Annotated in this window: 39 protein-coding genes, 1 tRNA gene and 2 pseudogenes; 18 read left to right on the plus strand and 24 right to left on the minus strand. The window is 69.9% G+C overall.

The window, feature by feature from the left end; all coding sequences use genetic code 11:
- Positions 1-1,017: 1,017 nt before the first annotated feature.
- Positions 1,018-1,225, minus strand: a pseudogene (locus PV679_RS10090) (ATP/GTP-binding protein); the annotation flags it as partial.
- A 1,227-nt stretch (positions 1,226-2,452) separates the two neighbouring features.
- On the opposite strand from PV679_RS10090, the gene PV679_RS10095 reads away from it, so the two are divergent.
- Complete coding sequence (locus tag PV679_RS10095; protein ID WP_319679769.1) at positions 2,453-3,811, plus strand: hypothetical protein; 1,359 nt, start codon at positions 2,453-2,455, stop codon at positions 3,809-3,811.
- Between the two features lie 279 nt (positions 3,812-4,090).
- Here PV679_RS10095 and PV679_RS10100 read toward each other — a convergent pair whose 3' ends face one another.
- Positions 4,091-4,759, minus strand: a complete 669-nt coding sequence (locus PV679_RS10100; protein WP_319679770.1) for a hypothetical protein — start codon at positions 4,757-4,759, stop codon at positions 4,091-4,093.
- Positions 4,760-5,878: 1,119 nt separating this feature from the next.
- On the opposite strand from PV679_RS10100, the gene PV679_RS10105 reads away from it, so the two are divergent.
- The 3 genes from PV679_RS10105 (at position 5,879) to PV679_RS10115 (ending at position 14,117) form a co-directional block, all read left to right on the plus strand.
- Positions 5,879-9,664, plus strand: a complete 3,786-nt coding sequence (locus PV679_RS10105; protein ID WP_319679772.1) for a BTAD domain-containing putative transcriptional regulator — start codon at positions 5,879-5,881, stop codon at positions 9,662-9,664.
- 2,950 nt (positions 9,665-12,614) lie between these two features.
- Complete coding sequence (locus PV679_RS10110; RefSeq protein ID WP_319679773.1) at positions 12,615-13,265, plus strand: response regulator transcription factor; 651 nt, start codon at positions 12,615-12,617, stop codon at positions 13,263-13,265.
- A gap of 96 nt (positions 13,266-13,361) precedes the next feature.
- Positions 13,362-14,117 carry a hypothetical protein gene (locus PV679_RS10115; protein WP_319679774.1) on the plus strand — a complete coding sequence of 252 codons (756 nt, stop codon included), beginning with the start codon at positions 13,362-13,364 and terminating at the stop codon, positions 14,115-14,117.
- 65 nt (positions 14,118-14,182) lie between these two features.
- On the opposite strand, the gene PV679_RS10120 is transcribed toward PV679_RS10115, so the two are convergent.
- Complete coding sequence (locus PV679_RS10120; protein WP_319679775.1) at positions 14,183-16,600, minus strand: ATP-binding protein; 2,418 nt, start codon at positions 16,598-16,600, stop codon at positions 14,183-14,185.
- A gap of 684 nt (positions 16,601-17,284) precedes the next feature.
- Between PV679_RS10120 and PV679_RS10125 the strand changes: the two genes are divergently transcribed.
- From PV679_RS10125 to PV679_RS10160, 8 genes and pseudogenes are all read left to right on the plus strand, one after another.
- A complete protein-coding gene (locus PV679_RS10125) occupies positions 17,285-17,431 on the plus strand; it encodes a hypothetical protein (RefSeq protein ID WP_319679776.1) in 147 nt (48 codons plus the stop codon).
- Positions 17,432-17,550: 119 nt separating this feature from the next.
- A complete protein-coding gene (locus tag PV679_RS10130; RefSeq protein WP_319679777.1) occupies positions 17,551-18,558 on the plus strand; it encodes a polyprenyl synthetase family protein in 1,008 nt (335 codons plus the stop codon).
- Positions 18,555-19,517, plus strand: a complete 963-nt coding sequence (locus tag PV679_RS10135) for a DUF2332 domain-containing protein (RefSeq protein WP_319679778.1) — start codon at positions 18,555-18,557, stop codon at positions 19,515-19,517. Before PV679_RS10130 ends, PV679_RS10135 begins: the two co-directional genes overlap by 4 nt.
- Before the next feature lie 84 nt (positions 19,518-19,601).
- Positions 19,602-20,576 (plus strand): annotated as a pseudogene (locus PV679_RS10140) (ATP-binding cassette domain-containing protein); the annotation flags it as partial.
- A gap of 156 nt (positions 20,577-20,732) precedes the next feature.
- Complete coding sequence (locus PV679_RS10145; RefSeq protein ID WP_319679872.1) at positions 20,733-21,596, plus strand: ABC transporter permease; 864 nt, start codon at positions 20,733-20,735, stop codon at positions 21,594-21,596.
- A gap of 62 nt (positions 21,597-21,658) precedes the next feature.
- A complete protein-coding gene (locus PV679_RS10150) occupies positions 21,659-23,071 on the plus strand; it encodes an FAD-dependent oxidoreductase (RefSeq protein WP_319679779.1) in 1,413 nt (470 codons plus the stop codon).
- A gap of 177 nt (positions 23,072-23,248) precedes the next feature.
- Positions 23,249-23,824 carry a hypothetical protein gene (locus PV679_RS10155; RefSeq protein WP_319679780.1) on the plus strand — a complete coding sequence of 192 codons (576 nt, stop codon included), beginning with the start codon at positions 23,249-23,251 and terminating at the stop codon, positions 23,822-23,824.
- A 159-nt stretch (positions 23,825-23,983) separates the two neighbouring features.
- Positions 23,984-24,727, plus strand: a complete 744-nt coding sequence (locus tag PV679_RS10160; protein WP_319679781.1) for a phosphotransferase family protein — start codon at positions 23,984-23,986, stop codon at positions 24,725-24,727.
- 244 nt (positions 24,728-24,971) lie between these two features.
- Here the strand turns inward: PV679_RS10160 and PV679_RS10165 are convergent, their stop codons facing one another.
- A complete protein-coding gene (locus PV679_RS10165; protein ID WP_319679782.1) occupies positions 24,972-25,352 on the minus strand; it encodes a hypothetical protein in 381 nt (126 codons plus the stop codon).
- Positions 25,353-25,676: 324 nt separating this feature from the next.
- Here PV679_RS10165 and PV679_RS10170 point away from each other — a divergent pair, with 324 nt between their 5' ends.
- Together PV679_RS10170 and PV679_RS10175 are read left to right on the plus strand one after the other, a co-directional pair.
- Positions 25,677-26,945, plus strand: a complete 1,269-nt coding sequence (locus PV679_RS10170) for a CHRD domain-containing protein (protein WP_319679783.1) — start codon at positions 25,677-25,679, stop codon at positions 26,943-26,945.
- A gap of 249 nt (positions 26,946-27,194) precedes the next feature.
- A complete protein-coding gene (locus tag PV679_RS10175; protein ID WP_319679784.1) occupies positions 27,195-28,412 on the plus strand; it encodes a peptidoglycan recognition family protein in 1,218 nt (405 codons plus the stop codon).
- A gap of 81 nt (positions 28,413-28,493) precedes the next feature.
- On the opposite strand, the gene PV679_RS10180 is transcribed toward PV679_RS10175, so the two are convergent.
- The 11 genes from PV679_RS10180 to PV679_RS10230 all read right to left on the minus strand — a co-directional run bounded on the left by PV679_RS10180 (position 28,494) and on the right by PV679_RS10230 (position 39,088).
- On the minus strand, positions 28,494-29,678 hold the full coding sequence (locus PV679_RS10180) for a DUF418 domain-containing protein (RefSeq protein ID WP_319679785.1): 1,185 nt from the start codon (positions 29,676-29,678) through the stop codon (positions 28,494-28,496).
- Positions 29,675-30,502 (minus strand): M23 family metallopeptidase, encoded by an 828-nt coding sequence (locus PV679_RS10185; RefSeq protein WP_319679786.1) that lies wholly within the window; start codon positions 30,500-30,502, stop codon positions 29,675-29,677. The genes PV679_RS10180 and PV679_RS10185 overlap by 4 nt, the downstream gene beginning before the upstream one ends.
- 172 nt (positions 30,503-30,674) lie before the next feature.
- Positions 30,675-30,977, minus strand: coding sequence for a DUF4913 domain-containing protein (locus PV679_RS10190; RefSeq protein ID WP_319679873.1), 303 nt, complete (start codon positions 30,975-30,977; stop codon positions 30,675-30,677).
- 94 nt (positions 30,978-31,071) lie between these two features.
- A complete protein-coding gene (locus PV679_RS10195) occupies positions 31,072-32,838 on the minus strand; it encodes a TraM recognition domain-containing protein (protein ID WP_319679787.1) in 1,767 nt (588 codons plus the stop codon).
- Positions 32,835-34,301 carry an ATP/GTP-binding protein gene (locus tag PV679_RS10200; RefSeq protein WP_319679874.1) on the minus strand — a complete coding sequence of 489 codons (1,467 nt, stop codon included), beginning with the start codon at positions 34,299-34,301 and terminating at the stop codon, positions 32,835-32,837. The genes PV679_RS10195 and PV679_RS10200 overlap by 4 nt, the downstream gene beginning before the upstream one ends.
- 77 nt (positions 34,302-34,378) lie before the next feature.
- On the minus strand, positions 34,379-35,872 hold the full coding sequence (locus PV679_RS10205; RefSeq protein ID WP_319679788.1) for an SCO6880 family protein: 1,494 nt from the start codon (positions 35,870-35,872) through the stop codon (positions 34,379-34,381).
- 229 nt (positions 35,873-36,101) lie between these two features.
- Positions 36,102-37,235, minus strand: a complete 1,134-nt coding sequence (locus PV679_RS10210; protein ID WP_319679789.1) for a hypothetical protein — start codon at positions 37,233-37,235, stop codon at positions 36,102-36,104.
- Between the two features lies 1 nt (position 37,236).
- On the minus strand, positions 37,237-37,977 hold the full coding sequence (locus PV679_RS10215) for a hypothetical protein (protein ID WP_319679790.1): 741 nt from the start codon (positions 37,975-37,977) through the stop codon (positions 37,237-37,239).
- A gap of 19 nt (positions 37,978-37,996) precedes the next feature.
- Entirely contained in the window at positions 37,997-38,278 is a 282-nt protein-coding gene (locus PV679_RS10220; protein ID WP_319679791.1) for a hypothetical protein, read from the minus strand.
- A 49-nt stretch (positions 38,279-38,327) separates the two neighbouring features.
- Positions 38,328-38,603 (minus strand): hypothetical protein, encoded by a 276-nt coding sequence (locus PV679_RS10225; RefSeq protein ID WP_319679792.1) that lies wholly within the window; start codon positions 38,601-38,603, stop codon positions 38,328-38,330.
- Entirely contained in the window at positions 38,600-39,088 is a 489-nt protein-coding gene (locus tag PV679_RS10230) for a DUF6668 family protein (RefSeq protein WP_319679793.1), read from the minus strand. The genes PV679_RS10225 and PV679_RS10230 overlap by 4 nt, the downstream gene beginning before the upstream one ends.
- Positions 39,089-39,562: 474 nt before the next feature.
- On the opposite strand from PV679_RS10230, the gene PV679_RS10235 reads away from it, so the two are divergent.
- The 4 genes from PV679_RS10235 to PV679_RS10250 all read left to right on the plus strand — a co-directional run bounded on the left by PV679_RS10235 (position 39,563) and on the right by PV679_RS10250 (position 44,087).
- Positions 39,563-40,357, plus strand: coding sequence for a transglycosylase SLT domain-containing protein (locus PV679_RS10235; protein ID WP_319679794.1), 795 nt, complete (start codon positions 39,563-39,565; stop codon positions 40,355-40,357).
- 545 nt (positions 40,358-40,902) lie between these two features.
- Positions 40,903-41,349, plus strand: a complete 447-nt coding sequence (locus PV679_RS10240; RefSeq protein ID WP_319679795.1) for a hypothetical protein — start codon at positions 40,903-40,905, stop codon at positions 41,347-41,349.
- 791 nt (positions 41,350-42,140) lie between these two features.
- Positions 42,141-42,698, plus strand: a complete 558-nt coding sequence (locus PV679_RS10245) for a sigma-70 family RNA polymerase sigma factor (RefSeq protein WP_319679796.1) — start codon at positions 42,141-42,143, stop codon at positions 42,696-42,698.
- A gap of 255 nt (positions 42,699-42,953) precedes the next feature.
- The gene (locus PV679_RS10250; protein ID WP_319679797.1) at positions 42,954-44,087 is read left to right on the plus strand and encodes a zeta toxin family protein; all 1,134 of its coding nucleotides are present in this window, start codon (positions 42,954-42,956) and stop codon (positions 44,085-44,087) included.
- Between the two features lie 70 nt (positions 44,088-44,157).
- Here PV679_RS10250 and PV679_RS10255 read toward each other — a convergent pair whose 3' ends face one another.
- From PV679_RS10255 to PV679_RS10295, 9 genes are all read right to left on the minus strand, one after another.
- Positions 44,158-44,511: a hypothetical protein gene (locus PV679_RS10255; protein WP_319679798.1), complete on the minus strand. Its 354-nt coding sequence runs from the start codon at positions 44,509-44,511 to the stop codon at positions 44,158-44,160.
- A gap of 309 nt (positions 44,512-44,820) precedes the next feature.
- A tRNA-Thr gene (locus PV679_RS10260) sits at positions 44,821-44,894 on the minus strand.
- A 97-nt stretch (positions 44,895-44,991) separates the two neighbouring features.
- Positions 44,992-46,545, minus strand: coding sequence for an alpha/beta hydrolase (locus PV679_RS10265; RefSeq protein ID WP_319679799.1), 1,554 nt, complete (start codon positions 46,543-46,545; stop codon positions 44,992-44,994).
- Positions 46,546-46,637: 92 nt separating this feature from the next.
- On the minus strand, positions 46,638-47,843 hold the full coding sequence (locus PV679_RS10270) for a DNA polymerase III subunit delta' (RefSeq protein ID WP_319679800.1): 1,206 nt from the start codon (positions 47,841-47,843) through the stop codon (positions 46,638-46,640).
- A 207-nt stretch (positions 47,844-48,050) separates the two neighbouring features.
- Positions 48,051-51,362: a dTMP kinase gene (tmk, locus tag PV679_RS10275; protein ID WP_319679801.1), complete on the minus strand. Its 3,312-nt coding sequence runs from the start codon at positions 51,360-51,362 to the stop codon at positions 48,051-48,053.
- A 200-nt stretch (positions 51,363-51,562) separates the two neighbouring features.
- The gene (topA, locus tag PV679_RS10280) at positions 51,563-54,394 is read right to left on the minus strand and encodes a type I DNA topoisomerase (RefSeq protein WP_319679802.1); all 2,832 of its coding nucleotides are present in this window, start codon (positions 54,392-54,394) and stop codon (positions 51,563-51,565) included.
- Between the two features lie 376 nt (positions 54,395-54,770).
- On the minus strand, positions 54,771-54,968 hold the full coding sequence (locus tag PV679_RS10285; protein WP_319679803.1) for a hypothetical protein: 198 nt from the start codon (positions 54,966-54,968) through the stop codon (positions 54,771-54,773).
- A 143-nt stretch (positions 54,969-55,111) separates the two neighbouring features.
- The gene (locus tag PV679_RS10290) at positions 55,112-56,617 is read right to left on the minus strand and encodes a methyltransferase (RefSeq protein WP_319679804.1); all 1,506 of its coding nucleotides are present in this window, start codon (positions 56,615-56,617) and stop codon (positions 55,112-55,114) included.
- 169 nt (positions 56,618-56,786) lie between these two features.
- Entirely contained in the window at positions 56,787-57,383 is a 597-nt protein-coding gene (locus tag PV679_RS10295; RefSeq protein ID WP_319679805.1) for a small secreted protein, read from the minus strand.
- Between the last annotated feature and the right edge of the window lie 288 nt (positions 57,384-57,671).

A 57,671-nucleotide genomic window follows, 5' to 3' on the forward strand; every position in this document is an offset into this window, starting at 1 on the left:
AAAGTCTCCTGACGCCGATGACGCGACCGCTCACCCGACTCCCGCGACGACGAAGCCTGCTGCGGCGGATAGCCATACGCGCCGGACCTCACCGCCGCCCCCGCCGCGGTCCCCGCACGCAGCGGACGCGGAGGGGCCGGCGGGGGGCCGGGATAGCTTGAGATCGCGGCGCCCGCAGCCACCGCCCAGTTCCCGGCACCCTGGATGACATACCCGGGCTGCTCAAGGAACGGGCCATAATTTCCGGCTGCCCGGGCCGCCGAACCTGCTGCCTGAAGGGCACTGCCCACGAGGGCAGGGCCGTTGACCGGCCTCCCCCGATAGGCGTTGTACAACTCTGTGCCCGCCACCCTCGCGCCGTCCAGGGCCTGCGCCGCGACACCCGCGACGTACAGTGCGTTCCCCGCCGTTCCGGGAGTCAGCCTGCCCGCCCCTTGGAGAGCGAAGGGGAGCGACTTGAGAGCGAGGGCCTGAAAGAACGCATTGCGGTGTTGGACCCACTGCCGTCGGCTCTCACTCCACCTCTGCACCTCATCACGCGCAAGTTGCTCAGGGTCCGCCGCGAAGAACTGGTTCCCCTCATTGTTCCGCATGTAAATACCGACACCGGTCGAACCGAGCGGCGCAGGCGGTCCCTCCACATGGCGCCGGCGATCCACTACGACTTGACCCGGCTCGTTCTCGCTTGCGAGGTAGTACGTCGAGCTGCCCGAAGACGACCAAGAGCGTTCGGAGCTGTCACCGTCCGACCCGCCGAAGCCGGTCCTGGATTGACTGTTTGGCATTCCAGAATTTCCTTTCCTCCGCTGAAACCGAACTGTCTTTCTTGTGCGGGACTCTCGGTCGGCCGACCCAGGACCGCGAAGCACGGTCATCCAGAACGACGGGAAAGGACGCGGCAGAGTTCACGCTTTCCGCGACCCATCTGACGAGCCTTCCGATGCCTCAGTAGGAACCATTCGCCGCGTCAACGCCTCGGCCGCTGAAGCGCCGAGAGGCGTCGACGTGGCAGACGCCGGTCGACTCGCCCGGACCCGGCATGCCGAGCATGAAAAGGGAGGGGTGGAGATGTAACCGGCCCGGGTGAACCACGAGATGGGATCTCCGCGGACGGTGACACCGGTGTGCGGGTGCTGATCCACCGCAATCCCGGTCATCGGGCGCCCGAGCCCGCCGCGAACGGCCACAGACCGCGTGCCGGCGTGCGGGTGGCACGGCGCCGCATCCACGAGCCCTCTGCCTCCCAGGCCGCCGGACCTGGTCAACCGCCGCTTCGAGGCGAGCCGGCCGAACCAGTTGTGGTCGTGGCCGCCCCGTCCCTGCCCGGACCCGAAAGGGCGGGATGCCTGACCGGACGGGCAGAGGGCCCTTGAGGGGGCGCACCGACAAGATCGAGCCTGGCCGATTTCTATATCCTCGGCGGGGACGTCGCACCGGAGAAAGACGGTTCCGTCGCGGACCGGATGTCCCCACAGCACAACAACGGAGATGTCGCGGATGAATCACAGTCAGGTGCCCGATCAGTCAGCACCCGGCCATCGTCCGCTGCCGTGGACAACGGTGTCGGCCCCCGCGACGACGGCTGCTCCGGGCCGTGACAGACAGGCGCTTAATCGTGAGAAACAGGGCTGGCGGCAGTATGTCTGGCAGAAGGCTCGCGCGGGTGTCCCAGTCCCTGGAACCCGACGAATTGCACGGAGCGCGCACGGAGCCTCTGACGGTTCGCCGGGTCGGCGACGCCTGGCTGGTCCATCCTGCCGACGGCCCTGACCGGCGGTCCCTGCTGTTCGCCGCCGGCCTGGCAGCCGACCCCGAGTACTCCGTGGTGGTGGTGGACCTCCCACAGGGCTCGGTGCTGGACGCCGTGACAGAAGCGGTGTCCCGAGCAGTCCCTGTCGGGCGCCGCGGTCTGCGGGTGGTGTTCGGCAAGACTCCGGCGCCGGGGCCTGTCGCCGCTGGCCGGTGGCTGGCATGGCGCCTCGGGCAGAACGTGGTCGTACCGGACGGCGTCCCGCTCCCGTGCGCCGGGGGCGCCCTCTTCATTGGAGCGGACCAGGGACGGGGCTGGGTACTTTGTCCACCAGAGGGGCCCGACCGGTACCTGTCCCGGCGCTTCCCACGGCCGACCTGGGACGAGAGCCTGCCGGACCGGCCCCGGCCAGTGGGAGAGTCCGCCGTGGCCGAACCCGTGGGCGCGGGGCTGTGGATACGGCCGGCGAGGGAGGACGCTGCCCAGCACCGCCACCGGAGATACCTGGCCGCACATCTGCGGAGCCGTCATGATGCGCCCACGGTGGTGGTTGGCGCCCCTGGTGCGCCGGACCCAGCGCCGGAGGACATCGCCTCGTTCTGGCGGGACCTTCCGGAGGAGACAAGACCCGCGATCCGTTTCGTGGTGTTCCGAGGGGCACGGGCGGCGCAGGGCCGGCCCTTCGGCGAGACCTTGGCCACAATGACCGGCGAGCCGGTGCGTGTGTACAACGGTTTTCCCACCAGCGATCCGCTCGTCGGCCGAGCGCCGCAGGACGAGGTGCTCCTCATGGCGGAGGACGGGACTCCGGGACGCCCTCTCTTCGCTCGTGAGTTTCTCCATCTTCCTCCAGAACCCGGCGGAGGAAAGGCCCACCCCTTTCTTGTGGTGGACCACCACTGGCCCCTGGACCACCTGCCGATGCTCCGCCCCGGTCTCTATCGCGGTGGGCCGGACGTGGTGCTGGAAGTCCTCCCCGGAGGCCTGTGGATACGCCCTTCCCACGAACCGCCACACGCTGAAGAGATGCGCGGGGCGCCCGCCGATCCCCACCACGAACGTGTGCTGTGTGACGCCGGCGTCCCTCAGACGCTGCCCCGGCTGCAGAAGCTGGCCGAGGATGTCATGCGACGCCTCCCCTCGGAAACCGGTCAGCGGGTGCGTGTGGTGAGCACCAGCCGGCCGCGCGGCGCGACGGCCGCCGACACCGAGATCCACGCCCGGACGTCCCCGTCCGGCACGGTCCCACCGGTCGGTAGCGGGCCACAGCCGAAGGAATCCAGGACCGAGCCGGACGGGCCGACAGCCCGCTCGCACCACCAAGTCGGCTCTCCTCAGGACGCCGCGGCGATCGTCGCCCTGGCCCTCCGGAGGAACCCGGGGCTGAGTAAGGGCCATCCGCCCGAGGCCGTCTTGGCCGGACTCGTCGCGGTCCGTCTCCAGCTCACGGTCTACGGAGGGGATACCGAGCAGGATCCCGGACCCTTCGGCGGCAGGGTGCTGCCGCCGACCGGCCCACACGCGCTCAAAGGCCTGGCGATGCTGCCCGCACACCACGGTGTGGTGGCGCTGCGGGCCGACCTCGACGAGGCGGAGGCGAAATGGTACGAGGAACGCTTCGAGGTCACCGGGCATGGCGTGTTCTCGGCGTCCATCACTGGGAATCCCGGCATAACGAGGAACACGGACCTTCTCATCTGGTCTCTCACCGGCCGCCGCACGGCCCTGCTGGAACCGGAGTTGCCCGACAGGGTGTTGTTCGCACCGGGAACACGGTTCGAGGTACTGGACGTCCGGGTCGGCCGGGGTGAGCGCACCGTCGTGATGATGCGGGAGCTGCTTCCGGCGGAGGCCGCCCGTGGAGGAGACTCCGCACGAAAGCTTGTACGGCAGCTCGAACAATCCCTACGACTCTGGCGCAAGGACGAGGACAGCGGTGTGGTGCGGAGCAGGCGGCTGGATCCGTTCGCTCAACCGCCCGGACTGGCATACCCGTCCGTGGCGCCGGAACGGTCCGGCGCCACGGACGGATCAGTCGCACTCAGTGAGCGGCTCCGCTGACCCGCGAAATCGCGCGGCCACGCTTGATCACCACATCTCCGACGTTCCGCGGCGGAATCGCGCCGTCGTGACCCGCGTCTGGCTGTCACACGTACAGACGACGAGATGGCCACCGGCCCGCAACAGAATCCTGTAGCCCCGGCGTTCCGGGTGGAGGGCCGGGAGACCGTGCCGTTCTCTCATGGGTGACGACCAGGCCCGCGGACCTTCCTGGGCGGTGTCGAGCGCAGTGGGACACATGATGTGCGGGTGTACGGAGGACTGTTGGATGCCGAGGCGTCAGATGGCCGTGTCAGTGGACCACAACACCGTGCCGCCGGACCGGATGACGACGTCTCCGCCGGCTTCCATGACGAGTTGGGCGCCGTCGTGGCCCATGGTCTTCGAGGCCCAGGCGACCTCCCCGTCCTTGGTGTAGACCACGAAATTTCCATCGCCCTGGAAGGCCGTCTTGGCGCCACGTCCCTCAGTGCCCGCCCACCACAAGGGGGTGCCCTTCGTGTCGTAGAGCACCAGGTTTCCATCGCCTTGGAAAGCGAGAGTGATCCGGTTGGTCGCCCAGCTCTGGCCGGGCTTGAGCTCGCTGGCGCCGCGCACCACCGTCGTCGTCCAGTGGGACCGCTGCGGCGTGCCGCTTGCCCGCGGCGATGTGTCCGGGGCGACGAGCCGCGCCTCATGGGAGGGCGAGACCCCGGACGCCTCGCCACGATCGCGGGTCTTGTCGGCCGCCTTGGCGTTGTCTTTGGGCGTGCCGGACTCTTCAGTCCGCGCGATCACACTTCTGCCGGTATCCGGGGGCCGCACTTCCCGCGTGCTGTCCCCGGCCAGGTCCTCCGAACCGGCCTTGACACTGCCCGAGGGCGTGTTCTCCTCCGGCACGACCAACGCCACAAGAAGCAGTGCGCCGAGCACGGCCGCTCCGGCGAGCACGCGCCTGGCGCGTTTCACGCGGGACCTCAGGCGCCCCTCCGCCGGTCCTTGGGGCTCGGCAGAGGGGCTCTGGGCACCTCGGCCTCGATGGCGCAGACCACGGAGAGCGACAGTGGCATCCTGCTCGGGCCAGGGCCTCCGGGCCCCGGAGGCTGCCGGGAGAAGCGTCGCGGCCCGATCGACAGCCGCCGTGTCCTGATCGGTGCCCCCGGAGTTCAGTGGCTCCCCGATGGCACCGGACGCGGCACGGCCTTCCTCCGCCTCGCCCGGTGAAGCCAGCCGCCAGGGAAGATCCCCTTCCCACACCGCCTGACCAGCCGTCGCCCCGGCGGACTGGTGGGGGCCGCCGGCGTCCGGCTCACGGTAATTCATCTGAATGCCTTTCCCGGTCGGCGGGTTGAGTGATCGCTCGGCGCCGACCGCCGGTCTGCCGCGCCCGTGGGGCGACCCGATCGGCCGAGACCGGAGAATGAGTAGCTCGGCAGAGGGCCGGCCGTCACAAGACCTGACCACCGCGGCCCAACTCTGCCGCGTGCCAGCCTAGGCAGCACAAGTCAGCCCCAGTGGCCCTCGAACTGTGCTGTGCACGGACACACAGCAGCCCTGCCCTTTTCGCCAGAAGCGGTTCCAGGAAGCCCGTGCGACCGGCGCAGGCGACCGGCACGGGTCCGGTCACGCAGCTCCAGTCGTCTGGCCACAATCCGGATGACACTCTTGATCAGGTGCCCGGAGTCGCTGAGCCCATTGGCATCTTTACGTCCGCGACCTGCGGCTTTGAACGCGTCGACCGCGCGCTGTCCCCACTCGGCCACCAACAGCCCGGCACGTGACTCGCTCTTCCGCGTGGTGCGCATCGGGCCCAACAGCGCTCTCATCAGCATGAGAGGAACGGCCGATCGCCCGGGACAAACCGCACCTGTGTGACGCCACACCGCACACCGTGACCGATTAAGGTGCGAGTTGAACCGCGAGAAGATCATCCGCGTTGTGTTTCGTTTCCCAACACCTGCTGAGTGGCTGACAGCCCTCGTCCGAGTCTTCCTGCTGGGTTCCTGCGGCATGACGGCTGTCCCTCAGGCGTGACAGCGGCGCCGCGCGGTCCCCCCGGCATTCGTTCCTTACAGGATAGGCAAGCCGATGAGTATGGACAGGACCGAAGAACAGGCCGCCTCTGTCACAGCACCGCACGACTCCGTGGAGGACATGCGGTTCGCGCTGCTGGGACCGCTGCGTGCCTGGCTCCCGGGCCGGGAGGTCGACCTGGGTTCCCCGCAGCAACGGGCCGTGCTGGCGGCCATGTTGCTGCGGCAGGGACGGCCGATCGCGGTCGAGCAACTCGTCGACGCCATATGGGGCGACAGCCCGTCACCAGGGGCGGTGTCCACCGTCCGCACCTATGTGTCGCGGTTGCGCAGGGTGCTGGAGCCGGACCGCGAGTCGGGCCGACGCGCGCGCGTGGTGGTCTCCGTGGCGGGTGGCTATGCCCTGTCGCACCGTCAGGGAACCGTAGACATGGAGGAGTTCGAGGCGCGGGCTGCCGACGGCAGACGTCTGGACGATGCCGGCCTGCCGCATGACGCCGCCGAAGCCCTCACCTCCGCATTGGACATATGGCAGGGGCCGGCCTTGGGAGGGGTACCCGGGCCGCTGGCCGACGCCGAGCGGATGCGGCTGGAAGAGCGACGGATGAGCGTGCTGGAAGCCAAGCTCGACCTCGGACTGCGGCTGGGACGGCACGACGACGCGGTGGCGGAACTGACCGCGCTGTGCGCGGCGCATCCACTGCGCGAGCGGTTGTGGGCGCTGCTGATCCTCGGCCTGTACCGCTGCGGACGACGGGCCGACGCCCTGCGCGCGTATCGGGAGGCCCGCAAGGTCTTGGTGGCCGAGCTGGGTGTCGAACCGGGCCGGGAACTGCAAGACCTGCACGCCGGGGTGCTGACCGGGAATCTGCCGTCGGCCGGCTCCGAGGCGCCGGCTCGGCCCGCGGATACGAGCCTGAGAGCCGCGACGGCTCCGATCGCGCGAGGTCAGTCCTCCACCAAGGACGACGGCACGCCAGGGACCACGCCGTCCGGCGGACAGCCGTTCCCGTCCGCCGACGCGGCCTCCGCTGTCCCTCCACGCCAACTGCCCGACCGGCTGGCGACCTTCGTCGGGCGAAAGGACGAGATCGCCGAAGCCATGTCCCTCGTCCCCGCTCCCGGCGAACCGTCCGCGGTCATCGCCATCAGCGGTACGGCTGGAGTGGGCAAGACCGCCGCGGCGGTCCACCTGGCCCACGCCGTGGCGGGCCGTTTCCCCGAAGGCCAGCTCTATCTCAACCTCCGCGGTTTCGACCCCTCCGGTGGCGCGGTGCAACCCGCGGCGGCCATCCAGGCGATCCTCACGGCCGTCGGGCACGAACGGCAGATTCCGCGGGACCCGGATGCCCAGATGGACCTGTACCGCAGTGTGCTGGCACAGCGGCCTCTGTTGATCCTTCTGGACAACGCACGCGACAGTGACCACGTCCGCCCCCTGCTGCCCAGTACGTCCGGATGTCTGGTCCTCGTCACCAGCCGCGACCCGCTGGCCGGTCTCGTCACCACCCACAGCGCGTTCCCGATCGCGCTGGGCGCCCTCGAAGAGGACGAAGCGGTCGCCTTCCTGGCAGAACGGATCGGCAGGGCGCGCGCCTCCGCCGAACCGCGGGCGGTGCGGGACATCGTCAACGCGTGTGCCAGGCTGCCCCTGGCGCTGGCCATCGTGGCCTCACACGCAGCCACCCACCCGGCGTCCTCACTGTCCCGGGTGGCAACCGAACTCCGCCTGGCCAGGGGAGATCTGGATGCCTTCCAGACCTCCGATTCCCCCGTTGACCCGCGGCCCGCCGACGCCCCGGCCCGACGCGACACGCCCCGCGGTCCTGTGGCCCTGCACTCCCTTCCCAGGGCCATCGACGACTTCGTCGGCCGCCGCGCCGAGCTGCTCAGGCTCACCGAACTGGCGGACGATGCCGCCGGCCGGACCGCCTCGGACAGCGCTGTGGTGGCCGCGGTGTACGGGCCACCTGGTGCCGGCAAGACCGCGCTCGCCGTTCATGCCGTCCGCCGCCTGGCCGACAGATTCCCGGACGGACAGATCGTCCTGGATCTGCGGGGCACCGACGAGAATCCGCCGCAGACCGCGGAGCTCATGCTGCGGGCCCTCAAAGCCCTTGGCTGCTCCGACCACGACCTGGCCGGCACCGGCCCGCGCGACCGTCCCGGCCTGTACCAGGAGATGGTCGCGCACAGGCGCTGCCTGCTGGTACTGGACAACGCCCATGACGAAGCCCAGGTCCGACCACTGCTGCCGCACGCCGGCCCGGGCATGGCCCTGATCACCAGCCGGCGCATGCTGACCGGGCTGAGCAACGTCCACCGTCTGCCGCTGGCCCAGCTCAGCGCGGAGGATGCCATCGCGTTCCTCGCCGCGTTGGCCGGAGCCGAGCGGGCCGCGGCCGACCCCGAAGCCCTCGCCGATATCGCCCGGCGCTGCGACTACCTGCCCCTCGCGTTGCGTGTTGCCGGCAACTGGCTGGTCACCCGCACCGGTTGGAGTGTCCGGCGGCTGGCCGACCGCCTCGCCCAGGAGGAGCGTCGCCTCGACGCTCTGACCGCGGGCGATGTGCATGTGGCGGCGGCCTTCGACCTGTCCTACCGCCGGCTGAGCCCGGGCGCCGCTCGGATGTTCCGTCTCCTCGCCCTGGTCGAGGGCCCGGATATCGGCGCCGCGTGCGCCGCGCGTCTCATCGGCCAGGCACTCTTTGACGCCGAGGACACCATGGAGGAACTGGTTGAGAGCGGACTTCTCAATACGGAGCGGGACCGATACCGTCTGCACGACCTGCTGAAGCTGTTCGCCCGTACCCGACTTGTGAAGGAGGAGAGCGCTGAGCAGATCACGCAGGCCCGTACCTCGATGAACGACTGGCTCCTGGAGACCGCGATCGTGGCCGGGCGCTGGTACGAACCCGATCACGGCGCTCCGCCCGCCGACTGGCAGGGCACTGTGGACCTGTCCACCCCGGACAAGGCGCGTAAGTGGTTGCGGGCCGAGGGCCTCAACTGGCTGGCGGCCCTGCGGGCGGCGGCCCGAACGGGCCAACACGCCAGGGTGGTCGAGGTGGCCGAGGCCCTGCACTGGTTCTCCGACCAGTGGATCTTCTGGGGACACTGGCACGAGGTGTTCCGCACCGCTGCCGAGGCGGCCGGCGCATTGAACGACCCTCTTCTGGAGGCCACCCAACTCAACTACCACGCCTGGGCGCTGCTGGTGTGCGAAGGCCGACCGCTCGACAGCCTCCCCCGTGCGACCAACGCCCTCGCGTGCGCCCGGAGAGCCGGCGACGCGGCTCAGCAGGCATGGGCTCACCTCTACCTCGCATTGGCCCACCGCCGGCTCCGGGACATGGCTTCCGCGGAACGGCACAACCGGGAAGCCATCCATCTGTTCGAAGCGGCTGGAGATCTCCACGGCGCGCTCCAGGCCCTGCACGTGAGTGGTCAGCTACAACTCGACGACGGCCGTCCACGGGACGCCGTCGTCGCCTACCGCCGTACGCTCACCTTCCTCGACCAGCACGCCCATGAACTCGCGCCACACATCGCCGCGTTCTCCCGCACCAACCTCCATGGCTCGGTGGGCGTGGCCCACCTCGCCCTCGATGACGCGGAGCAGGCGCTGGAACACCTGGAGACGGCTGTCGGCCTCAGCCGCGCCATGAACAACCCGGGTCTGGAAAGCCGCCACCTCGTTCACCTCGCCCAAGCCCTGGAGGAGGTCGGCCGTGCGGCGGAAGCCCACGCCGTCTACACACGCATCCTCTCACTCGGCGGTGATGGCGGCCGCGACGCTGTCACCACCGCCCGCGCATGGCTCGCGGCCCGCCGGACGTGACCCGGACCCCGCAGCGGCGGCGGTCGGCCGGTGTCACTGAGACGCCCCGGCAGCGCCACTCCGGTTCGTCCGTTCTCATTTCGGAGGCATTGGAACCACGCTGACAACTTCGCTGAACCGTTGCCTGAATTCTCGCGTAGCTCTTGATGTCGGCACCCTTCCAGCCGGATTTCCGAGCCGGAGCGCCAGGTCTCGTAACCAGCCCTCAAGGGTGCTGGCAGGCAAACGCGGAGCCGGACACAGCAGTCGCCGCACAGCGAAGCTGAAGCGCGAATCTCCGAAGAGAGCGAAAGGTTGGGGACAATCAATGCCCGAGCATGACTCGTATGGGTATGGAAGTAGCAGCGGTCAAGAATCCCAGAGGCGACCTGTTGGCATCGGCGATATGGTGCGGGCGGGCATGGGTGTCTTTTCTTTGAGGAGCGATGCCCCCGCGCAGGGAAATCCTCGCGCCGCGGCGGTGGACCACATTGGCAATGTCCTTGCGCGAGACGGATTGACCGGCCAGGAGACGGTGGGCTCGGGCGTTCAGCAATCTATCGCCGCGATTCAAACTGTGGCGGGAGAGAGGGGAGCCCGCCGCATTGACGAGGTATTCAAGGATCCGCGATTGGATCCGTATTACAGGACGCTGGCGAATGACCCTGCCGCGCCTGAAGCTCACCGCAGAATAGCGGAGGCGGAGATGGGCTACTGGGAAAGGGAGCACCAGCGGAACCCTTCGGTGGGCACGCGTGTCGCGGTAGGCGTTCCGGTCGACACGCGTGTCGCGTTGCAAACCCATATGGCCACGGCGGCGCATCTCGCCACAAGGTTCACCGAGCACCATCGGCGTATGGGTGACCAGTTCGGAGGGCACTTCATGCCGCCCTCGGACGCGATGACGCAGGCTGCCCAACGACGCACGGCCGAGCGTTCCGCACGACATGAGCGTGACCGTGACGCCGGAGCGACGTCGAGCGCTCATGCCCGTCCGGCAAGCGGCCAGTCCGCTGGAAGGCGCCCCGTGCGCTGACCGAGCGAGGCCGGGCCGCGCATGCGCGGAACGCACGTCGGCCTTCTCTTCTTTCACCGTGCGGCGGCGCAAGCGGTAGCGCGCGCTCATGGCAACAGGTGTCACCACCGAATCCGCCACAGGGCCTGCCACACGTTTGCGGATATCAAAAAGAAGGCTCCTGCCAGAGCTGAACCGTCCAGCTATAGGAAGATCGGCAGGGCCCCGAAGCGGCTCCCGCAGCCATCAGGATACGAGAGCCGCGAAAACCACTTCGACAAGAAAGGGAAAAAGTGCCACGAGGCACCGGTTCCGACTCTGATGACGCATGGTCCTCAGGGTCGAATGACAGCACGTATCGCGCCTTCCATCTAAGAGACGACGGCGTCCGGGAAAGCCGCAGGCCTGTCCCCACCACTCCTCCGGACCCTCCGGGAGGGCCGACCAATCACGGGGTCTACGACGTGGAAAGTCAAAATTTCTACGCGGTCCGTGAAAGCGCCGTCTACCGATGGAGCAGAAGTACGGCGCGATGGGTCCACGAACATCAAGAGAGCGTCCAACAGCTTGTGGCCAATGCCGCGGGATACGGCCTGCAGATGGCAGGTACCTTCGCACGGAATCCCGCCATGTATGGGGCAGGCGTTGGCGTGACGGGTTTCGCGTCAGCCTACGACGCGGCACATCAGGTGCATGCCGCCGTGTCCGGGGAGCAGCCCATGAACTGGCCGCGGTTCGCCGCCAACTCAGCCAACGTCGCGGGGGCGGTCACCTACGGAGTGGGGTACTCCCCGCACTTCTCGTCCGAGACTGCCAGGCTTGTGCAGGGCACCGGAGCGACCATGCAGGCAGCGGCCGGTGGATTGTCGGCCGGCGCTGCCTGGCCAAGGGATCGCCAGGGCCCGTCGAGCAGGCCCACCACCACGACACGTGACAGCGGCCAGGCGGACCGCCCCTACGGGCCCGGCAGTTCTTCGGGCCTGGGCAGGGCCGCCGCGGTTCCTCAGCAACGTTCGACGGCTCAGGTAAGCGCGCAGGTGCCGGGCGTCCCGCCCTCGGCATCGGACCGGAGTGCCAGGACCGCGGAACGCTCCACGGCAGCTCCTCGACGCTCTGATTCCTACCAGCATCCGAGCTGGTCGACGGGGGCGCTGCCGACCAGGGCGTACCCGGCGGTTCCGATGCCGCCCGCCAGTAGTTCCGCGCCGGTGCTGCCATCTCCTCATGCCCGCGCGGCGGCCACGTACCCGTTGGGAGCGAGGACTCCCGCTCCGAGCGCGATAGATGATCCGACAGGCGACATGTCCGCGATGTCCGTGCGTGGCCGCTCGACAGCGGACGCCGCCTCCATGGCGTCAGCAGCGTCGACCCGTCGATCGGCCACCTCCGGTCGGTCGCAGCAGTCCGCTCACTCAAGTGGCCAACCGGAATCACGACGCTCGGCCCGAGGGAGGTAACCCGCGAGACGTACCGCGCGGAGCACCGCGTCCTCGCGGTCTCTGGTGAAGAGCGGTGACGGCATTCGGCGTGGAGTCGGTCCAGGGAGCCCGGATCCGCCGGCTCCACGCCGGATGTCGTACAGGGCGTCCTCGTGACACGGCTCCGCACAGAGCCGGTGCCATCACAACCCGGTCCACTGTCAGGATCCTCAGGTCCCCGCTGCCGGTCCCTACGGGGCTCCCGGCTCAGTCCGCTTCGACACCGCACTCCCGGTCGCCTGCTCACGCACCGACTGGGCGGTGCGTGCGTTCGCGGACCAAAACAGTGCGCTGTCAGGTCAGGCGATCGTCCCGGCGGACCATACAGTCCTGCATGCCACGGCATGCCGGCTCCCTATCCAGCCCATCGCTGCGGACAGGCTCCGCCGCGCTGACGCTGGTCCAGGCGCCCGCACACACATGCCGTTCGGCGGTAGAGGTGCAGGCCCTGTCAGAGTGCGTGGGAGGAAGAAACTGGATGGCCGTCAAGAACGTTCTGTCGAGGCTTCCCTCCGTTGCCATAGTGGCCGACGACCCGCTGGTCCGGGATGGTGCCGCCGCGTACATAGAGGCGGATGAACGGGTAGAGGCGCTTCCGAACGACCAACTGGCCCATGCCGACGTGGTGATCCTTGTCGTGGACGAAGTCACCGGCGAGACACTGTCCTGCCTGAACCGCATCAGCCGGCACACAAACGGAGCGGCTCGAATCGTGCTGGTCACCGATGAGATCAGCGAGGGACAGCTAGCCCTGGGCGTGGCCTACGGAGTGATGAGCCTCCTGCCCAGGTCCCGTACCGCTCTGGCGCAGGTCGTCTCCGCGGCGGTCGAGAGCCACTCAGGCCGTGCCGAGCTGCCGTCGGAACTCGTGGGACGTCTGGCCGCGCTCATACGAACCATGCACCGGGAGGACGGGGCGCTACGCCCCCTGAGCCCGGCAGGCCTGGTCCCTCGCGAACTCGATGTGCTGCGACTGCTGGCGGAGGGCTTCGACACGGTGGAAATCGCCGCCAAGCTGAGCTATTCGGAGCGTTCGATCAAGACCATCATCCACGATCTGACAAAGCGCCTGGGATTACGCAATCGCACGCATGCCGTCGCGTATGCCATGCGATCCGGGCTGGTCTGACGCGCGAATGAGCCAGAACGGCAGCATTGGCGTAGCAGATACCGGACAGGCACCTGCCGAAGGCGTGCGGAACCGGTGAGAAGAGAGACAGCGCCCATGGACCACGAGCCCCTGAATTCCGACCCGCTGCACATGCCGGCAGGGGACCTGCGGCCACCGGGTGCGCGCGATGTACCCGTCGCGGATTCCCAGCAGCTCAACCACAGCCGCTCCAGCAAGCTGCTTTTCCTCGGTGTCGCCGTGGTAGGCACGGCGCTGGTCTGCACACCCTTGATGATGTCCATGGACGGCAAGGAGAACGTGGCCGGCTTGTCGGAGTCCGCCCTGCCCTCGGCGACGCCCAGTCCCTCGCCACGGGCATCGAGGTCGTCGAACGGCGCCCTGGCGGCGCCCTCACCCGGCGCCAGGAGCCGTGTGACGGCCAAGAGCCCTTCGCCCAGCGCGACCGTCCGCCCGCCAGTGCCGACGGTGACGGTGACGGTGCGCCCGCCGAAGGCGGCGGAACCGGCGGCGAAACCCACACCGCGCTGGACCCAGACGGTCATCCACGCGACGAGTGAGCTGACGCCGGGCCAGTCCTGGTCGACGAACCGCGTCACACTGGCGTTCCAAGGTGACGGCAATCTGGTCCTCTACAACCGTGACGGCTCCCCGCGCTGGCAGTCCGCGACTGTCGGACACGGGGCCAAGGCGTTGTTCCAGATGGACGGCAACCTCGTCGTCTACACCGCTGACATGACGCCGGCGTGGTCCAGTCACACCGAGGGCCACAACGGCGCGCAGCTCGTTCTGGACCGGGACGGTGTGATGCGTATCCGTTCCGGCGCCGATGTGCTCTGGAGCAGCGACTGAGCCACTTGTCGCCGTCGAGTACCGGAACGGCCCGCACCTGGCAGGTGCGGGCCGCCGCCGTCCGGTCAGCCGGCCGCTCTGTGTGACGTCGCCCGGACCACCCATGCGGCGATCTGAGCGCGCGAACCGAGCCCCAGGGTGGAGCGGATGTTGCGGATGTGGGTGTCGATCGTCCGGGGTGACAGATAGACCTGCTCGGCGATCTGCCGGTTGGTCAGTCCCTGGGACACCGACACGGCCACCTGCCATTCACGCTCGCTGAGCGCGGAGCGGGGTGAGGTCTCCCGTTCAGCCGAGGAAGGCAGATCCAGTGCGTGGTCCCTGGCCTGACGGTGTGACAGGGATCGTCCTGCGGTCACGGCTGCCGCCGCCTGTTTGCGGGGCAGGGCTTCGATCACACTGGTGCGCACGGCGTTCACCTGCCGGTACCACCACCCGGTGGAAGTCGCGCCCGGAGTCGCCCGGCGCAGTTCCTCGGCCGCTGTCAGCAGTCTCAGTGCCCGCTCGTAGGCGCGGCCCCGTGCGGCCAGGATCGCGAATCCCTCCAGCGCTCCGGCACTCCACAGAGGCTGTTCGCCGGCCGAGCGCAGCAGATCGCTGAGCCGGTCCGCGGCCTGCGTGTGATCGCCTGTCTGGAGGGCCAGGGCAGCCCGCGCCAGCAGCAGCGGCGACAGCGGTCCGGGCGCGTTCTCGTCGCGCACGGCGGTGATCGCCTCATCGACGACGGTCTCGGCCAGGCGATCCGACTCCCCTACCGTCAGTACCTGCCGTGCCAGCAGGTGCAGACTGAGCGCGACCATCGGCATGTCGTCCTGGAGACGGCTCGCCCCCAGGCACTGGCGCAGCCGGCGGACGGCGGCCTGACCGCGCTCGTGTCGCTCCAGCAGACCGAGCAGAGCGTCCATACGGGCGCGTTGCGCCTCGTCTCCGCTGCGCGACGCCTCGGTCCGAGCCTGCTGGGCAAGGATTCGCGCGGACGCTTCCGGTCCGTACCACGCGGTCAGTACAGCCCGCGCCGACAGGGCGCCGAGGCGGAGTCGTGTGAACGGTCCGGCGCGTCCGACCGCGGGCGCCAGGTCGAGCGGACGGGCGGCCGGCTCGCCCACGAGCATGTCGAGCGTCTCGGCGACGGCGGCAAGGGGCACTTGGCGCTCGTCGTCGCCCGCACTCAGCCAGGCGAGCGTGTTGTTCAGGTTGGTCCGCTCCCTGGCGAGGCGGCGCGCGCCGGCCCGGCTCAGAGCGCCTGTCTCACCGAAGTCACCCAAGGCCTTCACAAACCAGACAGCGGCGCGCTCGCGCACGGCGTCCCGCTCAGCGCTGTCCTCAAGGTGTTCGCGTGCCGAGTAACGCAAGGTCTCCGGCATCCGGAACCGGATGCCGCCCGCCGCGTCCGGCACCGCCGTGATCAGGGACTTGGCCGCCAGGGAGGCCAGAAGTCCCGGAACGGTTCGAGGCTCGACCGCGGTTCCGGCGAGTGCGGCCGCCAGGTCGGGGCCGAACCCGCCGGGAGCCTCCGCCAGGGCGCGGAACAGACGTCGCTCGTCAGGCGTCAGCAGGTCGTAGCTGGAGTCGTTGGCCGCCCGCAGGCTCTGGTGCCGCGGCGGCGCCGTCCGCCAGCCCCCGGTCAGCAGGTGCAGCGGCGCCTCGTCCAACTGGCCGTGAATCCCCTCCAGCGCGAAGGCCCGTACCTGCTGTGCCGCCAGTTCGATGGCCAGTGGCAGCCCGTCCAGCCGCGCGCACAACGCGCCGACGTGGAGGGCGTTGGCCGCGGTGAGCCGGAAGTCGGGCTTGACGGCGCGTGCCCGGTCCATGAACAAGCGCACGGCGGGAAAACGCAGAACCTCGGCGGGAGCGCCGTCCGTCTCCTCGTCGGGAACCGGAAGCCCGGCGATCGGGAACACCACCTCTCCCGGATGACGCAACGCCTCCCGGCTGGTGGCCAGCACCCGCAGATCCGGACAGCCGGAGAAGGCCTCGTCGAGTGCCGTACCGCAGGCGTCGAGCAGGTCGTCGCAGCCGTCAAGCACCAGCAGCCGGGCACCGCGGTCCACCCGGCCCGCGTCGCTCGTCCGCGTGAGTTCCCTGGTGATGCGCTGCCGCACCTCTTCCGGACCGGCCGCTCCGTCGAGTTCGGCATAGGTGATCGTCATACGCCCGGCACGCTGTCGCGTCGAGGCGGCTTCGAGCGCCAGGCGGGTCTTGCCCGAGCCGGGCGGGCCTGTCACTGTGACCAGCCGCGCGCCGCCGATCAGGCGAACCAGCTCAACGAGCTCATCAGTGCGCCCGACAAAGCTGCTCATATGGGCCTGCGCCTGCGCCTGCGTCGAAGAACCAGCTCCCACGCCGGTCGACTTCAACCGCTGCCGGTAGGCGCGCTGCCGGCACGCGTTGGAGCAGTACCGGGGTGCCGAGCCACGGGTGGAGGCGGAACCGGGCAGCGGTCCGTCACAGGTGGCGCACCGGCGCGATGGTGCGGTGGTCACTGGCACTGTCCACCCCACTCGGACCCGCGACCGGCGACCGGTGTGCGCCAATCGGGCGTGGGGAGCGCGGCGCACCGTACGGCGCCGCTTGAGTGGTCGTCCATGTGCATCACGTCCTGCTCTCCTGTGCCAAAGGCCTCTCGGCGCTGCGGTAGGACCTACGGATGCGGATAGGGCCAGGTTCATCCGGATATGCGGGTAGCCGTCCACGATCTTGATCGGATACCCGAAGGTCAGGCGGCACCAGAAAGACTTGTCCATGTCACTCGCCGCAGCGGAGCCGAGCAGTACCGGCGACACACGCGCCGTACCCTCCTCGACTGTGCTCTGCCCGTACCCGCCCAGTGCCCTCCGTGTGACCGGCCGGCACCGTCCCGGAGCACGCCGCGCGTGCCGGGGAGGAGGGCAGCGGGCGGCGACCTCGAACGCTTCCTGCGTTCAAAGTCCCTCGCTGCCGCAGCAGTTGCGGCCAAGTTAGCGTCCGCTCGGGCGCGGTCGGCGCGCCGTGGCCCCTTCGGGCGGCGAGTCGGCCTCTTCGGGCGGCATGGATGGCGTGACGCCGTAACTGCGCGGATCGCCGACGAGAGGGAGGCCCGCCAACCGGATCATCCTTTCCGGGGGCTCTCCGGACCGAATGGCCCGGCTTCCCTCGTCAGCGCAACATCCACCGGAACGGAGTCAGACATGACCACGCTGAACATCATCGATGAACTTGAGGCTCTGCTGGACGGCTCGTGGAACGAGGCCTCCGACGAGGCGTCTTACGAGGTCTACGAGATCCAGATGGGCCAGCCCAAGGGAGGCAGCGGCACGCAGTACGGCTACTGCTGAGGACCGCCTGCCGGCCGATGACGCCGGCGGACACGGGCAGGCCCCTGGAGACACTGCCGGGGCCTGCCCGGCCCCCTCTTCCGGCGCGTTGCGGCCTTCCACCGACAAGGAGACGGCTTATGACCCACAGCGATGCTCACGAGGCCTACGAGCTGCTCCTGGAGCAGCAACGGCGGCTCGGCCCGGTGGTGCGTTCCGCGGTCAGCGCCGCCTGCGCGGGCGCCCCCGCGCTGGAGCGTTCGGTCCTGGCCCTGCTTGAGGTGGACACCAGCTCGGCAAGTCCCTTCAGGCTGCTGGCGATGTCTGTCCACGGTGCCCTGACCGGTGACCCGGAGCCCGCGCTGCCGGTGTGCGTACTGTCCCGGCTGTGGTGGGCCGGAGCGGAGGTCCTCGACGACGTGATGGACGGGCAATTCGATCCGCGCGCCGCGGGAATGTCCACCGCGGCGGTCACCGTGGCCTCCACCGCCTGCCTTGCGCCGCTGCCTCAGGAGGTGATCGCCGGAATGGGCCTTTCCAGCTCCGTCGGGGCCTCCTTCGCCCGTGAACTGAACCGCACCACGATCGAAGCGGCCGACGGACAGCTCGCGGATGTGACGCAGGACACCGCGTCCGACTTCTGGAAGCGGACCATGACCGGCTATGTCGGGAAGACCGGTGCCCCCTACGGCCGGGACGCCGCGATGGCCGCGCTGCTGGCGGGCCGGACCGAGGAGGAGGTGCGCGGCTGGCGCGCCTTCGGGCGGCTCTTCGGAGTGCTGCGGCAGACCGCGAACGACCGAGCGCCACTGACCGCCGAGCTGGACACCGACCTGGCGAACGGGACCCCCACCCTGCTCCGGGCCTACGCGCTGGAGACGCTGCCACCCGCCGAGGCGGAAGCGCTGGGACGAGCCCACTCCGACGCCATGCGCGACGCCCGTGCCCGCAGCGCCGTGTGGGAGCGGCTGCGGCGGCCGGACGTGGCGGTGGGCTACGACCGCAGAATCGCCGGACTGCGGCACCGGCTGTCCGTCCTCCTCCACCAACTGGCGCCACCCTCACCCCACCGGGACGTCATCCAGTGGATGGTGAACGTCTCGGCCGAATCCTCGCAACTTCGCAATCAGGATGGAGTCGCAGCATGAATACCCTTGACGCAACCATCACCGACCTGCGGGCCATGGCCGTCGGCTCGGCCGGTTACGCCCCCGTGTCGGCGGACTTCCTGGCTCGGCTGGCCGACGACATCGAGCAGGGCGGCCCCGTCTGGACACTGATCGGCGGCCATCCGCAGGCCATGGAACCGCTGTTCGCCATCCGCGCGGCCGCCGCGGTGCGCTGGTTGATGCTCAGCGGTCACGCTCCCGAACTCGGCGCCCACCTCGAAAATCTGACCTCGGGAATCGACGACCGCGATTACGCCGAGCAGACGTGGCGGCTGTCCACGCGGGCGCTGCTGGACCACCCCGAGCTCACCCGCGCCGCGCTGGACCTGCCCGTCCAGCAGCACGAACCGAGCCGAGCGAGCGTCCTGCTGTCCGCGCTGGGCATGCTGGGCGCACCGAAGGTGCGGCTGCTGGAGATCGGCGCGTGCGCCGGGCTGAACCTGCTGATCGACCAGTACCGCTGGTTCGGACCCGGCTGGGAGTGGGGTGACCCCAGCTCACCCGTACGCCTGGCAGCCCACGGCAGGTCACCGGGCGACCTCACCATCGTCGAACGCGCCGGGTGCGACCTCGCCCCGCGCGACCCCGCTGACCCCGCCGACGTGCTGATCGTGCACTCCTTCCTGCCGCCCGAACGGGAGATACAGAGGCTGGAGCTCGACGACGCGATCGCCCTGGCCGCCCGCTCAGACGTGCGCGTGGACAAGGCGGATGCCGTCGGCTGGCTGGCGGCCGAGCTGGCCCGGCCCTCCGACGGAGGCGAGGTGCTCACCGTGGTGTGGCACAGCCTGCTGTGGGGCTACCTCACCTCGCGGCAACAGGCTGACATCGAGAAGGTGCTCGGTGAAGCCGCCACTCGTATGCCGCTGGCCCGAGTGGGCTTCGAGCCTCACGACTGGACTCTGGCACCCCGCCTTCAGGTGACCGTCTACTCGTAGCCCGTCCATCGCGACAACGCTCCGCGAAGGACCGGCTTCGCCGCGCACACCGTTCCGCCGGGCCCCGAAAGGAAACACCTGGGCATGTTCTGGCCACCCAACGGTCGTTACGGCCCCGACACCGCCGCCGGCCTCGCCGTGGAGGCGTACGGCCTGATCAAGCACTATGGAGACCAAACCGTGCTGAGCGGCGTCGACCTGGCCCTCCGTCAGGGTGTGGTACTCGGCGTGCTGGGGCCCAACGGCGCCGGCAAGACGACTCTGGTGCGCATCCTGTCCACGCTGGCCAAGGCCGACGGCGGTACCGCGCTGGTCGGCGGGTTCGATGTGCGGCGCCAGCCCGACCATGTGCGCCGAACCATCGGACTCACCGGTCAGTACGCGTCCGTGGACGAGAAACTCTCGGGGTTCGAGAACCTCTATATGATCGGGCGTCTGCTGGACCTGTCCCGGAGACAGGCCCGGGCCCGCGCCACCGAGTTGCTGGAACGGTTCTCCCTCACCGACGCGGCCAGTCGCAAGGCCCGCACCTACTCCGGTGGCATGCGCCGTCGGCTGGACCTGGCCTCAGGGATGGTCGGCCGCCCGAGTGTCCTCTTCCTCGACGAACCCACCACTGGCCTCGACCCGCACACCCGCAACGAGGTGTGGGACGAGGTCGCGTCCCTCGCCCGGGAGGGCACGGCGGTGCTGCTCACCACGCAGTACATGGAGGAGGCGGAGCGCCTGGCCGACGAGCTGACCGTGATCGATCACGGCCGGGTCATCGCCCGCGGATCGATCGCCGAGCTGAAGACCCAGGTCGGCGCGGAGACTCTGCAGATCCGGCCGTTGCACCACGCGGACCTCGGCCCGATGCTGTCCTGCCTTCGCCTCGCCGGGATCGCCGGTGCCTGGATCGACGAGGCGGAGGGACAGCTGATGGTGGCCGGCGTCAACGACAGACAGCTGAGCTGTGTGATGCGCTCGCTCGGTACCGCGGGCTTCGAAGTCGCCGCCCTGACAACCCACCAGCCCAGTCTGGACGATGTTTTCCTCACCCTGACGGGCCACAAGGCGGGTGCCGTTCCGCGCCCCGCCGTCGACCTCACCGGCACCATGCCCATCGAAGGCACCACTCCGGGTACCACCGCCATGGCGGCGGCGCCGGCATACGGCACCGTCCCCGCACCGGCACCGTACGCGTACCACCAGCAGCGGCCTTCCCATCCCTCCATGACCGGACCAGGTGCCCCGCCACCCCTTGACCCCGGCTGGTACTACGCGCGGCCAGCCACCCAACCGCCCACGGCACCGCCGCCGCGTCCCGCCCACCGGACGCCGGGCGCCCATCTGCGTCACACCGGCACCCTGGTCCGGCGCAACCTGCTCCATATGAGGGACGACCCCTCCTCGCTCCTCGACTCGGTACTGATGCCGGGTATCTTCACCGTGCTGTTCGTCTACGTCTTCGGCGGCGCGATCGCCGGTTCAAGGGCCGGCTATATCCAGTACATGATCCCGGGCCTGCTCGGCATCCTGAGCCTGATGCTGGCCACCTCTGTCAGCACCGGCATGAACACCGACTTCCAGACCGGGCTGATGGACCGCTTCAGAACGCTGCCGATCTCCCCTGTGTCGGTCCTGGCCGCCAGACTGATCTCGGAGACCGTACGCTCCCTGCTGTCGCTGTCGGTCCTCATGAACTTCGCGATGCTCCTGGGCATGCGGGTGCCCGCCGGCCCCCTGGTGGTACTGGCCGTCGACGGCCTCATCATCCTCTTCGGCACGGCCATGGTGTGGATTTCCATGCTGGTCGGTATGAGCATGCGCAGCGCCCAGTCGGCCCAGGCGGTGAGCGGCCTGGTGGCCGTGCCTTTGCAGTTCGGCAGCTCGATCTTCGCTCCGGTCTCCACCATGCCGGACTGGCTGGTGTCCTTCACCCGCTACAACCCGCTGTCAGCCCTGGCGGACGCGTGCCGGGAGCTGATCAACGAGAAGCCGGCCGGGCATTCGGTGCTGGTCGTGTTGATCTGGTCGTGCGGCATCACGGTCGTGGCCGCACCGCTCGCGCTGGCCCGGTTCCGCAAGCGCACCTGACCGCAGACCCTCTCACCACGACGCGGACCACGCCGCACGTCCCACGCCCGCAGGAGCTGACCATGGTTGACACACTGATTCTCGGAGCGGGACCCACCGGTCTGGTCACGGCCATGCTGTTGGCTGCCGACGGACATCGGGTCACCGTGGTCGACCAGGATCCGGGGCCGCCCGCCGACGGCCCGGACGGTGTCTGGGACAAGTGGGAGCGGTCCGGAGTACGCCAGTTCGCCGCCGCGCACGTCCTCGCCCCGGCCGGCTACCACGTCCTGCGACGGGAGCTGCCCGGGACCGTGTCCGAGATCCTGCGGTGGGGAGGCCGCCGCCACAACATGATCGCCGGCGCACTGAGCCTCCTGCCCGAGGCCACGGTCGAACCGGGCGACGCACGGTTCGACACGGTCGCGGCGCGTCGGCCTGTGCTGGAGGCCGCCCTGCTGGCCGTGGCGGAACGCACCGCGGGCATCACGCTGCGGCGAGGCGTGCGAGCGGCCGGGCTGCTGGCCGAGGACGTTCCCGAAGCACACGGCGGACATGTCACCGGGGTGGTGCTGGACCACGGCGAACGCGTCAAGGCGGATCTGGTCGTGGTGGCGTCCGGCCGACGCGGGCTCGCCACCTTGCTGCCCGATGCCACGGACATCCGGCCGGCCGGGACGGAACGGGGATTTCGCTACTACACGAGGCACTTCCGCGCCCAGGACGGAAACCTCCCCGGACCGGCGCCGTGGCCCCTGCACCATCACAACAGCGTGTCAGTCGTCGTCGTCCCGGGTGACAACGGCACGTGGTCGATGACCCTGGTCACTTCCGGGGCCGACCAGGATCTCAGGCGGCTTGCCCGGAGCGACGTCTGGCAGCGGACAGCGGCCCTCTACCCCGGACTGGCGCCCTGGGCGCTGGGCGAGCCGCTGGGTGGCGTTGTCACCATGGGCGGCATCCGCAGTGTGCGGCGCCGACTCGTGCGTGCCGGACGGCCGTTGGTGACCGGCTTGGTCACGGTGGGCGACGCCTGGGCCACCACCAATCCGCAGTTCGGTCTCGGCATCACCCTCGGCGTCAGGCAGGCCGTCCTCCTCCGCGATGTCCTGCGCGAGGAGGGCACCGGCCTCGGCGCCGAACTGGCGCGTCGCTTCGATGACGCGACCGAACGTCACCTCATCCCCGTGTGGTCCGGGCTGGCCGACTGGGAGGCGCACCGTCAGGCCGAGATCGCCGCCGACATGCGGGGCGAGGCCCACCTCAGCGCCGACCCCGCCTGGAACCAGCACGTCGCCGGACGGTCCGTCGGCCTCCGGGACACCGGCGTCATGCGTGCGATGGCCGAGATCGGCTTTCTGCTGGCCGACGCGCGGGAGGCCATGGGGAAGCCGGGCCTCCTGGCCCGGTTCGCGGAACTGGCGGCGGACGCGCCCCGCCACCCCGATGGCCCCGACCGCCGCGCACTGCTCGCGGCGGTGGTGGCCTCTGACTGAACCTCGTCGTGGCCGTAACCCTCGGCGGGCCGCACACCACACGCTCCGTGCTCGCCACGGCGCTGTCGCCGGACTCCGAGCCACCACCGAACGCGACCGCGAACCATCGAAGCCGCATCTCCGTTTTCTCGTAGACCCAAGGGCTGTCCCGGCCAACGCCCAAGAGAAGAGCATGAAATGACAGAAGCAGAAGAGATGGCAATGGACGTTCACCGGTACTACGCACTTGGAAATTACGGCGGTGCGCCGAAATTTGACGTTCCGGAGGGCCTCAGGGCCCAGGTTGTCGCCGCATTGAAGGAGAGGCTGCCGCCGCCACGGAGCAAAATATTGCACAGAATCCGCGGCAAGTCCTTTCCGAGCGGAGAGCACCAGAAAGCCCTTGACGCGTACCTGAAGGAGCGGAAGCGGGTAGCAGAGGACGAGATCCTGGCGGCGCGGCTTCAAGCGGAAGAGATCAACGCATGGGCGAAGAATACTGACGATCCACGCCTTCATGTCGGGCCGCCGGGACGGCAAGCACATGAAGTCATCAACACAACCAAGTCATTCTCGACCGTGGACGAGAGAAGGGCTGTGGGAGTGCTGGCGGAAGAGATCTATACGTGGGCAAGGGCCACGAGCGGCACGTCGCCAAAGAGAGATCACCACGACGACGCGCGCACGCCGGGTCAACGATCACCTGGCCCCGCGTTTCGCGCTCAGCACTCCGCGCACACTGGATCACAAGTAAGGCGGCGGCATTCCCATTGAGGGAAAGCCCTGGGGACTTCTGCCAAAAGTGGTGGGCTCGACCTGGTCAGCGGTCGGTGTCGTGCACAAGGCCGCTGGACAGCAGGACGCGGTCAGCCGCGTAATCGCACGCGACAAACCCGGCGACGCGGACGGTCATTCCCGGGATACTGGTCGCCCATGGATGAGGTCAAAGTCGTCGTCGCCCATTCCGAGCGCGCGACCCTGCGCGTCGGCGATGTGTTCCTGAAGGTGGACGCCGATCAGGCGCGCGTCGACGTCGAGGTCGAGGCGATGGCCCTGGCGCCGGTCCCGACCCCGGAGGTCCTGTGGCGCAAGCCGCCCGTCCTCGCGATCGCCGCGGTCCCGGGGACGGCACTCGGCCGTCTCGGCGAGCCGTCGGCCGCGTCCCCGGCGGCGTGGGCCGCGGCGGGTGCCGCCATCCGGAAGTTGCACGACGCGCCGTTGCCGCCCTGGCCCGGCCGGGGAAGGGGCCTCGACGAGTTGGCGGCGGATCTCGACGGCGAGTGCGAGCGGCTCGTGACGAACGGCGTCCTGCCCGCCGACCTGGTCACCCGCAACCGCCAGGTCGCCGAGGCCGCGCTCCGGCCGTGGACTCCGATGTTCACGCACGGCGACCTGCAGATCACTCACGTGTTCGTCGACAGTGACGAGATCACTGGCATCATCGACTGGTCCGAGGCGGGCCGGGGTGATGCCCTGTTCGACCTCGCCACCTTGACGCTCGGACACGAGGAACACCTCGGTGACGTCGTCGCCGGCTATGGCACCGACGTCGACCTCGACGTGATCCGCGCGTGGTGGTCGTTGCGAAGCCTGCTGGTGGTTCGCTGGCTGGTCGAGCACGGTTTCGACCCGTTCACGGCGGGCTGTGAGGTCGACGTGCTGAGATCCCGGATGTGAGGCCCCGCGGGCCCGCTGCTGTGAGTGCGTTCTGCCCTATCGAGCAGGCCATCTTCTGGCCGGAGCCGTGCCCGGCGCCGCGCCGGGCGATGCGCCGGCCCGCCCTTCAACGCGCGGATGTGTCTGGAGTCGACCACGGCGCGGGAGAAGTCCAGCAGGTCCGGGGCCCGCGGCTCGGAGAGCAGCGGCTCGTGCGGGCGCTGTTCTTGCCCCGAGGGGCCATGGCGTCGGTGCCTCGACGTGATCAGCTCGCGGGTTTCTTGTCCAGTTTCGCGTCCGGGGACACCACGAACCATTCCCCGTCCAGCGCTTGCCCGTTGACGTCACCGGGCACGACGTCACCCACGTAGTAGTACAGGGGCCAGTCACCGTACGTGACCTGGGTGACGCCGGCGGTCCGCACGGTCTTGCGCAGCAGCGCCTTGCTCGTGCCCTCGCCCGCCGTGGCGGCCGTCTCACTGGTCAGGGCCGGCCACACCGCGACACAGTCCGTGCCACAACTGCTGGCACGGGCCTTGTCCCGGGTGAAGCCGTAGAGGGTGCGGCCGGACTGGTCGACCAGGATCCGGCCGTATTCCGAGTCGGCCACCTTGATCGAGACGGCATTCGCCTTCGTATCCCGCACCACCGGGGCGGCGCCTGTGTCATCCCCGGCGCCGCATGCGGACAGGGCAAGGGTCATTACGGAAACGGCCGTGGTCACGCTCACCAGAACGGTCCTGCGCATCGCGCATCAACTCCAGGTCTTGTGAAGGGAAACCGGCAGCGGACGAATACCGCGCCGCCGCTCCCGGACGTCATCATCCGGTGCGACGCGCCGCGAGCGGAAACGGTTCACCACGGCGCCGAAGGAATTCCCCTCCGCGAGAAGTGATCCCTGTCCGCTTCCGGAACGTAGGAACAAATGCTGCGGTGCGCAGCGCCACGCAAGCGAAAAGGGACCTGCGATATGCGTTATGGAGCTCTCGCCCTCACCAGCACCGTGATTTTCGCGGGAATGGTCATCACAACGCCCGCCTTCGCCCACTCGGGGCACCACCCCGGAGGCACCGCCCCGCCGGCATCCGGTGATCCCGCCGGGGCCTCGCATCCCGCGCGGGGCGCTTCCTTCTCCCTGGCCGCGAACCTCTCCGGTAACCAGGAGGTCCCGGTCGCGGGCGGCCCCGCGACCGGCGACAAGGACGGCTCCGCGCAGGCCGTCATCCGGGTCAAGGGCGACCGCGTCAGCTTCGCGCTGACCTGGCACGGGATCAGCGCGCCCACCCTGAGCCACATCCATGAGGGCACGCGCGGCGCCAACGGTGATGTGAAGGTGCCGCTGTTCACGAGCGCGATGCCCGACACGGTGACTTCGGCGGCGGGCCAGGTCACGGTGCGGGACGCCGGACTGGCGCGCAGGCTGCGAGAGAATCCTGCTGGGTTCTACGTCAACCTGCACAGCGAGGAGTTCCCGGGAGGCGCCGTACGCGGCCAGCTCAACCGGGTGCGGAATCAGGTGAACCCTCTCGGCATCATCAACGGAGGCGCGCTTCAGGCCCTCTCCGACGGCGACCAGGAGGTTCCCAAGGACGACAAGAGCAAGGTCGGCGATCCCGATGGCCGCGCCGTCACCTTCCTGGACCCCGAAGGCAGCCGCCTCAACTACTCGATGGCCTGGCTGAACACCGGTTCGCCCACCCTGGGGCACGTCCACCAGGGCCCCGCCGGCAAGAACGGCGAGGTTCGCTTTCCCCTGTTCACCACTCCGGTTCCGGCAGGCATCTTCGCCATCTCCGGCACGCTGTCCGGTCAGGACCCGGCCATGGTCGAAGAGGTGCGGAACGACCCGGGCGGCTTCTACGCGAACCTGCACACCGCCGAGTTCCCCGACGGTGCCGTGCGCGGCCAGCTGTTCGGCTCTTCCGCCAGGTCCGGACACGGCACCCCGCCCTCCCGGACCGGTGCCTCGCCGGCCCCGGAAGCGGACACCAGTGTGCTTCTGTTCGACGAACCGGGCACCTTCTCCGAGAGCAATCCGTCCATGAGTGTCGTGGGCCGGGGCTGCGTCGACGTACCGCGCCCAGGTGTGGCCTCCGCCCTCCGGACACCGCAGCCGGTCAAGCTCTGGTCCGGTACCGGCTGCACGGGCACCTCGAAGGTGATCAACGGTGATGTCAGCGACCTCGGTGCGGTCGGCTTCGACAACAAGATCTCTTCGGTCTTCCTCGGCGCTGTCTGACCTCTGAGGCACAGCCCGTGTACGGCTGCCTGGGCCGCTCTCGTACCGGACGACGGTCGCGCGGGCATCACAAGACCGGACCGGGAAATGGCAGGAACTCACCCGGACGTCTCCCCGACGGCCCCGGAACCGGGACGCGGACCCCGGCGCCGGGGCCGTCGCGCTGAGCGCCGCGGGCTGCCCCGCGTCGGCGTGGCAGGCGTTCTCCCACTCCACCGACCACCACCGCTTCTCCTTCGGAGGACAACCTTGACGTACCCCACTGAGAACGAGACCTTCACCGGCGTGCGGCAGCCGGAAGCCGGCCGAGACCCCGGCCTGGCACGACGGCGCCTGCTGTACGGGCTCGGCGCGGCCGCGATGACACCGCTCCTGGCATCCTGTGTCCGTGTGGGGGCCGCCGCCCCGCCGACCGCGGCGTCCAGCAATCGAATCCTCGCGGTGCCACGCATCGCACGGGTGTCCCGGCCCGGTGGCACGGTGCACCGCACGGGGTTCCCCATCACCACGATAGGCATCAACTGGACCGGCCCCGGCGAAGGCGTCAAAGTCCGTCTGTACGACCGCAAGGGGCGCCCCAGCGCCTGGGAAGACGTAAGGGCGGGCTGTCCCTGCGGCGTCGACGGCCGGCCGAACAGCCCCTCGGCGCCCCTCCCCACCCGGGCGTTCGTCCCGGGCAGGAACAGCTTCGGCTACCAGATCGACGCGCCCGCGGACGTGGACATCGTCGACGCGACAGCCGTCAACGGCGGCCCCGCTCCGGCCCCTGGCCCGGAGCAGACCGTGCCCCAGCCGTCAGGATCCTCGGTCCTGGCCCGGATCGGTCCCGCGGTCGTTCCGTTCCCTCCGGAAGACCTCCTGCGCCGGGCGGACTGGGGCGCCGACGAATCCAAGCGCTTCGGCCCCGACGGCCGGGAGATCTCTCCGCCGCGCTTCTTCCCGGTCCAGAACCTCACCGTCCACCACACCGTGACAGCGAACGACGACCCCGACCCCGCGGCAACGGTCCGCGCCATATACGCCCTGCACACCACCGGCAACGGCTGGGGCGACATCGGCTATCACTTCCTGGTCGACGCTCGTGGCCGCGTCTATGAGGGCCGCTGGTCGGGGCAGGACGCAATCCCCGCGCACGACTCCCACCGCGACGCCGTCGTCGGCTTTCACACAGTCGGCTTCAACGCGGGCAACATCGGCATCGCCCTGCTGGGCGACTTCACGAAGGCACCGCCCCCTCCGGCCATGCGTCGGTCGCTCACACGGCTGCTCGCCTCACTCGCCCAACTGCACCGCCTCGACCCGCGAGAGGCGATCACCTACCGCAACCCGTTGGACGGAAAGAGCAAGCGCGGGATGACGCTCGGCGGACACCGGGACTGGACGGCGACCGAGTGCTGCGGCGACCTGGCCTACCGTGTGCTGCCGGGCGTCCGGGCCGATGTCGGGAAGCTGCTGACGGCTGCCTGATCTCTGATCCCCGGCACCGGGTGGTGCTGTGCGGGGCCGCACCTCAAGGGGTGCGGCCCCGCACAGCACCACCCGGTTTCGTCATGGGCGGGCGGCGGGTCCGTAGGTGAGCCGTCGCAGCAGCCGTTCTGCGGGACCGGACCCGTACCGAGCGAGGATCGGCCCGCTGAGCAGGAGTTGAGCGGTGTACAGCGACAGGCCGCACACCGTCACGCCGGCCGCGCCGACCCGCCCGTACCAGCCCAGGCCGTATCCGGTGAACAGCAGGGCCAGTACGAGGGACTGGCTGAGGTAGTTGGTCAGCGCCAGGCGTCCGGCCCGGGCAAGCGCCGCGCGGACCCACCCTCCGTGCGCGCGCGTCCACAGCAGCAGCAGACAGCCGCACGCGGCGGCCTGGGCCGGAGCGGTGACGATACCGACGGCACGGCCGAGGTAGAAGTACCGTGCGTCCAAAGGGCCGTTCTCGCACATCGCCATGAACACGCCGCCGGGCAGCCCGACCGCGAGGCCGCCCACGGCCAGTCGGCGCAGCGCGGCCGTGTGACGGTACGGATCCTCCAGGAGGCGCCACTTGCCGACGGCCATACCCGCCAGAAAGCCCGCGAAAAGATGCCCGGCGTACAGGACGGCCCCGACCAGTTCCGCGCGGAACTGCCGGATGTGCGCGCCGACGATGTCGAGCGGGCCGCCCCGATAGGCCGCGACATTGTCGGCGCCGAGCGCGCCCAGCCCTCCTTCGGCGGGCGACGTATACAGCGCGCACAGGGCGATGACCAGGAATATCGCGGTCAGGGCCGCGATCAGCAGTGCGGCGGCCCGCAGCGCCCTCCGCGGCCGCCAGCCGCGCACGGCGAACAGCGGCAGGCCCAGCACCGCGTAGGTCATGAGAATGTCTCCCGGGTACAGCAGCACCGCGTGCCCGCACCCGATCAGAAGCAGTCCGAGCAAGCGGCGTCCGTACACGCGTGCGACATCGGCCCCGCGTCGCTCGGCGGCCCGCGTCATCAAGGTGAAGCTGTAGCCGAAGAGGAACGCGAACAGCAGATAGAACTTGGTGGTCAAGAACAGCGTCACCAGCCATTCGGCAGCATGGTCCACAGGCCCTGCGGCCAGGCGCGCGCTCGGGGTGAACGTACCCGCGATGACCTGGGCGTTGACCAGGCAGATACCCCCCAGGGCGAAGCCGCGCAGCACGTCCACCGCCTCAACGCGGCCCGCCGCGCGGGCCACCGGACCGGTGAGCCGCGCGGCGGGTGACGGAGTCACAGCGTGACCCCGCGCGTGCGCAGCCAGGCCACCGGGTCCACATCGTGGCCGTAGCCCGGCGCGGTACGGGCCTCGAAGTGCAGATGCGGGCCCGTCACATTGCCCGTCGCGCCGGACAGCCCGATCCGCTGACCGCCGTGCACCCGTTGCCCCGGCCGCACGGCCAGTACCGACAGATGCGCGTACTGCGTGTACGTGCCGTCCGGGTGACTGATCTCCACCTGGTTGCCGTAGGCGCGGTCCCATCCGGCGGTCACCACCGTCCCGTCGCCCGCCGCGACGACGCGTGTGCCCACCGGCACGGGGAAGTCGGTGCCGGTGTGATGGCCGGAGGCCCAGGGCCCGCTCTGACCATAACCGGCCGTGATCCGGTGTTCCGTGACCGGCAGGTACCAGGAGGAGGCGTCCGAGGTGTCCGGCGAAGCCTGGTCGCCGCCCTGTCGCCCCACGGCCGGCGCGCGCTTTCCGTTCGGCGGCACCGGAGAATCCGCGGGCCTCTCCTTCGCCGGGCGCCTGGGCGGTTCGGTCGGCGGCGGGACCTGGACGGGCCCGGACGGCGTGTCCTCAGGCCGCTCCCGGGACCGGGAGGCACGTTGCTGCGCGTCCGCCTGGGCGCGGAGTTCGGTACCCGTCCTGCGCGCGACCTGGGCCGGTATCAGATGGCGGCTGTGCACCGCCCGTACGCCGCTCGCGGACTCGGGGCGCTCCACGGCGAAGACCGTGCCGGCGCCGACCGCGACGATACCGACGGCGATCAACCCTGAGGTGACAAGGCGCCTGCGCCGGACCATGCGGTCCCAACTGTCGTAGCTGTCGTAGGACATGGTGGTGCTCCACTTCGGAAAGGGGCCGGAGCGCGGGAGAGGAACCGGGGATGGACGGACGGGAGAAACGGGGAAAGGGGAAAACGGCGAAACGGCGAAACGGCGAAAGACAGGAGAGGAGAAGGACGTACCGGGAGACGGCCGCGTACTGAGCGGGGGCCCGCGCGGTGTCCTACTCCTGCCAGGGGTCTTCGACGGGAGGCAGATCCTTCACGCGGTGGCTGCCGGTCTTGCATCCGGCGAACGGCCCCGCGGGGTCGCGCAAACTGGCGAAGACCGGGCCGAGATAGTCGCGGTGCCAGGACGCCGGACCGGACAGGGCAGCGTCGGCTCCCGTGAGTTCTTGCCATGCCAGCCACAGGCCGTGCAGTTGGGCGACCGCCTCCATGTGTTCCCACCAGCGGGGACACCAGGGGGCGTTGGAGCTGGTCTCCCGGCCGTACACCGGCAGCAGCAGCTGATGCACCCAAGCCATCAGGGACCGCAGTTCCGCCTGGTAGTGCTCGGGCGCCAGGTAAAGGATGAACGGAGGGGGCTCCACGGGCGATGCCGCCTCGTTCGGTTCGGCCTCAGACGCGGTCTGCGACACGGGGCTTCCACTTCTCTGCGGCGCGGATGGTGATGGCCTCGGCCTCCTTGGCCGCCGCGGCGGAGATGACGCCCGCGTCGGGCTCCTTGTACCAGGGGCGCAATCGGATCAGTGCGGGCTTGACGCCGGTGGCCAGCAGCAGCGCCGTGCCCTTCGGCAGCGCTCGGATCCGGTCTGCCGGAAGGATGGGATCGAGGCGGTACGAGACGGACCGGGAGGTTCCGTCCCGGCCACGGGAGACGCTGGTCGTCCGCACGTCGTGCTGGCCGACCAGCTTGGAGATCTTCTCCACGAAGTCGGCGTCGTCCAGACCCGCGCCGAGCAGCTTGACCGTGGCCGCGCTCCACAGCGCGTCCATCCCCGCTTCGCCCCACACCCGGCTGCCCTGCCGGTAGCTCTGGAGCAGGGTGACGACGTTGATGCCCCGCGAACCGAAGTGGCTGTACAGGTCAGGCAGGTCGGAGATGCGGCAGACGTTGGCGGCCTCGTCCAGCACGGCGGTCATGGGCGGGTCCAGCCGGCCCCCCATACGTTCAGCGGCGACCACCCCGGCGCGCATCGTGGCATCGGCCAGTCCCGCGATGACTCCGGCGGCCGAGCCGCCGCCGTCCTTCGACAGCAGATACAGCGTGTCGTTGCCGAGCACATGCTGCTCGGGCCGGAACTGCGGCAGTCGCGGGTCCGGAGTCACCCAGGCCACGATCTCCGGGTCGAGCAGACAGGACACGCACTGCCGGGCTGTTTCGTAGATGCCGTCCCGGGTCTCCACCGCACCGCGCACGGTGCCCTGCAACTGCTCGGCCAGCGCCGTCATCTCGGCGTCCCGCAACAGGTCGACGGGGGTACGGTCGGCCGGGTCGGCCAGCCAGGCCAGCAGGTCGAGCACCGAGGCGCCGCCGCGCGCGGCGGCGTGGAAGAGAGCCATCAGCGTGTTCTGCGCGGCGGAGATCCAGAAGTCCTTCTTCGAGGCGTCATCGTTGACGGATGCGACGAAGTGCCCGGCCAGACGGCGCGCGCCCTCGATGGTGACGCACTCGGCGAGCATGTCCCACCACATCTCACGCGGCACATGGGCGATGCCCTGGGGGTCGAACGTCCACACCGTGCCCGCCTTGGCGCGCTGGGCCCGCGTCACCGCGTACACGTCGGACTTGTTCGAGGTCAGCAGTACGGCGCCGCGAGCCCGGAGCACCCGGGGCACCGCGATGCCCGTCGACTTGCCCGCGCGCGGTGCCATCAGGTCGAGCTCGACGTCCTCGTACGAGGACCGCAGCTCCGGGCCGTCGGGCGCCAGATCTCCCAGCAGGTTGCCGGTGTCGTCCGGGTGCAGTTCGGCCATGCCCTTGAGGGACGGCCGCAGTTCACGGGCGCGGGCCGCTACGCCCCGCGGGGTCAGTGCGGCCAGTTCCCGGGGACCCGCGAGGCCCTTGGGCTGCTTGGACCGTGAGATGAGGCGGCGCCCGGCCCACACCGCCGCCGCCAGGGGACAGGCGAACACCACGACAACGCCCGTCCAGACCCAGAGGGTGGACGCTCCGGGCCACAGCCGACCGGTACCGTGCGCGGTCAGCTCGGCGAAGGTGGACATCGCGAACGGAGGCGGGTCCCATCCCGCCCCGCTCACAGTGGCACCGATCGTTCCGCCGAGCCAGATCGCTCCGAACACGACCGTGGCCAGTCCGGCCATGGCTACGATCGCCCAGGGCGCCGCCTCGGATCCGGACATCCGCCCTGGCGAGGCGCTCATGCCCGCCCCCAGCCCTGGCGGGCGGGCCGCGGCTGAGTGCCTGTGGCCCAGCGGGTGTTGGTGTTGTGCAGTTCCCGTTCCGTGTCGGTGATGGTGGCCCTGAGAGGGATGCCGGGCCGGCCGCCGACCTTGATGAGGAAGCGTCCGCGTCCCGGCGGCTCCTCGTGCTCGCCGCCGACCGCCCAGCCGGGCGGTGAGGACCAGGACGACACCAGGTCGATCTCGCGTTCGGACAGCCCGACGATACGGCCGAGTTCTTCCATCTCCGTGCGCGGCAGCCCGGCACAGACCACCATGCCGGCCCGCTCGACAAAGCCGCGTGCCTTGGCCCGGTCGGATTCGCTGCCCAGGGCCTCCGCGTCCTTGAGGGTGTGGGTGATCTTCGCGTCACCCAGCCCGAGGGAGCGGTTGAGCCGGGTGAGGGCGTCGATACGGTCCACGATGCCGGAGGCCGCGCGCAGGGGCCGCCACAGCTCGTCGAGGACGGTGAAGAACCAGCGCCGGGGTGCGAGACCGGCGTCGGCCAGCGCGTGGGAGGCGGCCACGGATCCCAGCCCGTCCGACCAGGCGGCCAGCATCGCGGCGGCCGTGAGCTGGGTGTCGGCCTCTCCGATACGGGAGATGTCGATACAGACCGCGGAGGCGTTGGGGTTGATCCGGGTGGAGGTCTCGGAGGCGAAGGTGCTGCCGAGGGGACCGTCGAGGATGCCCAGCAGCGAGCGGTGGAGGGGATCGACGGCGGTGCGGTAGCGGCTGTCGTCGCCTCGGTCCAGGGTCACCGCGCGGACCCGTTCGGGCCCTTCCTTCAGCACCGCCAGCAGGTCGGGCAGCAGGGGCGCCCGACCGGCCGGGGTCCTCTCCCGCAAGTGGTGCAGGGCTGCGGAAAGCACGGACTGCTCATGGTCGCTCATGGGATTGCCGCGGACCACGGAGATGAGGGCGGCGACCATGTTCAGGACCCGGCCATGGGTCTCGGCCGTCAGCGAACGGCCGGCCTCGCCGCCGATCCGGGCGGCCGCCTCGCCCATGGCGCCGGGGTCGAGGATGTTGATGCCGCCCATCCCGCGCCCGATGGAGATCACCTGCCCGCCCAGGGCCCGTACGGTGTCGGCGTAGTCCGGCTTGAGGTCGCCCAGCACCAGGGGCACCACTCCCGTGGCCGACAGCCCGATCAGCATCCGGTTGATCAGGGTCGACTTGCCCAGACCCGGCATGCCGAGCATGAAAAGGGAGGGATTGGAAATGTATCGGGCCCGAGTGAACCAGGAGATGGGATCCCCGCAGACGGTCGCACCGGTATGCAGGTGCTGCCCCAGCGGGACCCCGGTCATCGGGGCGCCCGAGCCCGCCGCGAACGGCCACAGGCCACATGCCTGCACCGTGGTGGCACGCCACATGGTCGGCGGGTCCAGATGACCGATCTGCCCGCCGCCGGGGCCGGGCCAGCCTCGGGCCGTGAGCAGACCGGACGGATGCCCCTTCGTGGACTCCCGGCCCGGCCGGTCCTCCGGCCGCGCGGTCGTGTTGCCGTGGACGGCGTTCACAGTGCCTCCTGGAGCTCTTGCGGGATCAGGGTGTGCTCCCACGGCAGGACGCCGACAGGGAGAGTGCAGGTGAAGGCGGCGGCCTGCATGCGGTCGGCCGGGCGCAGCGACAGTCGCGAGGCCGCCTGGAGATTGCGGACGGTCACGGCGGCGTCGGCCAGTTGGCTGGCGGAGTCGACGGTGACCGTGAGCATCAGCGAGAACTCCACCAGGCCCGCTCCGGACGCCTCCTCGGCGGCGGTCTGCTCCGCCGCCCGTACCTCGGAGGCGGCTCGGGCCTGGACCATGCCGCGGCCCGAGCTGGCCATGAACTGGGCAGCGCGCCGGTCGGACTCGACGATGCGAGCCGAGGTGGCGGGGTCGATCGGGCGGTACAGCAGCGCCACTCGCTTGCGCCGGGTACCGGGCGCGGCTTCCAGCAGGCCGCGCAGGACACTGGAGCGTACGGTGCCGCGCGGGGCCAGAGTGAGCAGCCAGGTGCGGGAGACACCGGAGTCGTGCTGGTAGGCGCTGACGGTCTCGACGGTGGCGGCGGGCCCGGCGTCGTCCCAGTCCAGGCCCGTAGCGCCGTGCTGGGCACGGACGTTGAGCACATCACCGGCGACGGCGGGGTCGTAGGCGACGCGCACGATCTCGGCGATGCGTTCCGCGGACAGCGGCATGGCGGCCCCTCCCCCCGCGCCGACCAGACCGGCGAGCAGCCCTGGTATTCGGATCGCGAGGTCGGTGAGCACGTCGTTGTGATCCCGCCCGCGGGCGGCGGGCACCCCGTAGGTCAGAGCGATGTAGGTATGCATCTCCGAGGAAGTCGAGGGATAGCGTTCGACCACTTCCTCCATCACCGCGCGCGCCGCGGCGGGGGCGTCGTCCCTGATGCGCGGCAGCACCTCATTGGCCAGCCGGGTGCCGGGGTCCGGGGCCGTCTCGACGATGACGGCGGCGCCGCGAAGCTGCGGTTCGTGGGAGAGCCGGGCCAGCCACTCGCCCCAGGCGGCGACCCAGACGTCCACCTGATCGGGATCGACCAGTGATCCGCCGTCCGGCTCGCAGGCCAGCACGATCGTGTACAGCCCGCGGCCCTTGTGGTGCAGGACGCCGAACGCCCGGTCATAGGCGTCATGGCCTTCCTGCATGGTGACGTTGGCCAGTAGCCCGGGAGGACGGAAGCGGCCTCCGGGCCGAGCGGACAGGGGGCCGGAGACATACGTGTGGGATCCCTTGGCTTTACGGCGCAGCCAGCCGATCCGCAGGGCGAGCAGTTGATACAGGTTGCGCCCGTCCTGGGTGCGGATCATCAGGGGGACGAGCAGGAAGATCAGAGGGACGAGCACGCCCAGTGCGGCGCGCAAGGAGATCAGCGAGACCAGCAGTGCGACAACCAGCCCGCCGAACACGCCGAACGTGCCGATCAGGCCGAAAGGTCCGAGACCCGGCCGCCGGGGCCGACGCCAGTTGCCGTATGTGGGATGTACTGCCGCTTCCGCGGACATGAGGTCCTGCCTTTCTTGATGTGGTTCTGGGCGGGCGGCTTCCACAGGACCCGAGGAGGTGTTCGCAGGGGTGGGAAGCGGCTCGCGGGCTGGAGAGAGGGTCGGAGTGTCGGCCCGGATGCCGAGCGCCGTGGACAGCGCGCACGGCGCCCGGGCCCGACGGGCCGTAACAGCGGGCGGGTGCTCCCCGGGCCGCCGGGGAGCGACCGGGGAGGCGGCGGTTTCCGCGTCAGCTGTTGTGGCCGCGGTCCGGATCGGCGCCGTCGAGAGCCCCTGTGGCAACCCGCCCCGCGATACGGGCACCGGTCATCGCGGCTCCCGCGGCCGTTCGCGCCGCGGTGCCCAGAGCGGCGGGCGCGGCGCCGGGCGACGGGGGCCGGCCGCCCGGGCCCGCCGGGCCGGACCGGCCGGCTCCCGTCGCCCCGGTCGGGCCCTGCGTGGCTGCCGTACGAGCCCCGCCACCGGTCGACAGCAGCGCTCCGCCGACCGACTTCGCTCCGGAGGCGACCGCGCCCGCAGCCGCCAGCGTGCCCTGTTGCGCCGCCGACCCGCCGCCGAGCGCCGCCGTGGCGGGGACGACGAGCTTGAGCAGCGCCGGCAGGGCGAGCGCCGACAGGAGCAGCACACCGATACCGGCGATCTTTTCGTGGATACCGCTTTGCGGACCGCTGGAAATCATGGCCGAGCCCGCGAACATCACCAGACCGGCGGCGGGTTTGTAGAGCAGCCAGGCGACCATCCAGCCGATGTGCTTGCGCCACCATCCGCTGCCCCACTGCGTCATGGAGGCCGCGGCGGCGAGCGGCAGCGTGCCGAGCAGGATGATCATGACACCGAGCCGGACGTAGAGCATGATCGTCTGGACGATCGCAGCGATCAGCAGCAGGAAGGCCAGCACCAGCAGCAGGAAGCCCTGGATGCCGTCTCCGTCGTTGCAGCCGATGCTGGTGAGCTGCTTCTGCGCACCGGCGGCGAACAGATGATCGGCGTAGCGGTCGGACAGCCCGGCCAGGGCGGTCGTCACGGCCGTCGCGCCGCCGGCCACCAGAATGACGCGCAGGAGGCCCTTGAGCGCCACCTGCCCCGCCTCGCCCCGGCGTTCCAGCGCCATCCGGATGGCGGCGAACAACAGGGACGCCACGGCGGCGTAGACGACGACCCACTGGGTCTGGGCGTTGACCTCGCGTGCGGTGCCGTCAGTCACCAGGGTGGGGATGTTCGTGCTCAGGTCGCCGAACACGGATATCGCTCCGCCCAGTACGGCGTTGGCGATGCCCTCGATGATGGTGCCGATCGGATCGCCGAGGAAGTCGAAGAAGCCGACGACGAAATCGGTCAGCGGGTTTCCGGTCGGGCATGCCACGTCAGACCTCCCACTGGACGAAGCCGTCGGCGGAACGGACCGCGTCGGCGCCGGAGTGCAGTGCGCCGTCGGAGGCCGGCTGGACCTTCCAGTCCCCACCGTCCCAGCGCATCGTCACCGAGCTGGCGGTCAAAGCGCCCTGGGCGCTCTTGACGAGGAGGTCGACGGTGGCCGAACGGCTGTCGTAGCGGCTGAGGGAGAACCCCGCGTAGACCCCGATCGCCCGGCCCCGCACGGCGGTCTCGCCGATCGACTCGCGCTGCGACGCGAAGAGATCCCGGCCGAAGCCCGGCAGTACCTGCTGATCCACGACTGCCCGCCAGGACGGTGCGTTCATCTGGGCCGGAATCACATGGGCGGCCATGACGGCGCCCAGCGGGGTGTGCGCGAAGCACCACAGCACTGGTCCGTCGGTACGTGTCGGTCCGGCCGACCGCGAGGCCGGCACCCGGCTGCCCTCGATCGTCAGCCAGCGCACGTCCGCGGGGGCCTTGGTGGGCACGGCGGTGACGCGGTCGTCGGTCCGGCAGGTACCGGGCCGGTCGGAGGAGCCGGCGGGCCGTGCCGACAGAGGGCGGGGCTCGTCCGCGCCCGCGGTGCGCCGGTCGGCGCCCGCACTGGTGACGGCGGAGACCAGCGAGACCAGCACGACCAGAGCGAGGAAGGCGGCCGCCACGATCCAGCTTCGCTGTTTCCAGAACGGTGTATGCACGGGGACGTGGTCGGTGCGCTGCGTGAACATGAGAGTATTCCGCTCCCGCTCAGTTGAAGACGAAGCCGACCAGCGGACTGGCGACCGCGACGAGGACACAGCCGCCGAGGACCATCCCGAGCCGGCTCATGTGCTCCGACGCCTCGCCCCGTTTCACCGAGATGGCCATCATGGCCCCGGTGACCAGCACTCCGGCGACACCGGCCGCGGTGCCCGCCCAGGCGGCGATGCCGAGGACCAGTTCGACCTTCCCCGTGAGCGCCGGAGGAGCGTTGCGGCCGGGATTGGGAACGGCAGCCGCCTGGATCAGGGAAAAAGTGCGCGTGGACATGAAGAACTCCAATGGAAGGAAGGGAAGTTGACGGGCTCGGAAGGCGGGCTCAAATGGTGAGCGGACCGAGGAAGGAAACGATGGGCCCGGCGGTGCCGGCGATCACACAGGCGCCGAGCACGATGAAGAGCGACCGCATATGACCCGCTCCCTCGCCCATTTCGCCCCGGCGCAACTGCAGGGCCATCTGCGTGCCCACGATGATGAGGCCGGCCACGCCCGCCGCGGAGGCGCACCAGCCGAGGATCTCCAGCAGCGTGTTCGCGTCGGCGCCCGGGTCGAAGGTGCCGGCGAGCAGCGCGGCATGGGTGTCCCTGGTGGTCATGATCGTCCTTCTGTGGTGTGTGACAGCTGCGTCGTCAGCGCGGCGAGCGCGCCGATCTCCTTGGTGGGGCCCTGCAAGGTGTCGCCCACCCGCCATGCGGCGATCCAGGGCACCCACACGACGCGGACCGCCGAGCGCAACACCCGTACCCGGCGTGCCAACTTCAGCGGAAGCCTGCCGGGCGCGTCAGCGACCAGAACCAGCGCCGCGAGCCGGTCCGCGGCCGGGTGCCGTCCCTGCCGCAGCGCGTCGAGCGTCCGGGAGGCGGACTGAAGTCCCGCCGCGTGGGTGCGGGCCACCAGCAGCACCGCGCCGTGCGGGGCGGCGTCGCTGCCGGGCCAGTTGGTCCCGGAGTCCAGCCCGCCGAACTGTGCGGCGAGCGTGGTGACCCCAGCACCGCCGTGCGCGCCGACCCAGGTGATCGCGGGACGGGCGCCGTGCCCGGAGCGGTGCGGCCCGGAGGAGGACTTGGCCGTCTGCCGCACGGGCGGCGCCGCCGTAACCGGCCCCCGGGCCCAAATCTGCGCCGCGGATACGGGTCCGGTGCCAGGCTCTCCGAATCCGGATGCGATATCGGAGGCGGTTGCGAATGCGCCCATCACGCGCGCTCCCTTTCGGTGATGCGTATCGTGTTTCCGCGCTGTTTCGGTGCGCTGCTTTTGCCAGGAAATGGAGTCCTGCGCCGCACTGAAGGGCATGGAATTCATAGGAAAGATGTAGGGCGGAGGGCCGCCGAATTTGAATGTTCCTTTCGTGACCGCGTCGGCCACACCAACCCCAACGCGGCTGTTCGCCACCTCGGTTCAACGCCCTGGCAGAAATCTTCGGATTGAACCGGAAGCCAGGAAGGACACGTAGCGGCGGGTGGATACCGCATGCCCCACCGAACCCCGGCCCCTGGGACCGCGGGTGAGTGTGCGGCAGTCCGACGAGCGGACGTGGAAGGAGCAGAAGAGCCGATGAGTGACAGTCCGGACGAGTCCGGCCCCGCCTCCGGAGCAAAGGGCACAAACGTCGCGGTCACCGCGGCGGCGGCGGTCGGGGGCCTGGGCTGCTTGGCCTCCCCCGTGGCGCTGGTCGGCGGCATCGTCGTCGTGATAATCGTCGGGGGACTGGGAGTGCTTCTGGCTCCGGTGATCGCGCTGATCCTGCTGTTCACCGGTGGTGGAGACAAATCCCCCGACATCAACCCCGACCAGGTGGTCTCCGCCGTCCAGGGCGACGGCAAGGGCGAGCTGGACCCCACCACCGTGCCCGCCGACCTGGTGGATCCGATCCAGCGGGCGGGTGCGCTGTGCCCGGAGGTGGGGCCCATCGCGATCGCCGCCCAGATCCAACAGGAGTCGGGCTTCAGCACGACCGTGGTGGGCGATGAGGGCGAAGTCGGTCTGTCGCAGCTACCGCCGGAGGTGTTCGTGCGGTTCGGCAAGGACGACGACGGCAACGGCGGGGCCTCGGCCCTCGATCCCACCGACTCGATCCTCACGCAGGGCCGTTACATGTGCTCTCTGGTGGAGCAGCTCACCCCGCTGGCCGACGCCGGCCGCCCGCTGGGAGACGTCCTCAGTCTCGCCCTGGCGGCCTACGACACCGACGTGGACACCGTACGCGTGGCAGGCAGCGTGCCCCAGACCAACGAGTCACAGAACTACGTCCTGCAGGTCCGCGCCAACTTCGCCAGGTTCCAGGGCGTCGTCCCCGCGCCCTCCCCGTCTCCCGTGACAACCCCCACGCCCAGCCCGGAAGGACAGTGACAGCCACTATGCGCCGCCGAAATCGCCCGCGTCCGGTGCCGCCCGTATCCCCCGAGAGTCCGCCGCGCGCGTTCCACGTCGTGGTCGGGCGTGACGGCACGGCGCACATCGACGGCCGGCCCCTCCCGGCATCCGCCGCAGGCGCGCACACGGCGGTGCTGGACGAGTTGCACCGCCACGCCGTGGCCGGCCGACGCGCCGTGGAGGCCACCGTTTTCGACCACCGGCACCTCTGGGGCCTGCGGCTGCGGGTCGGCACGGACGGCAGGAGCGAGCTCCTGCGTGAGCCCGCTCCCCTACCGCCGAACGGAACCGACGTCCGCACCGCCCACCGCGGCGCAGCGTCCGCTTTCGAAACAGGCGCAAGCACCGAAGCTCCTGCGCCCGAAGCTCACCCAAGCGCCCGACCACCCGCGCCCACACCAGACACACCCACCAACACCCCTCTGCCAGACCACCACACCACCGTCCTACGCCGCATCACCGAACCCGACCACACACCACCCCCAGCAGCACCACCAATCCCAGCGGACCTCGTCCAGCCCGTGGCGTACATCAACGACGCGCTCGCGGCTGGGGACCTGGAGTTCGCCAGGGTGCTCGTCGACCGGCTGAAGCAGCACACGGTGGGCACCTTGGGAGCGACTCACCCCTACACCCTGGAGGCATACGCGGTGGATGCCTATATCGCCTACCTGGAGAGGGACGAGGGGCGCGCCACGGCGGTGTCGCTGCATGTGGCACGCCTCAGACACGAGCAGGGCGACCTCCGGGCCCGCCAGGACGTGCTGCGCGCCGCCGCGACCTGGAATCTCATCGACGACCCGCGGACCGCCCTGCCGCTGGGCCGCGAACTCCTGGCCGTCTGGGAGCAATCGGCTACGCAGGGCGTCCCCGATTCCACCGACGACCAGGCGCGCCGGCAGGCGGAAACCCGTCTGCGTTCGCTTGCGCGGTATCCGCACCCGGCCGACACGCCCGCGTCAGCCTGACCCCGTCCGACGGTCGGCAGGACACCGCAGGGGGTCGCTCATCGGCTCCCGCTCCGCACAGGCCCCCGACCGTCGAGCACATCCACCACCGATCACACGGCCGCCACCGATCACACTGCCAACGCCGACAGAATCCATCACACCGCTCGGCGATCAGCACACACTTCATTGCGGCACTGGGCCGCACCTTGATGTCTGCCCAGGCTCGAATGCGCGATCCATGACCCCCTTTTAGGCGTCCGGTGCGGGTGGTGACCGCGGCGACGGATTCGAGAATGACGTCGTGGCTGGTCGGCGGGCGCCCGCGCCAGTCCATGGTGCGGTGGAGTTTCCGGGCCCGGGTGCGCCAAGGGCTGTCCCGTAAAGGGCTCGGGGAGACGAAGACTTGTGCCGCAACCCCGAGAGGCACCGAGATTTTGTCATGCTCGCGCCAATATATTCGCTCCGGCCAAGGCCCGACGGCACGATCTGCGTCGTGGTGGGTGGTCGCGGACCACATCTCGGAGTAGTGGCTGGTACGTGCGGCCCACCACGGCCTGGCGAGCTTGCCCGCCGAGCCCTTGCTTCACCTCCGATCGTCGCCGCAGCGGGCCGACGCACCAGACGGATCCGCGGCGCCGGCTGATTGACGGCGTGAGATCGGGCGCGCATCCGTCGTCAATCAACTGTCAATCGGACGTGGCACACCATCGGACAGCGTGGATTCCGAGGCAGTGGGAACCCACATGGCCTTGCCGTCCCGGTCGGCACCACCGGACCGCAGGGAGCATTGAGCAATGAGTTGGACCGCCATGGGAGCAGTCGGTCTCGACGACCGCGAACAGACCATCCGTACCGGTTATGAAAAACACGTTCCGGCACTGCTGGCGTACGTGCGCAGGCAGGTTGGCGGAGACCAGCACAAGGCCGAAGACATCGTCCAGGAGACGCTGCTGCGGTGCTGGAGCAAATTCGACGGGGACAATCACACCATGTTGCGCCCCTGGCTTTTCAAGGTCGCACGCAACCTCGTCATCGACGGCTACCGCAGGGGCGGTGCCAGGCCCAAGGAGGTGGACGGAACCGGCTGGCTTGAACAGGAGCCCGCCGAACTCGATCACATCGAGAACATACTGTCCTCGGTGGTCGTAAGCGAAGCCCTCAAGGCTCTCTCCCCTGCCCATCGCGAGGCGATCTATCTGACCTACTTCCTCGGTAAAACGATCGAAGAGGCCTCCGACGCGCTCGGCATTCCTCCGGGCACCATCAAGTCCCGGCTCTTCTACGGCATGCGCTCGCTGAAGCTCGCCCTCCAGGAGCGCGGGGCCGGCTCCCCGACGGCGCCCGCACCGGCGTCAGCGGCCCGCTGACCACGCGGCAGGAACACTGTCTTCCCGGCCACTTCGTCTTCGCGGAGGGATCCACGCACCATGCCCACGAGAAGGATGTCCGTACACGATTCGGTCAGGCCCCCGGAGGGGATGCCGCCCGAGGCAGTGGGGGACCTCAACCACCCCTATTGGTACGGGGGAGGCACCACCACACGCCGCCGGATTTCGGTAGCACCTCCTCCGTGGCAGACCCCGGTTGCCCGCCCCTCATGGCCGGCCCCGATGGCACCTCCCATGCGGCAGATCCCGGTTGCTCCACCTCTCCCGTGGCAGGCCCCGGTCATACCTGCCCCGTGGCAGACCTCGCCCGCGTCGGCACAGGACAGCACCGCGACACTGCTCACGGAGGATGAACTCCTCCGCATCTTCCACGAGCAGATCGCTCCGCGGCATAGTGGAATCCCCAGCGAGCATCCTGTGGCGCTCGTCATCGTCGGTCAGCCCGGCGCTGGAAAGAGCGTGGCCGAAAGACAGCTCAGCGCGATGCTCGGGCTCCAAAACACTGTTTCCATCGACGGAGACGGCTTCTATTCAGATCATCCGGCATACCTGCGGAACGCCCGGCGGAACGACCTCAACGCAATGGACATGGTCCTTTCTCAGGCGGTTCCCCGATGGGGCCACATGATCACGGAACACGCGATCCACAGCAGATGGAACCTCACCCTGGGCACCTCGCCGTCCGAGGCGAATGTTGCCCAACTCTGCAGCGGTCTGCGCAGCAACGGCTACCGCGTCGAGTTGGCCTTCCTGGCGGTAAATGACGCGATCAGTCGTCAGGGAATCATCGACCGGTATCTGAGAGGCCGCGCGACCCAAGGCTACGGCCGCTGGGTCGACCTCGGGCTGCACGACAGGGTTTACCACGATTTCAGGGCCGCCGCCGGCCTGGTGGACCAGCGCCTGAGCGCGGACGCCGTGCATGTGATCAACCGGCAGGGCGAATTGCTCCACACGAAACGCCTGGTGAATCGCGGCGGCGGACTCGTCACGTGGGACAAGTCGTCGACAACCTTCGACTACATCACGGCGGAGCAGCACCGGGAGTGGACGGCCGAGGAGAGGAAGACCTACGCCAAGGCCTGGTCGAGGATAGAGCGCAATCTTCTTACGTATGGGTCCTGTGTTCCTGGTCTGAAGATGCTGGTGCGACAAGAGCGGGCCTCGCACGCGGAGCGGGAAAGCCGGGCACGGGATCTCGCGTACGCGGGGATCGCTCACGCGGCGGCCGTACACACACACCGCCGGAGTCGCTCATCGGGTGATGGCGTCCGCGAGGTCATCCAGATCCATGGGACCAGGATGCTCCCGCCGGCCACAGCCGCCCAGTGGAAGGCGCCCTCGCCTCCTGGCGCGCGGGGACGGTGAGGCGCCAGAGCATGCGGCGCCCTTCCCGGGAGTCTCCAGCGCCTGCCGACGAAAGGCTGTTGACGGCGTCTCAGCAAGACTCGCCTGTGCAGTCGCCGTATGACGGACGGACGGTGCGGCCGTCACCGTTGAGCGCCGCGTACGCGCCCGCCTGAGCCGCAGCCATCACCAGCCGGCCCGCTACGCGTACCGGCACCACCACGGTGCGGCTCTCGATCCGAACCGGCCGTAGGGCGCGCACGTCTTCGGCATCCTCGCGGCCGGGGCCCGTGGCGGCGGTGACGGCCTCGGCCACCGTCTCCGGGAGAGCTCCTGTGCCGAACCGCTCGGCCACGGAGCGGACCCTCAGGACCGCCACGCCGCGCACGGCCACCGGTTCGACCTGGACGCCGCGCGTCAGCGATACCGCGCTCGTCCGGGCCACGATCGCTCTGAAGCCCACACTTCTCCGGATATCCGGCACCCCTTCGGCCTACGGGCTGCTCCTTGTCGGGTAACGACAACCGCGCAAGACGCAGCACCGTTCCGCGAGACGGTCCATCTGGGCCCCGGCCCTCTCCGGTCCACACCATGGGCACTCACAAGGTGGCCCGCTGCGCGCCCGCGCTGTCCCGATGCGCTGCTCGCGCGCTCCCCTGGCCCCTCGCGACCATCATCAGCAGGACCAGCAGGACCGCCTGGAGGAGAAAACAAAAGGCCCAGGTCAGAGGCTATCCGACCTGGGCCTTGAACGAGCCGCCTTCGGGATTCGAACCCGAGACCTACGCATTACGAGTGCGTTGCTCTGGCCAACTGAGCTAAGGCGGCGTGCCGTGTGCACCATGGTGCGATCAGCAGCGCGGCCAAGTCTACACAGTTTCCGGGGGTGCTCCGCACACCCTCGCTGCGAGGGGCTTCTCGCAGGTCAGGAGCACTTCTTGCCGTCCTTCGGAGGTGTGCCCTCCAGGAGATAGGTATTGATGGCCGTGTCGATGCAGTCGCTCCCTCGGCCATAGGCGGTGTGTCCGTCGCCGTCGTAGGTGAGGAGCGTGCCCGAGGAGAGCTGGCGGGCCAGGGACTGGGCCCACTTGTAGGGGGTCGCCGGGTCGCGGGTGGTGCCGACGACGACGATCGGGGCCGCGCCCTTCGCCTCGATCCGGTGCGGGGCGCCGGTGGCCTTGGTGGGCCAGTAGGCGCAGTTCAGAGAGGCCCAGGCGAGGCCCCTGCCGAAGACCGGGGACGCCTTCTCGAAGGAAGGGGCCGCGGCGGTCACCTCGGCGGCGTTCGCGAAGGCGGGCGGCAGGTCCAGGCAGTTCACCGCGGAGTTCGCGAACATCAGGTTCGCGTACGAGCCGTTGCTCTCGCGCTCGTAGTACGAGTCGGCGAGAGCGAGCAGGCCTGCGCCGTCGCCGTCCATCGCGCTGGTGAGGGCGCCGCGGAGCTGGGGCCAGGCGGACTCGTCGTACATCGCGGCGATCACGCCGGTCGTGGCGAGGGACTCGCCCAGTTCGCGGCTCTCGCCGGTCGGGACGGGCTTGGCGTCCAGGGTTTTGAAGAACGCCTTCATACGGGTCGAGACTTCGGCGGCGGACTCCGTACCGAGCGGACAGTCGGCCTGCTTGACGCAGTCCGTGGCGAAGGACCGGAAGGCGGTCTCGAAGCCGGCGGTCTGGTCGCGGTTCAGCGTCCGGGCCGGGAGGGAGGGATCCATCGCTCCGTCGAGGACGAGACGGCCGGTGCGCTTGGGGTACAGCTCGGCGTAGGTCGAGCCGAGGAAGGTGCCGTACGAGGCGCCGACGTAGGACAGCTTCTTGTCGCCCAGCACGCCGCGGAGGATGTCCATGTCGCGGGCCGCGTCGACCGTGGAGACATGCGGCAGGATCGCGCCGGAACGCCGCTCGCAGCCCTGGGCGAACTGCTTGAAGGACGTGGCGAGCCGGTCGGTCTCGGCCTTGTCGTCGGGAGTCTGGTCGACCTGCGTGTAGGCGTCCATCTCCTTGCCGCTGAGGCATTCGACCGGCGAGCTGCGGGCGACACCGCGCGGGTCGACGGCCACCATGTCGTATCGGGCCCGGACCGGGGCCGGGTAGCCGATGCCCGCGTATCCCTGGAGATAGCCGACGGCAGAGCCGCCCGGGCCGCCCGGGTTGACGAGGAGGGAGCCGATGCGCTTGCCGGGGCCGGTGGCCTTTTTGCGGGCGACGGCCAGATTGATCTGGGTGCCGTTCGGTTTCGCGTAGTCGAGCGGGGCCTTCATCGTGGCGCACTGGAAACCCGCGACACCGCACGCGCGCCAGGCGAGCTTCTGCCCGTAGTACTTCTTCAGGGCAGCCGGATCCACGGCCATCGAGCCCGCGCCGGAGGCCGAGTGCGAAGCCGATGCCTCGGACGACGGACTGCCGGAGCTACAGCCGGAGATCAGCAGACCTACCGCCACGAACGCGGTGGCGGAGATACGGAGCAGGTGCCTGGTGTCCATCCAGGGAGCGTAGCGGCCGGACGAGGTGTACGGCCTGTCCTTACTCGTACGGGTGAGTCCATATTCGAGCGAATCATGAAGTCCGTGTCGATTCAGCCCGCCCGCAGCGACACCGCCATCGCCTCCACCGCCAGCAACGGCGCCACATTGCGGTCGAGCGCCTGGCGGCAGGCGGCGATCGCCTCTATCCGGCGCAGCGTCCGCTCCGGTGTGGACGCACCGGCGACACGGTCCAGCGCGTCCCGTACGTCCCCGTTGGCCAGCGCGACCCGCGAGCCGAGCTGGAGTGCCAGTACATCGCGGTAGAAGCCGGTGAGATCGGTGAGGGCGAGGTCGAGGCTGTCCCGCTGGGTACGGGTGGAGCGACGCTTCTGACGATCGGCCAGCTCCTTCATGACACCCGCGGTGCCGCGCGGCATCCGCCCGCCCGCCGAGGCACCGAGGGCGGCCTTCATGTCCTCGGTCTCCTTGACGTCGACGTCCTCCGCCACCTGCTTGGCGTCCTCCGCCGCGGCGTCGATCAGCTCCTGCGCCGCCTTGAGACAGCCACCGATGTCGTCCACGCGCAGCGGCATCGTGAGAACGGTGGCGCGGCGGGCACGGGCCCGTGCGTCGGTGGCCAGCCGGCGGGCTCTGCCGATGTGTCCCTGGGTGGCGCGTGCGGCGGCGTGGGCCGCCTCGGGTTCGATACCGTCGCGCCGGATCAGGACGTCGGCGACGGCCTCCACGGGCGGTGTGCGCAGGACGAGATGGCGGCAGCGGGAGCGGATCGTGGGCAGGACGTCCTCCAGAGAGGGCGCGCAGAGCAGCCAGACCGTACGGGGCGCGGGCTCCTCCACCGCCTTCAGCAGGACATTCCCGGCGCCCTCGGTGAGCCGGTCGGCGTCCTCCAGCACGATGACCTGCCAGCGGCCGACGGCCGGTGAGAGCTGGGCGCGGCGGACCAGCTCACGGGTCTCCTTGACGCCGATGGAGAGCAGGTCGGTACGGATCACCTCGACATCGGCATGCGTACCGATCAGGCTCGTGTGGCAGCCGTCGCAGAAGCCGCAGCCCGGCTCTCCGCCGAGAGCGCGGTCGGGGCTGGTGCACTGGAGCGCGGCGGCGAAGGCGCGGGCCGCGGTGGAACGGCCCGAGCCCGGCGGCCCGGTGAACAGCCAGGCGTGTGTCATTTTCGACGCCTCGGGCGAGACGGTGCCCGAGGCGTCGGCGGTGACGCGCGCGTCGGCGTCGCGGGCGGCGGCGGACAGCGTCGCCTGAATCCGGTCCTGCCCGACCAGGTCGTCCCATACGGTCATGCGCCGTCACCGCCTCCGTGCTGAAGTGTCGTCCGCCTGGAATCGAGCATGTCGATCGCTTGAAATCGAACGTGCCGATTCTCGCGCGTGGATGTGCGCGGTCCCGCGCGTGGATTCCATTGTGGGGCCGGGGTCTGACACTCCGGCCCCACCGGCGTGCATACGCCACGTCCGGAGATCGACCGGCCACAGTCGACCGGCCACGGTCTAGCGGCGGCGCCTTCCCTCGCTGTCGTCGCCGTCGTCGTGCGGGCCCAGCAGCTCGTCCGCCAGGCTCGGAAGGTCGTCCAGCGGAGTCTCCTCCGCCCAGTCCGAGCGGCGGCGCGGGCGTTCGGACGCGCGCTCCGGGTCGAACTGCGGCATCTCACGGGTGCGCTCATTGCCGCCCTCGGCGGGCGGGACCGGCTCATCCTTGCGGAAGAAGTCCCGCGGCACACGGTCAGCCGGATCGGCGTCCCGTACGGGCGGCAGGACAGCGGTCTCATCGGCCGCGCGGGCGTCCCGGGGCCGACCGGATTCGCCGGCCCGACCACCGTCCCGGGCCTCGTCCCCGGCCTCGTCCCGTACCGGCCGAAGCACGGCCGTCTCGTCGGCCGCCCGGTCGGTCACCTGCGGGATGACCGCCGTCTCGTCCGCGTCGGGCCCGTCCGGCGACCGCGGCTCGGCGGGACGTACCGCCGGGACCTGCTGCGTCACATCATCCGGAGCGGCAAGGGGCTCCTTGACGAGCCGGGTGGGGATGGTGATCTCGTTCGGCGAGACGGCCGGAGCCGCCGAAGCGGCGGCCGACTCCTCCGCGAGCCGGCGCGTCTCCTCGGCCCGGAGCAGCGCCTCCTCCGCCTTGCGCTGCTTCTCGCGGCGTCGCTCCGCCGCCTCCACACGCAGCCTGGCCTCTTCCTGGGCCTGCCGCTTGAGGCGCTCCTGCTCCGCCTGCCTCGCCTCTTCCTCGGCCTCGCGCCGCCTGCGCTCCTCCTCGGCCTTCCTGCGCGCTTCCTCGGCCTGCCGCCTGGCCTCCTCCGCCTGGCGTTCGGCCTCGCGCTGCCGCTCCTCCTCCAGCTCGCGGCGCTTGCGCTCCTCCTCGTCGGCGCGGAGCTTGGCGAGCTGTGCCTGGCGCTCGCGCTCCAGCCGCTCCTCCTCGGCCTTGCGCGCGGCCTCTTCCTCGGCCTTGCGGCGGGCCTCCTCGATGGCGGCCTTCCGCGCCTCTTCCCGGGCCTTCACCTCGGCCTCGGAGAGCGGCAGCATCTGATCGAGCCGGTGCCGTACGACCGTGGTGACCGACTCCGGCTCCTGGCCTCCGTCCACGACGAGATAGCGGGCGGGGTCGGCCGCGGCGAGAGTGAGGAAGCCGGACCGTACCCGCTGGTGGAATTCGGCGGGCTCGGACTCCAGCCGGTCCGGAGCCTCCGTGAAGCGCTCGCGCGCGGTCTCCGGAGAGACATCGAGCAGCACCGTGAGATGAGGTACGAGGCCGTCCGTCGCCCAGCGCGAGATCCGTGCGATCTCGGTCGGCGACAGATCGCGGCCCGCGCCCTGATAGGCCACGGACGAGTCGATGTAGCGGTCGGAGATGACGATCGCTCCGCGCTCCAGCGCGGGACGTACGACCGAGTCGACATGTTCGGCGCGGTCGGCGGCGTACAGCAGGGCCTCCGCGCGGTTCGACAGACCCGCGCTCGACACGTCCAGCAGGATCGAGCGGAGCCGCTTGCCGACCGGCGTGGCGCCCGGCTCCCTGGTGACCACGACCTCGTGGCCCTTGGTACGGATCCAGTCGGCGAGCGCCTCGACCTGCGTGGACTTGCCGGCGCCGTCACCGCCTTCTATCGCGAGGAAGAAGCCGGTGGCGGTCGCGGTCTGCGCGGGGTCGGCGCCGCCGCGCAGGGCGTCGCGCAGATCGCGACGGAGCGGCACGCCGGACCGGTCGTCCGTCTTGGCGAGGACGACCGCCGCGACGGGCAGCAGCAGCGCGCCGACCAGCATCAGCGTGAAGGCCGCTCCGTCGTGGGCGAAGACGAAGTCGCCGTTGGCGAGGCGGTGCGGGCCGATGGCGGCGGCGACGAGCGGGGCGACGACCACGCCGAGTGCGACAAAGACCCTGCCGACGGCTTGGAGGTGTTCGGTGACTCGGTTTTGACCGTACTCCTCGGTCTCCAGATCGATAAGAGTGTGTCCAGTATTCGCCGCGACACCGGCCGCGAAGCCGGCGAACAGCGCGAGGAACAGCACCGTCGCCGTGTCCGGTACGAGGCCCATCGCGAGCAGCGCGATACCGGTGAGCGCGATCGCCAGCGCGAGCAGACGGCGGCGGGAGAGTGCGGGCAGCACCTTCGCGGCGCTACGGATACCGAGCCCCGTGCCGCCGGTCAGCGCGAGGACGAGCAGGGCGAAGGCGACGGGGCCGCCGCCGAGGTCCTTCGCCTGAAGTACGGAAACGGCCACGGCGGAGGCGATCGCCGCGGCGATGGCGGCGCAGGCGAGGACAAACAGCGGCACCGCACCCGTACGTCCCTTGTCCGGACCGCCGCGGCCCGTCTCACGGGCGGACGGGCGGCGCAGTCCCGCGAGCGGCGAACGCGGTCGCGGCGTACGGCCGTCGGGCAGTTCGAGGAAGTACAGAGTGGACACGGACGCGGCGAACAGTCCGGCCGCGACATACGAGCCGAGAGCCGCCTGGTGCAGTGAGAACCATGCGATGCCCGTGCCGAGGAGGTTGCTGATCAGCGTGGCGACAAGCAGGACCGCGGCCGCGACAGGAACGGCGACGAAGGCCGTACGGAGAGAGAGCCGGCGCAGCGCGTCGAGGTGGTCCGGCAGCGGACGCACCGCGGAGCCCTCCAGCGGCGGCGCCGGAAGCAGTGCGGGGGCCGCGCTGTCCTTGGCGACCGTCCAGAAGCGCTCGGTGACGCCGGCGACGAAGACCGTGCTGAGAAGGATCGGCAGAGCGTTGTCGGGAGTCCAGGTGAGCCAGAGCGGCGCGACCAGGAGCAGGCCGAGGCGGAGTACGTCCGAGACGATCATCGTCCAGCGGCGGTCCAGCGGACCGCCGTCCCTGGCGGGCTTCCCGCGGGCCTTGCGGGCCTTGGAGGCTCCGGAGGTCTCGGCCCCGGCACGGGACGTGCTCTCCTCTCCGGTACCGGTGGCCGCCGGTTTTCCGGCGCCGGTGCCGGGCGTGACGGCGCCGGTGCCGGGCGTGATCAGTGCCGTCAGCGGACCGAGGAGTACGACTCCGAAGAGCGTGGTGGCAAGGATCCGGGCGCCGAACACGGCAGCGACGGCGAACGCCGCTCCTCTGTATCCAGGACCGAACGAGCCCTCGGCGATCGCCGCCTGCAACGACAACAGCAGAAGCACGAAAACGGCGAGTACGTCGCCGACACCGCCGGCGAACTGGGCGCCCCACAGCCGCCGCAGCGGAGGAAGGCGCAACAAGGATCGCACGGCGCGCTCTCGTGAGTCTGCGGCAAGTGCGTCGGAGTCGGAGGTGGGGCTCACGACCGTTGGCTGCTCGGCTCGCGTCATCCGCCCAGCCTATCCGGAGCCGCCGACTCCCTGGTGACCCCGTCCGAACATACGGGCGCGCGAGGCCCGATGCGGACGGGGCCGGGGTGTGAAAGGGCTACCGCGCACGGGCCCCGGCCTTCTACCGGTCCGTGTTCACCGGCCGGTCCGCACAGGTCGGACGGCGCGAAATGGCCGCCGCGACCACCGGAGGTCCGGCCTCACTGGTCGGACTTCGCCGAAGCCGCCGTCTTCTTGGCCGCCGTCGCCTTCGCCACTGTCGCCTTGGCCGTCGTCGTCTTCTTCGCGGCGGTCTTCTTCGCCGTCGTCGCCTTCTTCGCCGGAGCCTTCTTCGCCGGTGCCTTCTTCACGGCCTTCTTGGCCGTCTTCTTGGCCGGGCCCTTCGCGCGCTTCTCCGCGAGCAGTTCGTAACCGCGCTCCGGCGTGATCGCCTCGACGCTGTCGTCGGTCCGCAGCGTCGCGTTCGTCTCACCGTCCGTGACATACGGGCCGAAGCGGCCGTCCTTCACGACGACCGGACGCTCGCTCACCGGGTCCGTGCCCAGTTCCTTCAGCGGCGGCTTGGCCGCTGCCCGGCCACGCTGCTTGGGCTGCGCGTAGATCGCCAGCGCCGCGTCCAGCGTGATGTTGAAGAGCTGGTCCTCGGTCTCCAGCGAACGGGAGTCCGTGCCCTTCTTCAGATACGGGCCGTACCGGCCGTTCTGCGCGGTGATCTCGACACCCTCGGCGTCCACGCCGACGACCCGGGGCAGCGACATCAGCCGGAGGGCGTCGTCGAGAGTGACGGTGTCCAGGGACATGGATTTGAAGAGGGACGCGGTACGCGGCTTGACCGCGTTCTTGCCGGTCTTCGGAGTCCCGTCGGGAAGGATCTCGGTGACATACGGTCCGTAGCGGCCGTCCTTGGCGACGATCTGGTGGCCGGTCACCGGGTCCGCGCCCAGTTCGAAGTCGCCGCTCGGCTTGGCCAGCAGCTCTTCCGCGTATCCGACCGTCAGCTCGTCGGGCGCCAGATCCTCCGGCACATCGGCGCGCTGATGGCCTTCCTGGTCCTTCTCGCCGCGCTCCACATAGGGGCCGTACCGGCCGACGCGCAGCATGATGCCGTCGCCGACGGGGAACGACGAGATCTCACGGGCGTCGATCGCGCCGAGGTCCGTGACCAGTTCCTTGAGGCCGCCGAGGTGGTCGCCGTCACCGTTTCCGGCGCCCGCCGCGGCGCCCGCCTTGTCGTCGCCCTCGCCGAAGTAGAAGCGCTTGAGCCACGGCACGGCCTGGGCCTCGCCCTGGGCGATGCGGTCGAGATCGTCTTCCATCTTGGCCGTGAAGTCGTAGTCGACCAGCCGGCCGAAGTGCGTCTCCAGCAGATTGACCACGGCGAAGGAGAGGAAGGACGGGACGAGCGCCGTGCCCTTCTTGAAGACATAGCCGCGGTCGAGGATGGTGCCGATGATGGAGGCGTAGGTCGACGGGCGGCCGATTTCGCGCTCCTCCAGCTCCTTGACCAGCGAGGCTTCGGTGTAGCGGGCCGGCGGCTTGGTCGCGTGGCCGTCCACCGAGAGCTCCTCGGCGGAGAGTGCGTCGCCCTCGGCAACCTGCGGCAGCCGGCGCTCGCGGTCGTCCAGCTCGGCGTTCGGGTCGTCCGCGCCCTCGACATACGCCTTCATGAAGCCGTGGAAGGTGATCGTCTTGCCGGAGGCGGAGAATTCCGCGTCCCGGCCGTCGGAGGAGCGGCCCCCGATCTTGACGGTGACGCTGTTGCCGACCGCGTCCTTCATCTGGGAGGCGACGGTCCGCTTCCAGATCAGCTCATAGAGCTTGAACTGGTCGCCGGTCAGTCCGGTCTCCGCCGGAGTGCGGAAACGATCACCCGAAGGACGGATCGCCTCGTGCGCCTCCTGCGCGTTCTTGACCTTGCCCGCGTACGTCCGCGGCTTGTCCGGCAGATAGCTCGCGCCGTACAACTGCGTGACCTGCGCCCGGGCCGCGGAGACAGCGGTGTCCGAGAGGGTCGTCGAGTCGGTACGCATATAGGTGATGAAGCCGTTCTCGTACAGCTTCTGCGCGACCTGCATCGTGGACTTCGCGCCGAAGCCCAGCTTGCGCGCGGCCTCCTGCTGGAGGGTCGTCGTCCGGAAGGGCGCGTACGGCGAGCGGCGGTACGGCTTGGACTCGACCGAGCGGACGGAGAAGGAAGCGTTCTCCAGAGCGGCCGCGAGTGCCCGTGCGTTCGCCTCGTCCAGGTGAAGCACCTGGTCGGACTTGATCCGGCCGTCCGCGCCGAAGTCACGGCCCTGGGCGACACGGCGGCCGTCGACCGCGCTCAGCCGGGCGGCCAGCGAGGACGGGTCGGAGGCGTCACCGGCGCGGCCGGTGGAGAACGTGCCGGTCAGGTCCCAGTACTCGGCGGAGCTGAAGGCGATGCGCTCGCGCTCGCGCTCGACGACGAGACGGGTGGCGACGGACTGGACGCGGCCGGCGGAGAGGCCGCGCATGACCTTCTTCCACAGGACCGGCGAGACCTCGTAGCCGTAGAGCCGGTCGAGGATCCGGCGTGTCTCCTGGGCGTCGACCATGCGCGTGTTCAGCTCACGCGGGTTGGCGACGGCGGCCCGGATCGCGTCCTTGGTGATCTCGTGGAAGACCATCCGGTGGACCGGGACCTTGGGCTTGAGGACTTCCTGCAGATGCCAGGCGATGGCCTCGCCCTCGCGGTCCTCATCGGTGGCGAGGTAAAGCTCGTCGGATTCGGCCAGCAGCTCCTTGAGCTTTCTGACCTGTGCCTTCTTGTCGGCGTTGACGACATAGATCGGCTGGAAGTCGTGTTCGACGTCCACTCCGAGGCGGCGCACCTCGCCGGTGTACTTCTCCGGCACCTCGGCGGCGCCGTTCGGGAGGTCGCGGATGTGCCCGACGCTCGCCTCGACGACATAACCAGGGCCGAGGTAGCCCTTGATCGTCTTCGCCTTGGCGGGCGACTCGACGATGACGAGTCGGCGGCCGCCGTGTGCGGTCTCGCTGGTCGGGGACAACTTCGCTCTTCTCTCCGGTCGACGCTCGGTGGGCCCGTACGGCAGTACGGCAGAACAGCACGCGGGCCGTGGTACGGCCCAGCGGTGACGCTGCTTCGCTGCGGAGTGTGACGGTACAACCCGCCCCCGTGTCAAACGGCAAAAGCCCGCAACGGCCACTCGAACGGTAACCCGACTCCAGGCACTCCTGCCGCCCGGACCCCCGAGCCCGCCTCGTCCGGCCGGGCCGCCGGCGGTTCCGCGAAGGGGCCTGGAGGCGGTCCCTCCGCGAGGCCCCGCGACACGTCCGGTGCAGGTCCGGCGGGCTGACGCCGCCGTGCGCGGGCTCGGATCGATCATGCGCCACGGGTTCCGGTCAGGCGGCGGAAAGTTTGGATCAGATACGACCGAAACACCACACGCCAAGAGCGAGAAAGACCACGCCCGAGAGTGTCGCGAGTGTGATGGACGCCGCCGGCCGCACTCCGTGGGCCACCGGCGCGCGGTGCAGGAGGCGCACCGCCGTCCACAGCAGCAGCCCGGCGCCGAACAGCGTGAACGCCGTTCCCACGAAGACCGCCGGCCCGCTCTCCATGCCCGTACCTCGTTCATTCCGTGGCACCCGACGCGCGGCGCCGGGAATTCAGGAGACCGAGGCTGGCATCCCGGGGCATCACGGGCACGAATTCCGGGTGAACGCCGGGCGCGGGTTGCCGGCATGCGCCGGGCCTGCGCAGGTCACCCCGGCCCCGGCGCCGGCTCCAGGAAGCCCTCCTCCACCAGCGTCCGGATCGCCTGAGGCGTACGGTCGCGGAGCAGCACCGGGTCCTCCCCGACGAGTTGACCGATGGCGTCCAGGATCCGTCCGGCGCTGAGCGTCCCGTCGCAGACCCCCGCGAACCCGGCCCCGACCGTGTCGACCTTGGTGGCCCGGCGCATGCCGCGGTTCTGCCGCAGCAGAACATGCTCCGGATCCTCCGCGCCCGGCAGTCCGACCTGCTCCTGGACAACCTCGGGAGCCAGCACGAAATGGTCGGCAAGGAGTGCCGCGTCGTCATGCGTCCGCAGATAGTCCTGCCGGTCGAAGTGCGCTCGTACGGTCTCACCGAGCGGCTGCTCCACCGGGTGCGGCCACTCCTCCACGACGATCGACGGCTGCTCGGCTCCCGATTTCCTGAGCGTGATCCAGCCGAAGCCGACCGCCTTGGTCTTCCGGGCCTCGAACTCGTCCAGCCACGCGTCGTACCGCGCCGCGTACGCCTCCGGGTCGGTCCGGTGATCGCCGCTGTCGCGCAGCCACAGCTCGGCGTACTGCGTCACATCCTGGACCTCGCGCTGCACGATCCAGGCGTCGCAGCCGTTCGGCACCCATGACCGCAGCCGCTGCTGCCAGTCCTCTCCCTCCACGTGCTGCCAGTTGGCGAGCAACTGGGCGAATCCGCCGGTGTTGAGCCGCTCGCCCGCCTGCTGGACAAGAGTCCGGCACAGATCGTCACCGCCCATTCCGCCGTCCCGGTACGTGAGCCGCGCACCGGGCGAGATGACGAACGGCGGGTTGGAGACGATCAGGTCGTACGTCTCGTCGCCGACCGGTTCGAAGAGCGAACCCTCCAGCAGCTCCGCCGCGGGCGCGTCGGAGAGCGCCAGAGTCAGCCTGGTGAAGCCGAGCGCCCGCGGATTCAGATCGGTGGCGGTGACCCGTGTGGCGTACTGGGAGGCGTGCAGCGCCTGGATGCCGGATCCGGTGCCGAGATCGAGCGCCTTCCCGACGGGCGTACGCACGGTGATCCCGGCCAGGGTCGTCGAGGCCCCGCCGACACCCAGCACCACTCCCTCGTCGTGTCCGCTCGCGCCTCCGGCACCGCCGACGGCGAGACCGAGGTCGGAGACGATGAACCAGTCCTGTCCCTCGGGCCCGCCGTACGGACGCACGTCCACCGTCGCGCGGACCTCCTCGCCGTCCTGTACGACCCAGCCGCCGGCCAGCGCCTCGTCCAGGGGCAGCGCGGCCGTCGCCCGCTCTCGCGGGACAGGCCGCTGGAGCAGAAACAGCCGTACGAGCGTTTCGAGCGGTGTGTCGCCGCGGGTGGCGCGCAGCGCGGGCACGGTCTCGCTGCGGGCCAGCGCGGCGTAGGCGGGCGCGCCGAGCAGATCGAGCAGGCCGTCTGCGGTGAAGTCCGCGGCGAGCAGGGCCGCACGGAGTCGGGGCGAGTGGTCGGGCGCGGGAAGGCTGGTCGTACTCACCCGCCCATTGTGGCGGCTCCCGCTGACAACGGCCTGCGGCCCGGCCCTCCGTTCGGGGGACCGGGCCGCAGAGCCGCGTTCGAGAGCGTCCGTGAGCGGATGCCGTGGGTCGCCGTGCCGGGCGACGGCAGAGGTTACGACGAGGAGCCGCCGTGTGCCGCCGTGCCCGTCACGACCCGCTGCCGCCCGCCGGCGAGGCGGTCGACCCGCCCGCCGTCGGTGCCTGCTTCTGGCAGCCGGGCTGCTTCGCCATCGCCTTGCCGACATCACCGGACTGGAGCTTCCGCAGCGCCTGATCGCCGCTCTTGCTGAGCTTGTCCAGTTCGTCCGCGACGCCCTTGAGACCGTCGGCGAAGTCCGCCTGGTCCTTGGTGTCGAGCGCGTCGACCTTCTTCCTGAGGTCCGCGTACGCCGCTGAGGTGGAGTTGAGCTCCTTGACGGCCTCCTGCTGGGTCGTCTCGCCGTCGCTGACGGGCGGTGGGCCCGCGCTGTTCACGGCGGAGCCCAGCGACTTGTAGGCGTCGGAGATGGACTGGAAGGCCGCCGCGTCGGTCTTCTGGACATCAGCGGGCTTGCTGCTGTCCGAGGTCGCCTGCTGGATGGAGGTGTTGGCGTCCGCGATCTTCTTCAGCTGGGGCTGAACCTGGTCGCAGACCTTCTTGGCCCAGTCGTTCACCTTGCTGTTGCTGTCGTCACTACTGCAGCCGGACAGCGCCATAAGCAGTACCGCACCGCCGGACAGCGCGGCCACAAGCTTCTTGTTCACCGGATTGGTCCCTTCCAAGGCTCTCGGCCCCGGAACTTACACGGCAAGTGGGCGACAACCGTGTGCTATACGTCCAATCTATGGGCTATTGCAGCCATTTGCACCAAGGGAGAGACACCTCACGCCCGCTCAGGTTCCGGCTCGCCGCAGGTTTCCGCGGACACGCGAGGGCCTACGGCGCGTCAATCCGCGCCGCACGCCCGCTCCGGCCGGCCGGTCCCGGTCAGGCCGGCCATGGCTCAGAGCCGATGAGCTGTTGATCACTCGATCGGGCTCCCGTGTCGGTGA

Origin of the sequence: Streptomyces sp. AK02-01A (genome assembly GCF_033795305.1) — a bacterium.
GTDB lineage: Bacteria > Actinomycetota > Actinomycetes > Streptomycetales > Streptomycetaceae > Streptomyces.

Bases quoted from the DNA above. Each gene is read 5' to 3' on its own strand.
- PV679_RS10220 (WP_319679791.1), bottom strand. From the start codon at position 38,278: ATGTCCACGCGCACTTTTTCCCTGATCCAGGCGGCTGCCGTTCCCAAT.
- PV679_RS10235 (WP_319679794.1), top strand. From the start codon at position 39,563: ATGAGTGACAGTCCGGACGAGTCCGGCCCCGCCTCCGGAGCAAAGGGC.
- PV679_RS10215 (WP_319679790.1), bottom strand. From the start codon at position 37,977: ATGTTCACGCAGCGCACCGACCACGTCCCCGTGCATACACCGTTCTGG.
- PV679_RS10095 (WP_319679769.1), top strand. From the start codon at position 2,453: ATGACCGGCGAGCCGGTGCGTGTGTACAACGGTTTTCCCACCAGCGAT.
- PV679_RS10245 (WP_319679796.1), top strand. From the start codon at position 42,141: ATGGGAGCAGTCGGTCTCGACGACCGCGAACAGACCATCCGTACCGGT.
- PV679_RS10195 (WP_319679787.1), bottom strand. From the start codon at position 32,838: ATGAGCGCCTCGCCAGGGCGGATGTCCGGATCCGAGGCGGCGCCCTGG.
- PV679_RS10115 (WP_319679774.1), top strand. From the start codon at position 13,362: ATGGACCACGAGCCCCTGAATTCCGACCCGCTGCACATGCCGGCAGGG.
- PV679_RS10130 (WP_319679777.1), top strand. From the start codon at position 17,551: ATGACCCACAGCGATGCTCACGAGGCCTACGAGCTGCTCCTGGAGCAG.
- PV679_RS10270 (WP_319679800.1), bottom strand. From the start codon at position 47,843: ATGACCGTATGGGACGACCTGGTCGGGCAGGACCGGATTCAGGCGACG.
- PV679_RS10185 (WP_319679786.1), bottom strand. From the start codon at position 30,502: ATGTCCTACGACAGCTACGACAGTTGGGACCGCATGGTCCGGCGCAGG.
- PV679_RS10145 (WP_319679872.1), top strand. From the start codon at position 20,733: ATGACCGGACCAGGTGCCCCGCCACCCCTTGACCCCGGCTGGTACTAC.
- PV679_RS10225 (WP_319679792.1), bottom strand. From the start codon at position 38,603: ATGACCACCAGGGACACCCATGCCGCGCTGCTCGCCGGCACCTTCGAC.
- tmk (WP_319679801.1), bottom strand. From the start codon at position 51,362: ATGACGCGAGCCGAGCAGCCAACGGTCGTGAGCCCCACCTCCGACTCC.
- PV679_RS10250 (WP_319679797.1), top strand. From the start codon at position 42,954: ATGCGGCAGATCCCGGTTGCTCCACCTCTCCCGTGGCAGGCCCCGGTC.
- PV679_RS10265 (WP_319679799.1), bottom strand. From the start codon at position 46,545: ATGGACACCAGGCACCTGCTCCGTATCTCCGCCACCGCGTTCGTGGCG.
- PV679_RS10170 (WP_319679783.1), top strand. From the start codon at position 25,677: ATGCGTTATGGAGCTCTCGCCCTCACCAGCACCGTGATTTTCGCGGGA.
- PV679_RS10150 (WP_319679779.1), top strand. From the start codon at position 21,659: ATGGTTGACACACTGATTCTCGGAGCGGGACCCACCGGTCTGGTCACG.
- PV679_RS10190 (WP_319679873.1), bottom strand. From the start codon at position 30,977: ATGGCTTGGGTGCATCAGCTGCTGCTGCCGGTGTACGGCCGGGAGACC.
- PV679_RS10135 (WP_319679778.1), top strand. From the start codon at position 18,555: ATGAATACCCTTGACGCAACCATCACCGACCTGCGGGCCATGGCCGTC.
- PV679_RS10285 (WP_319679803.1), bottom strand. From the start codon at position 54,968: ATGGAGAGCGGGCCGGCGGTCTTCGTGGGAACGGCGTTCACGCTGTTC.
- PV679_RS10205 (WP_319679788.1), bottom strand. From the start codon at position 35,872: ATGTCCGCGGAAGCGGCAGTACATCCCACATACGGCAACTGGCGTCGG.
- PV679_RS10155 (WP_319679780.1), top strand. From the start codon at position 23,249: ATGACAGAAGCAGAAGAGATGGCAATGGACGTTCACCGGTACTACGCA.
- PV679_RS10160 (WP_319679781.1), top strand. From the start codon at position 23,984: ATGGATGAGGTCAAAGTCGTCGTCGCCCATTCCGAGCGCGCGACCCTG.
- PV679_RS10110 (WP_319679773.1), top strand. From the start codon at position 12,615: ATGGCCGTCAAGAACGTTCTGTCGAGGCTTCCCTCCGTTGCCATAGTG.
- PV679_RS10125 (WP_319679776.1), top strand. From the start codon at position 17,285: ATGACCACGCTGAACATCATCGATGAACTTGAGGCTCTGCTGGACGGC.
- PV679_RS10105 (WP_319679772.1), top strand. From the start codon at position 5,879: ATGAGTATGGACAGGACCGAAGAACAGGCCGCCTCTGTCACAGCACCG.